Source organism: Mesorhizobium sp. M7A.F.Ca.US.010.02.1.1 (genome assembly GCF_004023085.1).
Lineage (GTDB): Bacteria > Pseudomonadota > Alphaproteobacteria > Rhizobiales > Rhizobiaceae > Mesorhizobium.
Genome location: NZ_RZRV01000001.1, coordinates 267,413 through 322,161, shown reverse-complemented (window position 1 = coordinate 322,161; position 54,749 = coordinate 267,413). Strand labels below are relative to the sequence as shown.

General features: G+C 63.1%; 61 protein-coding genes (2 of these 61 running past the window's edge). 25 read left to right on the top strand and 36 right to left on the bottom strand.

Annotation, left to right across the window (positions count from 1 at the left end; genetic code table 11):
* Positions 1-626, bottom strand: the 5' portion of a protein-coding gene (locus tag EOA19_RS01530; protein ID WP_023808638.1) for a crotonase/enoyl-CoA hydratase family protein. It extends 127 nt beyond the left edge of the window; only the first 626 of its 753 coding nucleotides appear in the window; the start codon lies at positions 624-626; its stop codon lies beyond the left edge, outside the window.
* 20 nt (positions 627-646) lie between these two features.
* Complete coding sequence (locus EOA19_RS01525) at positions 647-2,416, bottom strand: acyl-CoA dehydrogenase (RefSeq protein WP_128302483.1); 1,770 nt, start codon at positions 2,414-2,416, stop codon at positions 647-649.
* A 215-nt stretch (positions 2,417-2,631) separates the two neighbouring features.
* Between EOA19_RS01525 and EOA19_RS01520 the strand changes: the two genes are divergently transcribed.
* Positions 2,632-2,850: a hypothetical protein gene (locus EOA19_RS01520; protein ID WP_081734729.1), complete on the top strand. Its 219-nt coding sequence runs from the start codon at positions 2,632-2,634 to the stop codon at positions 2,848-2,850.
* A gap of 161 nt (positions 2,851-3,011) precedes the next feature.
* Positions 3,012-4,121, top strand: a complete 1,110-nt coding sequence (locus EOA19_RS01515; RefSeq protein WP_128302530.1) for a glycoside hydrolase family 25 protein — start codon at positions 3,012-3,014, stop codon at positions 4,119-4,121.
* A gap of 14 nt (positions 4,122-4,135) precedes the next feature.
* On the opposite strand, the gene purD is transcribed toward EOA19_RS01515, so the two are convergent.
* Positions 4,136-5,413 (bottom strand): phosphoribosylamine--glycine ligase, encoded by a 1,278-nt coding sequence (purD, locus tag EOA19_RS01510; RefSeq protein WP_128302482.1) that lies wholly within the window; start codon positions 5,411-5,413, stop codon positions 4,136-4,138.
* A 156-nt stretch (positions 5,414-5,569) separates the two neighbouring features.
* Positions 5,570-6,385 (bottom strand): phytanoyl-CoA dioxygenase family protein, encoded by an 816-nt coding sequence (locus EOA19_RS01505; protein WP_023808645.1) that lies wholly within the window; start codon positions 6,383-6,385, stop codon positions 5,570-5,572.
* 89 nt (positions 6,386-6,474) lie between these two features.
* Here EOA19_RS01505 and EOA19_RS01500 point away from each other — a divergent pair, with 89 nt between their 5' ends.
* Both EOA19_RS01500 and ubiA read left to right on the top strand, forming a co-directional pair.
* Positions 6,475-7,386 carry a LysR family transcriptional regulator gene (locus EOA19_RS01500; protein ID WP_128302481.1) on the top strand — a complete coding sequence of 304 codons (912 nt, stop codon included), beginning with the start codon at positions 6,475-6,477 and terminating at the stop codon, positions 7,384-7,386.
* Between the two features lie 68 nt (positions 7,387-7,454).
* The gene (gene ubiA, locus EOA19_RS01495) at positions 7,455-8,438 is read left to right on the top strand and encodes a 4-hydroxybenzoate octaprenyltransferase (RefSeq protein WP_164892820.1); all 984 of its coding nucleotides are present in this window, start codon (positions 7,455-7,457) and stop codon (positions 8,436-8,438) included.
* Positions 8,439-8,474: 36 nt separating this feature from the next.
* On the opposite strand, the gene EOA19_RS01490 is transcribed toward ubiA, so the two are convergent.
* The 3 genes from EOA19_RS01490 to EOA19_RS01480 form a co-directional block, all read right to left on the bottom strand.
* Positions 8,475-9,041 (bottom strand): DUF6101 family protein, encoded by a 567-nt coding sequence (locus EOA19_RS01490; RefSeq protein ID WP_023808648.1) that lies wholly within the window; start codon positions 9,039-9,041, stop codon positions 8,475-8,477.
* Positions 9,042-9,227: 186 nt separating this feature from the next.
* The gene (locus EOA19_RS01485) at positions 9,228-10,658 is read right to left on the bottom strand and encodes an FAD-binding oxidoreductase (RefSeq protein ID WP_128302479.1); all 1,431 of its coding nucleotides are present in this window, start codon (positions 10,656-10,658) and stop codon (positions 9,228-9,230) included.
* 9 nt (positions 10,659-10,667) lie between these two features.
* Positions 10,668-11,642, bottom strand: a complete 975-nt coding sequence (locus tag EOA19_RS01480) for an L-threonylcarbamoyladenylate synthase (protein ID WP_164892811.1) — start codon at positions 11,640-11,642, stop codon at positions 10,668-10,670.
* A 192-nt stretch (positions 11,643-11,834) separates the two neighbouring features.
* On the opposite strand from EOA19_RS01480, the gene EOA19_RS01475 reads away from it, so the two are divergent.
* Together EOA19_RS01475 and EOA19_RS01470 are read left to right on the top strand one after the other, a co-directional pair.
* Positions 11,835-12,317, top strand: a complete 483-nt coding sequence (locus EOA19_RS01475) for a hypothetical protein (RefSeq protein ID WP_128302477.1) — start codon at positions 11,835-11,837, stop codon at positions 12,315-12,317.
* Between the two features lie 179 nt (positions 12,318-12,496).
* The gene (locus EOA19_RS01470; RefSeq protein WP_023808652.1) at positions 12,497-12,886 is read left to right on the top strand and encodes a hypothetical protein; all 390 of its coding nucleotides are present in this window, start codon (positions 12,497-12,499) and stop codon (positions 12,884-12,886) included.
* A 107-nt stretch (positions 12,887-12,993) separates the two neighbouring features.
* Here the strand turns inward: EOA19_RS01470 and EOA19_RS01465 are convergent, their stop codons facing one another.
* Entirely contained in the window at positions 12,994-13,296 is a 303-nt protein-coding gene (locus EOA19_RS01465; protein WP_128302476.1) for an ATPase, read from the bottom strand.
* A 108-nt stretch (positions 13,297-13,404) separates the two neighbouring features.
* A complete protein-coding gene (glyS, locus tag EOA19_RS01460; protein WP_128302475.1) occupies positions 13,405-15,780 on the bottom strand; it encodes a glycine--tRNA ligase subunit beta in 2,376 nt (791 codons plus the stop codon).
* A gap of 195 nt (positions 15,781-15,975) precedes the next feature.
* Here glyS and EOA19_RS35165 point away from each other — a divergent pair, with 195 nt between their 5' ends.
* The gene (locus EOA19_RS35165; RefSeq protein ID WP_164781615.1) at positions 15,976-16,152 is read left to right on the top strand and encodes a hypothetical protein; all 177 of its coding nucleotides are present in this window, start codon (positions 15,976-15,978) and stop codon (positions 16,150-16,152) included.
* Between the two features lie 3 nt (positions 16,153-16,155).
* On the opposite strand, the gene EOA19_RS01455 is transcribed toward EOA19_RS35165, so the two are convergent.
* Positions 16,156-17,076, bottom strand: coding sequence for a glycine--tRNA ligase subunit alpha (locus EOA19_RS01455; RefSeq protein WP_206637984.1), 921 nt, complete (start codon positions 17,074-17,076; stop codon positions 16,156-16,158).
* 218 nt (positions 17,077-17,294) lie between these two features.
* Here EOA19_RS01455 and EOA19_RS01450 point away from each other — a divergent pair, with 218 nt between their 5' ends.
* Positions 17,295-17,756 carry a GNAT family N-acetyltransferase gene (locus tag EOA19_RS01450; protein ID WP_023808656.1) on the top strand — a complete coding sequence of 154 codons (462 nt, stop codon included), beginning with the start codon at positions 17,295-17,297 and terminating at the stop codon, positions 17,754-17,756.
* A 78-nt stretch (positions 17,757-17,834) separates the two neighbouring features.
* On the opposite strand, the gene EOA19_RS01445 is transcribed toward EOA19_RS01450, so the two are convergent.
* From EOA19_RS01445 to EOA19_RS01425, 5 genes are all read right to left on the bottom strand, one after another.
* Entirely contained in the window at positions 17,835-19,610 is a 1,776-nt protein-coding gene (locus EOA19_RS01445; protein ID WP_023808657.1) for a tetratricopeptide repeat protein, read from the bottom strand.
* A gap of 257 nt (positions 19,611-19,867) precedes the next feature.
* Entirely contained in the window at positions 19,868-20,311 is a 444-nt protein-coding gene (locus tag EOA19_RS01440; RefSeq protein WP_023808658.1) for a DUF1284 domain-containing protein, read from the bottom strand.
* Complete coding sequence (locus tag EOA19_RS01435) at positions 20,308-20,901, bottom strand: biotin transporter BioY (RefSeq protein ID WP_023808659.1); 594 nt, start codon at positions 20,899-20,901, stop codon at positions 20,308-20,310. Before EOA19_RS01435 ends, EOA19_RS01440 begins: the two co-directional genes overlap by 4 nt.
* A 107-nt stretch (positions 20,902-21,008) precedes the next feature.
* Positions 21,009-21,677, bottom strand: coding sequence for a GntR family transcriptional regulator (locus EOA19_RS01430; RefSeq protein WP_127290934.1), 669 nt, complete (start codon positions 21,675-21,677; stop codon positions 21,009-21,011).
* Between the two features lie 75 nt (positions 21,678-21,752).
* Positions 21,753-22,355: a TetR/AcrR family transcriptional regulator gene (locus tag EOA19_RS01425; protein ID WP_128302473.1), complete on the bottom strand. Its 603-nt coding sequence runs from the start codon at positions 22,353-22,355 to the stop codon at positions 21,753-21,755.
* A gap of 100 nt (positions 22,356-22,455) precedes the next feature.
* On the opposite strand from EOA19_RS01425, the gene EOA19_RS01420 reads away from it, so the two are divergent.
* Entirely contained in the window at positions 22,456-23,892 is a 1,437-nt protein-coding gene (locus EOA19_RS01420) for an MFS transporter (protein WP_206637980.1), read from the top strand.
* A 21-nt stretch (positions 23,893-23,913) separates the two neighbouring features.
* Here the strand turns inward: EOA19_RS01420 and EOA19_RS01415 are convergent, their stop codons facing one another.
* Complete coding sequence (locus tag EOA19_RS01415; RefSeq protein WP_023808663.1) at positions 23,914-24,930, bottom strand: polyprenyl synthetase family protein; 1,017 nt, start codon at positions 24,928-24,930, stop codon at positions 23,914-23,916.
* Between the two features lie 221 nt (positions 24,931-25,151).
* Here EOA19_RS01415 and EOA19_RS01410 point away from each other — a divergent pair, with 221 nt between their 5' ends.
* From EOA19_RS01410 to EOA19_RS01380, 7 genes are all read left to right on the top strand, one after another.
* Positions 25,152-25,376, top strand: a complete 225-nt coding sequence (locus EOA19_RS01410; RefSeq protein ID WP_127257011.1) for a DUF2007 domain-containing protein — start codon at positions 25,152-25,154, stop codon at positions 25,374-25,376.
* Entirely contained in the window at positions 25,376-26,176 is an 801-nt protein-coding gene (locus EOA19_RS01405) for a methyltransferase (protein WP_128302472.1), read from the top strand. The genes EOA19_RS01410 and EOA19_RS01405 overlap by 1 nt, the downstream gene beginning before the upstream one ends.
* A 79-nt stretch (positions 26,177-26,255) precedes the next feature.
* The gene (locus EOA19_RS01400; protein ID WP_128302471.1) at positions 26,256-27,119 is read left to right on the top strand and encodes a S49 family peptidase; all 864 of its coding nucleotides are present in this window, start codon (positions 26,256-26,258) and stop codon (positions 27,117-27,119) included.
* 128 nt (positions 27,120-27,247) lie between these two features.
* The gene (locus tag EOA19_RS01395; RefSeq protein ID WP_023808667.1) at positions 27,248-27,433 is read left to right on the top strand and encodes a membrane protein; all 186 of its coding nucleotides are present in this window, start codon (positions 27,248-27,250) and stop codon (positions 27,431-27,433) included.
* 20 nt (positions 27,434-27,453) lie between these two features.
* The gene (locus EOA19_RS01390; protein ID WP_023808668.1) at positions 27,454-28,353 is read left to right on the top strand and encodes a 4-(cytidine 5'-diphospho)-2-C-methyl-D-erythritol kinase; all 900 of its coding nucleotides are present in this window, start codon (positions 27,454-27,456) and stop codon (positions 28,351-28,353) included.
* Positions 28,340-28,894 carry a molybdenum cofactor biosynthesis protein B gene (gene moaB, locus EOA19_RS01385; protein ID WP_023808669.1) on the top strand — a complete coding sequence of 185 codons (555 nt, stop codon included), beginning with the start codon at positions 28,340-28,342 and terminating at the stop codon, positions 28,892-28,894. The genes EOA19_RS01390 and moaB overlap by 14 nt, the downstream gene beginning before the upstream one ends.
* Positions 28,895-29,031: 137 nt before the next feature.
* A complete protein-coding gene (locus EOA19_RS01380) occupies positions 29,032-29,454 on the top strand; it encodes an aldehyde-activating protein (RefSeq protein ID WP_023808670.1) in 423 nt (140 codons plus the stop codon).
* Positions 29,455-29,461: 7 nt separating this feature from the next.
* On the opposite strand, the gene EOA19_RS01375 is transcribed toward EOA19_RS01380, so the two are convergent.
* Complete coding sequence (locus EOA19_RS01375; protein ID WP_023808671.1) at positions 29,462-30,436, bottom strand: hypothetical protein; 975 nt, start codon at positions 30,434-30,436, stop codon at positions 29,462-29,464.
* Between the two features lie 143 nt (positions 30,437-30,579).
* The gene (locus tag EOA19_RS01370; RefSeq protein ID WP_023808672.1) at positions 30,580-31,104 is read right to left on the bottom strand and encodes a glycosyltransferase; all 525 of its coding nucleotides are present in this window, start codon (positions 31,102-31,104) and stop codon (positions 30,580-30,582) included.
* 149 nt (positions 31,105-31,253) lie between these two features.
* Between EOA19_RS01370 and EOA19_RS01365 the strand changes: the two genes are divergently transcribed.
* A complete protein-coding gene (locus tag EOA19_RS01365; RefSeq protein ID WP_023808673.1) occupies positions 31,254-32,408 on the top strand; it encodes a PA0069 family radical SAM protein in 1,155 nt (384 codons plus the stop codon).
* Between the two features lie 151 nt (positions 32,409-32,559).
* Positions 32,560-33,255, top strand: a complete 696-nt coding sequence (locus EOA19_RS01360; RefSeq protein WP_127290952.1) for a ribonuclease HII — start codon at positions 32,560-32,562, stop codon at positions 33,253-33,255.
* A 131-nt stretch (positions 33,256-33,386) separates the two neighbouring features.
* Here the strand turns inward: EOA19_RS01360 and EOA19_RS01355 are convergent, their stop codons facing one another.
* The 7 genes from EOA19_RS01355 to EOA19_RS01325 form a co-directional block, all read right to left on the bottom strand.
* Complete coding sequence (locus tag EOA19_RS01355) at positions 33,387-33,878, bottom strand: F0F1 ATP synthase subunit B (protein WP_023808675.1); 492 nt, start codon at positions 33,876-33,878, stop codon at positions 33,387-33,389.
* A gap of 10 nt (positions 33,879-33,888) precedes the next feature.
* The gene (locus tag EOA19_RS01350; protein WP_128302470.1) at positions 33,889-34,488 is read right to left on the bottom strand and encodes a F0F1 ATP synthase subunit B; all 600 of its coding nucleotides are present in this window, start codon (positions 34,486-34,488) and stop codon (positions 33,889-33,891) included.
* A gap of 63 nt (positions 34,489-34,551) precedes the next feature.
* Positions 34,552-34,776, bottom strand: a complete 225-nt coding sequence (locus EOA19_RS01345; protein ID WP_006206606.1) for a F0F1 ATP synthase subunit C — start codon at positions 34,774-34,776, stop codon at positions 34,552-34,554.
* 85 nt (positions 34,777-34,861) lie between these two features.
* Positions 34,862-35,620, bottom strand: coding sequence for a F0F1 ATP synthase subunit A (locus EOA19_RS01340; protein WP_128302469.1), 759 nt, complete (start codon positions 35,618-35,620; stop codon positions 34,862-34,864).
* A 59-nt stretch (positions 35,621-35,679) separates the two neighbouring features.
* Positions 35,680-36,087 carry an AtpZ/AtpI family protein gene (locus EOA19_RS01335; RefSeq protein WP_023808678.1) on the bottom strand — a complete coding sequence of 136 codons (408 nt, stop codon included), beginning with the start codon at positions 36,085-36,087 and terminating at the stop codon, positions 35,680-35,682.
* A gap of 254 nt (positions 36,088-36,341) precedes the next feature.
* Positions 36,342-37,526, bottom strand: a complete 1,185-nt coding sequence (locus EOA19_RS01330) for a cell wall hydrolase (protein WP_023808679.1) — start codon at positions 37,524-37,526, stop codon at positions 36,342-36,344.
* 144 nt (positions 37,527-37,670) lie between these two features.
* Positions 37,671-38,966: an MFS transporter gene (locus EOA19_RS01325; RefSeq protein WP_128302468.1), complete on the bottom strand. Its 1,296-nt coding sequence runs from the start codon at positions 38,964-38,966 to the stop codon at positions 37,671-37,673.
* 119 nt (positions 38,967-39,085) lie between these two features.
* On the opposite strand from EOA19_RS01325, the gene EOA19_RS01320 reads away from it, so the two are divergent.
* Positions 39,086-39,994 (top strand): LysR substrate-binding domain-containing protein, encoded by a 909-nt coding sequence (locus tag EOA19_RS01320; protein ID WP_023808681.1) that lies wholly within the window; start codon positions 39,086-39,088, stop codon positions 39,992-39,994.
* A gap of 257 nt (positions 39,995-40,251) precedes the next feature.
* On the opposite strand, the gene der is transcribed toward EOA19_RS01320, so the two are convergent.
* The gene (der, locus tag EOA19_RS01310) at positions 40,252-41,685 is read right to left on the bottom strand and encodes a ribosome biogenesis GTPase Der (RefSeq protein ID WP_128302467.1); all 1,434 of its coding nucleotides are present in this window, start codon (positions 41,683-41,685) and stop codon (positions 40,252-40,254) included.
* Positions 41,682-42,347, bottom strand: a complete 666-nt coding sequence (locus EOA19_RS01305) for a tetratricopeptide repeat protein (protein ID WP_023808683.1) — start codon at positions 42,345-42,347, stop codon at positions 41,682-41,684. The genes der and EOA19_RS01305 overlap by 4 nt, the downstream gene beginning before the upstream one ends.
* A gap of 214 nt (positions 42,348-42,561) precedes the next feature.
* Here EOA19_RS01305 and EOA19_RS01300 point away from each other — a divergent pair, with 214 nt between their 5' ends.
* Positions 42,562-43,560, top strand: coding sequence for a polysaccharide deacetylase family protein (locus EOA19_RS01300; RefSeq protein ID WP_128302528.1), 999 nt, complete (start codon positions 42,562-42,564; stop codon positions 43,558-43,560).
* 34 nt (positions 43,561-43,594) lie between these two features.
* Here EOA19_RS01300 and sbmA read toward each other — a convergent pair whose 3' ends face one another.
* From sbmA to EOA19_RS01285, 3 genes are all read right to left on the bottom strand, one after another.
* A complete protein-coding gene (sbmA, locus tag EOA19_RS01295) occupies positions 43,595-44,854 on the bottom strand; it encodes a peptide antibiotic transporter SbmA (RefSeq protein WP_128302466.1) in 1,260 nt (419 codons plus the stop codon).
* A gap of 113 nt (positions 44,855-44,967) precedes the next feature.
* Positions 44,968-46,128 (bottom strand): YbfB/YjiJ family MFS transporter, encoded by a 1,161-nt coding sequence (locus EOA19_RS01290; protein WP_128302465.1) that lies wholly within the window; start codon positions 46,126-46,128, stop codon positions 44,968-44,970.
* Between the two features lie 113 nt (positions 46,129-46,241).
* Positions 46,242-46,463 (bottom strand): hypothetical protein, encoded by a 222-nt coding sequence (locus EOA19_RS01285; RefSeq protein ID WP_128302464.1) that lies wholly within the window; start codon positions 46,461-46,463, stop codon positions 46,242-46,244.
* 94 nt (positions 46,464-46,557) lie between these two features.
* Between EOA19_RS01285 and EOA19_RS01280 the strand changes: the two genes are divergently transcribed.
* Genes EOA19_RS01280 through EOA19_RS01270 form a run of 3 tightly spaced genes read left to right on the top strand, consistent with a single transcriptional unit; the run spans position 46,558 to position 49,179 of the window.
* Positions 46,558-47,550, top strand: a complete 993-nt coding sequence (locus tag EOA19_RS01280) for a LysR substrate-binding domain-containing protein (RefSeq protein WP_128302463.1) — start codon at positions 46,558-46,560, stop codon at positions 47,548-47,550.
* On the top strand, positions 47,547-48,803 hold the full coding sequence (locus EOA19_RS01275; protein ID WP_128302462.1) for an aminopeptidase: 1,257 nt from the start codon (positions 47,547-47,549) through the stop codon (positions 48,801-48,803). Before EOA19_RS01280 ends, EOA19_RS01275 begins: the two co-directional genes overlap by 4 nt.
* Before the next feature lie 19 nt (positions 48,804-48,822).
* Complete coding sequence (locus tag EOA19_RS01270) at positions 48,823-49,179, top strand: DUF488 domain-containing protein (RefSeq protein ID WP_128302461.1); 357 nt, start codon at positions 48,823-48,825, stop codon at positions 49,177-49,179.
* Positions 49,180-49,401: 222 nt separating this feature from the next.
* On the opposite strand, the gene EOA19_RS01265 is transcribed toward EOA19_RS01270, so the two are convergent.
* The gene (locus tag EOA19_RS01265) at positions 49,402-49,749 is read right to left on the bottom strand and encodes an ArsC family reductase (RefSeq protein ID WP_023808691.1); all 348 of its coding nucleotides are present in this window, start codon (positions 49,747-49,749) and stop codon (positions 49,402-49,404) included.
* 159 nt (positions 49,750-49,908) lie between these two features.
* Here EOA19_RS01265 and EOA19_RS01260 point away from each other — a divergent pair, with 159 nt between their 5' ends.
* Positions 49,909-50,265: a metalloregulator ArsR/SmtB family transcription factor gene (locus EOA19_RS01260; RefSeq protein ID WP_128302460.1), complete on the top strand. Its 357-nt coding sequence runs from the start codon at positions 49,909-49,911 to the stop codon at positions 50,263-50,265.
* A complete protein-coding gene (locus tag EOA19_RS01255; RefSeq protein WP_023808693.1) occupies positions 50,262-50,741 on the top strand; it encodes an SRPBCC family protein in 480 nt (159 codons plus the stop codon). The genes EOA19_RS01260 and EOA19_RS01255 overlap by 4 nt, the downstream gene beginning before the upstream one ends.
* 103 nt (positions 50,742-50,844) lie before the next feature.
* Here EOA19_RS01255 and EOA19_RS01250 read toward each other — a convergent pair whose 3' ends face one another.
* The 5 genes from EOA19_RS01250 to EOA19_RS01230 all read right to left on the bottom strand — a co-directional run.
* Positions 50,845-51,198 carry a nuclear transport factor 2 family protein gene (locus tag EOA19_RS01250; protein WP_023808694.1) on the bottom strand — a complete coding sequence of 118 codons (354 nt, stop codon included), beginning with the start codon at positions 51,196-51,198 and terminating at the stop codon, positions 50,845-50,847.
* A gap of 112 nt (positions 51,199-51,310) precedes the next feature.
* Positions 51,311-51,919, bottom strand: a complete 609-nt coding sequence (locus EOA19_RS01245; protein ID WP_128302459.1) for a 2'-5' RNA ligase — start codon at positions 51,917-51,919, stop codon at positions 51,311-51,313.
* 97 nt (positions 51,920-52,016) lie between these two features.
* On the bottom strand, positions 52,017-53,102 hold the full coding sequence (locus EOA19_RS01240; RefSeq protein ID WP_128302458.1) for an ABC transporter ATP-binding protein: 1,086 nt from the start codon (positions 53,100-53,102) through the stop codon (positions 52,017-52,019).
* Positions 53,092-53,700 (bottom strand): cupin domain-containing protein, encoded by a 609-nt coding sequence (locus tag EOA19_RS01235; RefSeq protein ID WP_128302457.1) that lies wholly within the window; start codon positions 53,698-53,700, stop codon positions 53,092-53,094. Before EOA19_RS01235 ends, EOA19_RS01240 begins: the two co-directional genes overlap by 11 nt.
* Positions 53,701-53,769: 69 nt before the next feature.
* A protein-coding gene (locus tag EOA19_RS01230; RefSeq protein ID WP_128302456.1) for an ABC transporter substrate-binding protein crosses the window boundary here: on the bottom strand, positions 53,770-54,749 show its 3' portion. 91 nt of this gene lie beyond the right edge of the window; the window shows 980 of its 1,071 coding nt (coding positions 92-1,071); its start codon lies off the right edge, out of view — the gene reads right to left on this strand; the stop codon is at positions 53,770-53,772.

Genomic DNA, 54,749 nt, shown 5'->3' with positions numbered 1-54,749 from the left:
AGGTCGCGCGCGATCTTCAGCGCCTGCGGCGGCTTGGCCGCGATCTGCCCGGCCGCCGCCAGCACCGAGGCCTCCAGCGCTGCTTCCTCGACCACCTCGTAGATCAGGCCGGCGGCCTTCGCCCGTTCAGCCGAAAAGCCTTCGCCGAGGCCGAGCAGCGCGAAGGCACCCTGCTGCCCGAGGATGCGCGGTGCCAGCAGGCTCGATCCCGCCTCAGGCACCAGGCCAAGGTCGACGAAAGGCGTCCTGAACACGGTGCGTGGCGTGGCGAAGGTCAGGTCGCAATGCAAATTGAGCGTGGTGCCGATGCCGACCGCGATGCCATCGACGCCGGAGACCATGGGTTTTTCGACCTTGGCCAGGGCCATCAGGAAATCCCAGACTTCGGTGCCGCCGTCGCCGCCGGTGGCGACGACCATGAAGTCGGCAAGGTCGTTGCCGGAGGAGAAAGCGCCGGGCACGCCGAGAAAGACGTGGGCGCGGATCGCCGGGTCGGCGTCGCCTTCGGCCAGGGTTTTTGACATTTTCGCATACATGGCGCGCGTCAGCGCATTCTTTTTGTCCGGCCGGTTCATGCGGATAATCTGGATGGCGCCCTGGCGCTCGACGAGGATATGGTCTGTCACGGTGTTTTCCTTGTGAAACGTCAGGCGGAGACGAGCGTCTTGCCGGCAGCGGCGAGGCTTTCGGCGCCATCGATGACGCGCGCCCTCAAGGCGCTGACCTCGCCGAGCAGGTTTTCGGCAAAGAAACGGCAAAGCGCTATGCGGTTGTGATCGGCAAGAGCACCGCGCGCCAGATAGGCGCCGCCGGCGGCAAGCGAGATCAGCCTGAGATAGGGCGTGGCGCCTGCCAGCGCCTCTTCCGACCGGCCATCGGCCGTCAGTTTTTGCAGGAAGCGGGTCGCTTCGCTGAGATCGCCAAGTGCCGCGTCGAGAGCGTCGGCGGTGCGGCCGAAACCCTGCATGTTCGAGGTCCGCACCGCTGCGGCCATACCAGCCAGTTCGGCGATGTAACCATGCACATGGTCGCCACCGCCGAGCGGCAGCTTGCGCATCACCAGATCGATCGCCTGGATACCGTTGGTGCCCTCGTAGATCGGCGCGATGCGCGCGTCACGATAGAAGGCGGCCGCTCCCGTCTCCTCGATGAAACCCATGCCGCCATGAACCTGGAGGCCGAGTGAGGCAACTTCGACGCCGATATCGGTCGAGAACGCCTTTGCCAGGGGCGTCAGCAGATTGGCACGGTCGCGCCAGTGTGCCGCCTCGTCACCGGCGGAGACTCGGGCCATGTCGATGGCGTGGGCACAGGAATAGCTGATGGCGCGTGCGGTTTGGGTCAGCGCCTTCATGGTCAGCAGGTTACGCTGGACATCGGGGTGATGGACGATAGGCGCCATACCCGTGCCAGTGTAGCTCGTGGCCTTGCCCTGCCGGCGCTCATTGGCATAGGCGATCGCCTTCTGTGTTGCGGCTTCCGCGACCGCTACCCCCTGCATGCCGACACAAAGCCGCGCATTGTTCATCATGGTGAACATGCAGGCTAGCCCCTTGTTCTCCTCGCCGATCAGCCAGCCGACGGCGCCGGGTTCGGCACCTTCGAAGCCGTCGCCATAGATCATGGTGCAGGTCGGTGAGGCATGGATGCCGAGTTTATGCTCAAGTCCGGAACAGAAGACGTCGTTGCGCGCGCCAAGCGCGCCATCGTCGCCGACCAGGAATTTCGGCACCAGGAACAACGATATGCCGCGCGTGCCGGCCGGCGCGTCGGGCAGCCGCGCCAGCACCAGATGGATGATGTTGTCGGTGAAATCGTGCTCGCCATAGGTGATGAAGATTTTTTGGCCGAAGATGCGGTAGCTGCCGTCACCCGCCGGCTCGGCGCGGGCGCGCAAGGCGGCGAGGTCCGAACCGGCTTGCGGCTCGGTCAGGTTCATCGTGCCCATCCAGTCGCCGGAGACGAGCTTTTCGAGATATTTGGCCTTGAGGTCGTCGGAGGCGTGTTTGTCGAGCGCCTCGACCGCGCCCATGGTCAGCGTCGGGCCGATGCCGAAGGCCATGGCGGCGGAGTTCCACATTTCGAGCGCGGCCACGCCGAGCATGGTCGGCAGCGCCTGGCCGCCATATTCCGCAGGCCCGGAGAGCGCGTTCCAGCCGCCATCGATCCAGCGGCGATAGAGTTCCTTCCAGCCGGGCGGCGTGGTGACGGCGGCGCCCTTCAGCACCGCACCCTGCCGATCGCCGATCGTGTAGAGCGGTGCGACCTCTTCGGTGGCGAAACGGCCGGCCTCACCCAGAACGGCATCGACCAGATCCTCGCCGAGATCGCCGAAGGTGCCGGCATCGAGCGCCGATTTCATGCCGGCCACGTGCTTGAGCGTGAAGGCGATATCCTCGACCGGTGCCCTATACATGCCGCTCACTCCTCCTGATGCATCGGCCCGCCCAACCCTAGAGCCGGTGCCGCTGCAAAACCATCCGCCCTTTGGGCGGTCTCCCATCTTCTTTTTACGTAAACGTCAAATTTTGTCACGCGGATTTTGCAATCGCGGCGGCGCGTATTAAATTCAATCGACGCCGGATCAAATCAACCGGCGACAGATCAGAACCCGCCGACCGGAACCGTGCCATGCTTGCCAGACCCGACGCCTATCGCTGCATCGAATGCGGCCTGCCCTATCGAGCGGAGGGGTTCTGTTACCATGGGGGCAGACTGGACCACGGTGCCGCCTACTGGTCGGATCGCGGCATATTGTGCTCCCCGCAATGCTCTCTGGCCCATCACCGCAAACGCGCCGCCGAAGGCACGCTGCGGCAAGAGCCCGCGCCCGATCCGTTTGGATTCTAGCCGCTGATGCGACGCCAGCTTTTCTGAAGCCGTGTCTCCCGCCGAAGCAAATCCTTAACCATGACGGTTCAGGATTTGCCTTTGATCAACGGGGATTCCCTGTTTTGAAAAGGACGGTGCGCCTTCTTCGCCGCACAGCGCTCCTCGCTCTTGCGGCGACGATGGCGCTTTCGACGGCGGCAACGGCCTCGGATTTTTCCGAGCCGTGGAAGAACGCCGACCGCGCTCTGGTCGTCGATGCCTACGAATACAATTCCATCGACTGGGCCCAACTCGCCACCGACAAGCGGGTCGTCGGCTTCATCAACAAGGCCTCCGACGGCATGCCGCCGTCCTATTTCTGCCTGGGCAACGACATTGAGGTGAAGCTTTGCAAGGCGCTGTGGAAACGTCATGCGGTGACGCGCGAACTGTTCCAGACGCGCCGGGTGGTCGCCAAGGCACTCGGCCTGAAATGGGGCGCCTATCACCTCGCCCGCCCCGGCAATCCGGTCGAGCAGGCCAACAATTTCCTCGATTTCGCCGAGCCTGCGCCGGACGATCTCATGGCTCTCGACATCGAGGGCAATGATCCCTCGCAATGGATGTCGCTCGACGATGCCGAGGAGTTCGTACGCCATGTGCATCGGCGCATCGGCCGTTTCCCGGTGCTGTACACCAACGGCAAGACCGCCCAGTACATTGCCGACAACAGCTACCGATACCGGCTCCTGTCGCGGCTGCCGCTCTGGTATGCGCGCTACACCAACGACATCGACGTGCATTTCCCGATGGGCAACTGGCAAGGCTACGCACTTTGGCAGTTTTCGGCGCAAGCCAATTGCGGCCGTTTCCGCTGCCCTTACAGGGTTGCCGGCACGCCTAACGACATAGACGTCAATGTCGCGCCGACAGACGCCGCCACGCTGCGCGCGCAATGGCCGTTCGGTGGGCTTATCGACGTGCCGCCGGACTATCTCGCCTCGATACCGCTACCGGTCTCACGCGAGGCCGGCCTCGCCGGCAATGTCACCATCACCTATGCGTCAGTGGCCGCGCCGCCGACTTTCGAGGACATGGTTGCAGCGTTGGGCACACGCTGGTCCCGTTTCCGCGACGGCTTCCGCATGCCAGTCGTGAAGACGGTGCCCCGGAGACCGAGTTTCGGCATTGTCCAATATGTCGCCTGGAAGCGGACCGAGCGGCGTTCGCCCGCACAACTCGACGCTGCCTTTGCCTTGTCCGATCCGCTCAGCACCGCTTCCACCGAACTCGATCGCGGCCAGCGGTGAGCCAACGCGGAACTTCAGGTTCCCTGTTCGCGCGCCACGGCCTGCCAGCCGATATCGCGGCGGCAGAACCCGTCCGGCCAATCGATGCGGTCGAGGGCAGCATAGGCTCGTTTCTGTGCCTCGCCGACCGTGGCGCCTGATGCCGTCACGTTGAGGACGCGGCCGCCATTGGCAACCAGCGCGCCGCCATTGATGGCGGTACCGGCGTGGAAGATCTCGACACCGTCGCTCGCCGCGTCTTCGACGCCGCGGATGACCGAGCCTTTTTCCGGCGTGCCGGGATAGCCTCTCGCCGCCATCACCACGGTGAGTGCCGCCTCGTCGCGCCAGCGCACCGAAGTATGCGCAAGCTGGCCGTCGGTCGCCGCGTTGAGCAGGACCAGCAGATCGTCCTTCAGCCGCATCATCAGCACCTGGCATTCCGGGTCGCCGAAACGGGTGTTGTATTCGATCAGCCTCGGTCCCTTGTCGGTGATCATCAGCCCGGCAAACAGCACGCCGGAGAACGGCGCGCCAAGTTCGGCCATGCCGCGCATGGTCGGCTCGATGATCTCGCGCATGGTGCGCTCGACCAGTTCCGGCGTCATCACCGGTGCCGGCGAATAGGCGCCCATGCCGCCGGTGTTCGGACCGGTGTCGCCGTCGCCGACGCGCTTGTGATCCTGCGCGGTGCCGAAGGGCAGCGCAGTGGTACCGTCGCAGAGGCAGAAGAAGCTCGCCTCCTCGCCGGTCATGAATTCCTCGACCACAACTTCCGCGCCGGCGGCGCCGAAGGAACCATCGAAACAGGCATCGAGTGCTGCCTGTGCTTCACTGAGCGTCATGGCGACGGTGACGCCCTTGCCGGCAGCGAGCCCGTCGGCCTTGATGACGATCGGCGCTCCGGTCTTTTCGACATAGGCCTTGGCCGAGGCCAGATCACTGAAGCGGCCATAGGCGGCAGTCGGGATGTCGTAGCGGGCACAGAGGTCCTTGGTGAATCCCTTCGAACCTTCCAGCTGTGCGGCAGCCTTGGAGGGACCGAAGACGCGGATATTTTCGGCGCGCAGATCGTCGGCAATGCCGGCGACCAGCGGCCCCTCCGGACCGACCACCACGAGGTCGATTTTTTTCTCCCGGCAGAACGCGGCCACGGCGGCGTGGTCGGCTAAATCCAGCTTCACCAGCTCAGCCTCGCTGCCGATGCCCGGGTTGCCGGGAGCCGCATAGAGCTTTGTCAGCAGCGGTGATGCGGCAATCTTCCAGGCGAGCGCATGTTCGCGGCCGCCGGAGCCGAGAAGAAGAACGTTCATGGCCACCTCTTGATGCTGTCCCTAAAAAAGAACCCGCTATTGCTCTCTGCAGGACGGGTCAAGGCATCAGGGTGTTTAGATCGCGATTGCGCACGGGAACGTTATCCCCCGCCGAAAATGGCAGCGGACACCGCCGCCGATTTTCTGGCGATTCGACTAGGCGGAGAAAACCACCGGAAACCAGTCCTCGCGTAGCCTCTGTCCCGGCTGCATGCCATGGCCATGATAGGGCGGCGAGGTGCGGCCCGGCCGCTCGACATAGCGCGCATCGTCACCGACCCAGCGCAGCGACAGCGCCCGGCGCCGCGCCGCGGTCATATTGCCACGGGCGCCGTGCGCGGTCCTGAAGTCGAACAGGATGGCGTCGCCCGGCTCCATTTCCCATTCGAGCACCTTCATCGACGGATCCTTGTCGGGATCGGGCACCGGCAGATAGTCGCCCTCGCCGGCATAAAAGTTGCTATCGTCGAGCCAGCGCACCGGCAGGATCATCTTGTCCCATTTGTGCGAGCCGGCGATCAGACGCAGCGTCGCTTCCTTCACCGGGTCGATGGGTATCCAGAAGCTCACCGTCTGCCGGCCATCGACGAAATAGTAGGGGATGTCCTGATGCCAGGGCGTCGGCTTCTGCGTGCCGGGCTCCTTGACCAGCACATGATCGTGGAAGAACTGCGCGGTGCGCGACTGCATCACCGCAGCCGCCAGTTCGGCGGCTGGCGAACCCCGCACCAGACTGACGAATTCGGGGATGCGCTCCCAGTTGCAGTAGTCGTCGAAGAAACTGCCGCGGCCGTTGGCGATGTCGGATGCGGTGGCGCTGCGGTTCTGCATGTTGCGTTCGATGCCGGCGGCAATCGTGTCGACCCAGCCCTTGAAGGCGCCGCGAATGCAGACAGCGCCGTCACGCTGATAGTCGGCAATCGTGGACGCGCCGATCATGGTGGCGTCGAGGGTGGCAGTCTGGGAAGCCATGGCGTTCTCCTCTTGGAATGAAGCCATTATCGCAATATCAATTCATTCAGTAAAATAATAACTTTCCATCCGACATATAGAGTACTCCTATGAGTGTGACCCTCACGCAGCTGCGCTATCTGGTTGCCGTGGCGCGTCACGGTAGCGTCACCGGCGCGGCAAAGATGCTGAACGTCTCTCAGCCGTCGATTTCGGTGGCGATCGACGCGGTCGAAAAGAATTTCGGCCAGAAGCTGTTCGTCCGCCAGCGCGGAAGCGGCGTGTCGCCGACATCGTTCGGCCGCGCCGTCGTGGCCAAGGCAAGGCAGGTTCTCACCGAAACGGACGAACTCGTCGGCCTGGGTTCAAGCAAATCGGCTGTCAGCGGTGAGTTGGTGCTGGGATGCTTCGAGGATCTGGCGCCTTTCTTCGCGCCGGCTTTGATCCGCGCCTTCTCCGAACGCTATCCGGCCGTCAAAATCGTCGTTCGCGACGAGACGTTCGAGACCCTGGGACGACGGCTGGGTGATGCGGCCATCGATCTCGGCCTGACTTATGATCTCAGCCTGCCGACGCATTTCGCCCGCATCCTGCTGCGCGAACTTCGCCCGCACGCGCTGTTGCCGGCAGGCCATGCCCTGGCGGACCGGCCAATGGTCAGTCTTGCCGATCTGGCCGCCTATCCGCTGATCACGACGGACCAGCCGCACAGCTGGCAGCACATGCTCGACCTGTTCCGCAGCCGCGGCCTTTCGCCGGTGGCCGATACGACGACAAGCTCGTTCCAACTGCAGCGGAGCATGGTCGCCAACGGATTCGGAGTCGCGGTCAGCTACACCCGCCCGCACGGCGACCGCAGCTATGACGGCCTGCCGCTCATCTGCAAGCCGCTGTCCGATCCGCTGCCCATGCAGCGGATCCTGCTCACCTATGACACGCATCAGCGTGTGTCGAATGCAGCGCTGGCCTTCGTCGAGGTGGCCAGGGACTGGTTCGCCACCCGCGACATCTTTGCCTCGTGAAAGGCTGACGTGCACCACTCTCCCGCTTGCCGCTTGACGGTTTCTGCCGCTGCTGCCACTCCATGGACATGGAAAATATCCAGTCGAAAGCGGCCCAGGGCCGTGTCGCCGATGCGCCGAACGGCCATTGGGTCTACCGCGTGCTGCCGCGCTCGATATGGCCCTATGCGCAGCTTGCCCGATGGGACAGGCCGATAGGCTGGCAGCTGCTGCTGTGGCCGTGCTGGTGGTCGGCGGCCTTGGCGGCAAGCGCCTATCCGCGTCCCGGCGACCCGCTGCTCTCACTGCTGCCGGCACCAGTGTATCTCGTGCTTTTCCTGGTCGGGGCCATCGCCATGCGTGGCGCCGGCTGCACCTACAACGACCTCGTCGACGAGGACATCGACAGCCAGGTGGAGCGCACGCGCTCGCGACCGCTGCCGTCGGGCAAGGCGACCCGCCGGCAGGCATGGCTGTTTCTCGTCCTGCAGGCCCTGGTCGGCCTCGTCGTGCTCATCCAGTTCAACAGCTTCGCCGTCCTGCTCGGCATCTGTTCGCTGGCGGTCATAGCCATCTATCCATTCATGAAGCGGATAACCAACTGGCCCCAACTGGTGCTTGGCCTTGCCTTTTCCTGGGGCGCGCTGATGGGATGGGCGGTCGAGTTCGGCGATCTCGATGGGCCTGCCATCATGCTCTATATCGGCTCGATCCTGTGGGTGATCGGCTACGACACGATCTACGCGCATCAGGACAAGGAAGATGACGCCATCGTCGGCGTGCGCTCGACGGCACGCTTGTTCGGCGACAACACCAAGTCGTGGCTGGCAGGGCTTTATGGTGGCGCGCTGATCTGTTTTGCGATCGCCTTCGCGTCGGCGCAGGCGCCGGTGGTGGCGCTGGCCGGGCTGATTGCCGCCGGCGCCCATATGGCGCGGCAGATCGCGGTTCTGGATATCGACAATCCGGACCAATGCCTGCGACTGTTCAGGTCGAACAACCAGGTCGGCTGGCTGATCTTCCTCGGCCTGATCGGCGGCGCTGTGTGGGTGGCGCTGAAGCCGCTGGTTTAGCGGCTTCCCGTCTCAGCATTCCCAGCGGGATCATGCTCAGTCGCGCGAAATAATCTCCTGGCCGTCGATGACCAGCCTGAGACCGAGGGCGCCCGCTCTGCGGCGAGCGAGGAAACGCGGGCGGCGCGTGTTCGAAATCCGCCCCTTGCGCCTATCCTGCGGCGGCAGCGTCTTGATGGCGGCGCCGAGCGATTCTTCCAGGGTGCGGGCAACGCCGTCCGATTCGATCAGCAGCATCGGCAGACGGTAAGCGTCGGCCCAGGCGCGCCAGTCGGCTGCGACATCGTCGAGATCGTCGGCCACAAGCAGCGGCACCGACAGCATCGGGTCGTTGTGCAGGAGTTCCAGGGTCACCGTGACATTGCCGTCCGGGTCTTCCATGGCGCGGGCGGCAACGCCGCGGAACGCATTGGCGGGCAGAACGATGATTGCGGGCAGGCCGCTCATCTCGAGCAGGCGGCGGATCACGGCGCCGCGCTGGTCGATGGTGAAGGTTACATCGCCGTAGTCGTCGCGAGTCGCGTAGCTCACCACTTGCGGCAGGCGGAATGGGTCGAGACGCATGTTGCGTCCCGCCCAGACTGGCTTCAGTCCGGTGTTCATAGAGTGGCCTTCCTGTCTGTCTCCTGAGAGCCGGTGTCCGGTTCTCTCCGGGCCGGTTTTTCCGGCCTCGTTTGTATGGAGACAGTAGCGCGGGCTCCTTACCGCCCCGCTTAAGAAAGTCGGTTAAATTTTGCTGATCTCAGGGATGGTTATCGGAATCCCACCAGCCACAAGATGTCGAAAGGATCAGATAACCTTACCCGGATTCATGATGCCGGCCGGGTCGAAAGCGGCCTTAACCCTTCGCATCAGATCGATCGCCATCGGCGGCGCGGTGGCGATCAGTTCGTCGCGTTTCAACTGGCCGATGCCGTGCTCGGCCGAGATCGAACCGTGCAGGCTGCGCACCGCATCGTGCACCGCCTTGTTCATGGGATGATAGAGAGCGAGGAACGCCTCATCGTCGCCGTCGACGGGCCGCGAAATGTTGTAGTGGAGATTGCCGTCGCCCATATGGCCGAAGCAGACGACGCGGGCACCGGCGCTCACCGACGCCACGGCGCCGGCAGCCTCCGCGATGAAACGCGGAATCGATGCAATAGGCACCGAAATGTCGTGCTTGATCGAGGCGCCCTCCGGCTTCTGCGCCTCGGGCAGCAGCTCGCGGAAATTCCAGAAGGCATCGCCCTGCGTGAGACTCGCGGCAATGACGGCGTCGCCGACGAATTCCTGTTCAAGGCCGGCCGAAAGCACGTCCTCGATCAAGGCTCTCGAATCCTCCGATGAACGACCGGACGAAATCTGCATCAGCACGTACCACGGCCAGTCCTCGATCAGCGGCCGCACCACGCCCTGGGCATGCGCCAGCGTGAAATCATAGGGCCGCTTGCCGATCAGTTCGAAAGCGGTGAGTGCTGCCCCGGCACGGTCCATGGCCAGGCTGAACAGCGAAAGTGCTGCCTCGGGCGACGACAGGCCGACGAAGGCGACTTCGCGCCCCTTCGGCTTCGGGAACAGCTTGAGCACGGCGGCGGTGATGACGCCGAGCGTGCCTTCGGCACCGACGAACAGGTTTTTCAGATCGTAGCCGGTGTTGTCCTTCTTCAGCTTGCGCAGGTCGTCGAACACCTCGCCGGTCGGCAGCACCACCTCGACACCGAGACAGAGTTCGCGCGCATTGCCATAGGCAAGCACTCCGGTGCCGCCGGCATTGGAGGAAAGATTGCCGCCGATCTGGCAGGAGCCTTGCGCGGCCAGCGACAGTGGAAACAGCCGGTCGGCGGCGTCGGCCGCCTCCTGCAGCGTCTGCAGGATGACACCGGCCTCGACCGTCACCGTGTTGGACAAGACATCGATTTCACGGATGCGGTTCAGCCGCGACAGCGACAGGACGATTTCGCGCCCGGACCTGTCCGGCACCTGGGCGCCGACCAGGCCGGTGTTACCGCTTTGCGGCACGATCGGCGTGCCTGTCTCGGTCGCCAGCCGCATGATCCGGCTGACTTCGTCGACGCTGCCCGGCCGCAGCACCAACGATGTCGCGCCGTGCCAGAGCCCGCGCCGTTCAACGAGGTAAGGCGCGATATCCTGCTCTTCACGCAGCGCATATTTGTCGCCGACGATCGCCGTGAAGCGATCGATGAGAGCGGGATCGAGTGTCTCTGTGATTTCGGTCATGGGGAAAAACTATGTTGCGGGTTGTGGGATGTCACGAGGGGCGGCGGCACGCGACAGCCGATCGTTGATCGCTTCGCCGAGCCCGTCGAAGGGAACCGGCTCGACGGCGATGGTCCGCGCGCCGCTGCGGTCAAGCTCCTGCATATAGGCGAACAGATTGCTCGCCGCTTCGCGCAGGTCACCGGTTTCGGACAAATTGAGGAAGGCTTCGGCGCGGCGCCAGCCTTGCGCCCTCTGGCTGCCGAAGCCGAGCAAAGCCTCGCCCTCGCCGACCGTGCCGGCATGGAGCCGCATCGCAGCACCTGGCGCATAGTGCGAGGCAAGCATGCCCGGCGCCTCGATACCGGCGGTGCCGCCGCGCAACAGCTCCATGCCGATAGCCGCCTCAATCTCCTCGGCGGCGATGCCGCCGGGCCTCAGCAGCCGCAATCTGTTTCCTTCGGCCTTGATGATGGTCGATTCCAGCCCGATCGGGGTCGCGCCTCCATCGACGACCAGCTTGATCCGCGCGCCGAGATCGGCCGCCACCGCTTGCGCGGTCGTCGCGCTGATCCTGCCGGATGAATTGGCGCTGGGCGCGGCAAGCGGGCGGCCGAGCCTGGCGATCAGGTCGCCGCCAAAGCCCCTCGGCATGCGCAAGGCAATCGTATCGAGCCCGGCGGTGACCAGCGGATGGATGCCGTTGCCGGGCCGTTGCGGCAGCACCAGCGTCAGCGGACCTGGCCAGAATGCCAGCGCCAGTTTCCTGGACAGCGGATCGAACATCGCGAGGCGCTCTGCCATCGCCATGTCTGCGACATGGGCAATCAGCGGGTTGAAGCGTGGCCGGCCCTTGGCCTCGAAGATGCGCGCCACGCCGATGCCGTTGGTGGCGTCGCCGGCCAGCCCGTAGACGGTTTCCGTCGGGATGGCGACGACATCGCCCTCCCTGAGCAGCGCCAGCGCCCGCTCCAGCGCCTCGCCCGAGCCAAGTATTTCAGCCACTCTCGTCACCTCACAGATGCGGGGTGCGTAGTACGATGGCGGCCGTTGGGCAAGTCGGCTGTTGGGTAACCGATTGTTGGCGAGCAGGAGCATTGGCGATTTATCAATCCCTAAAATGCTATGTTTCCACGAAAGCCGGCATCAATTCCGGCCTGCTATCGAACAGCTTCTGGGCAAAGGGGAGCGATATCAGTGTCTGCGCGTATCTTGCTGGGTATCATTCTTGCTGCTGCGGCCGGCGAAGCCCAGGCGTCATCCCTGGTTTTTCCAGGCACGCCATCCTCCACACCATCGATCGTCAGGATCGGCGCCCCCAACCAGCCTGGAACCGCCGATGCAGTCAACGCCAGCGATGCGCGGTCGGTGGTGGCAAAAGGGGAAGCGCAGCCCGACGTCACCGATGAAAAGGTGGCGGCGATCCCGGACAAGCCCGCGACCGGGCACGGCTTCCAGCCGGGCCCGATGGTCATTCGTGGCGGCGTTACCGGTCCCGACTTCCCGGCACCGGCGCCAACCGCTGCACCAGCGACAGGTACTGCGCCGGCCGCTGGCACGGCGCCGGCAACGGCCACCGCCTCCGCAGCCCCTTCGGGGACCGAGAACCAACCCACCCCGCCGAGTCCCCCGGCGCCGGCTGCAGGTCAGCGCATGCCTCCCAACGGCTACACCAAATAGCCCCGGCTTGAAGACAGGCTGACATCGATGGCGTGACTTGACGGCGGTCTGGCGACCGGCGCACCATTGCCAAGCAAACCCCGTTTCGGTTTATGTCAGCCGCAGGACGCCATCGCCTGTATTTCGCCAGGCGGTTTTGGCAGACGGGATTTCATCACTAGGGGGTAAAGGGGGGGACCATGAGAAAAGCTGGAATCGTAACCGGGGCTGGCCTTCTGCTGGCGTCACTGCTTGGCGTCGTCGCAGCTCACGCCGACGACATGCTGGGATCTTATGTCGCGCGCATTTCCGATCGCGACCATCAGGCGAGTGACGGCTATGCGCTGGACAATGCCGCGCAGATGGTGCGGCAGGACCGCGCCAACTGGCACAAATTCCACCGCCGTGACAGCGACGACGAGGGTGATGGCTGGTTCAGGACCAACGGCCAGCGCGCCGACCTGCAACGCATGCTGGAACGCGGCGGCGCGATGAGTTCCTCGACCAAGCGCGCCATCGTCAATGGCGAACCGCTGATCCAGGTCGATGTCTACGAAAACAGCGTGCGCGTCAGCATTCTTGAGAACTGACCGGGCCGTCGCCCGGGGCGGCTGACAGTCGGCTTCGGGGACGACTGACAGGAAAAGGCGGCGCCTCAGCACCGCCTTGCCATCGATGGAACCGGCGGCTGAAAAAATCAGGCCGCTTTTTCCTTGTCATCGTCTTCTTCGGACTCGTCGCCTTCAGCCTTCACGCTATCCTCGGCGTCGTCTTCGTCTTCGTCCTCGTCGTCTTCATCTTCGTCGTCATCCGAGAGCGTGGCAGTTTCGGTGGACTCTTCGCCATCTTCATCGTCGCCGTCTTCGTCGTCATCAGACAGGTCAGCGGCTTCGACCGCTGCGGCGGCGGCATGATCGAGGATGGTTTCGGAAGCGGATTCAAGCGCCTCGGCGGAAGCCGGGGTTTCTTCTGTCACTTCGATGTCGTGATCGGAATTCATAGAAGCCTCCGTGGGGTTGGGGAACATGTCCCTTTTGCCACGGAGAGATCATCGCCATATGACTGTAGCCGGCTCGAACGGCCGGCGGCAAAGAATATTTTCTTCGCCTTAACCTGCGATCTTCGAGAAATCCGCGACCTGGCCGGTGGCCGCGCGGATGCGGGCGAGCAGCGCCAGGCGGTTGGCACGCACCGCCTGATCCTCATCGTTTACAAGAACATGCTCAAAGAATGAATCAACCGGTTCGCGCAACACGCTAAGCGCCAGCAAGGCGGCGGAAAAGTCATCGTTTTGAATCGCTTCGCCGGCTTGCTTCTCAGCCTGATTCACCGCCGCAAACAGCGATTTCTCGGCATCCTCGCGCAAGAGTGCCGACTCAACGGTTTCGGCGACCACCGTTTTCTTCTTCTCCTCGGCGGCCAGAATGTTGGCCGCACGCTTGGTGCCGGCGAGCAGGTTCTTGCCATCCTCGGTGTCGAGGAAGGAGCCCAGCGCCTCGACCCGGCGCACGATCTGCAGCAGGTCGTCATTGGACGATTGGCCAATCTCCCCCCTTGTGGGGGAGATGCCCGGCAGGGCAGAGGGGGGTACTTGGCGCTGAGAGGACGGCGGGACAGCGCCCCCCTCTGTCGGCTTCGCCGACATCTCCCCCTCTAGGGGGGAGATCGGGCGCGAACCTGTCGCCAGCACCGCATCGATCAGGTCGTGCCGAGCGCCTTGATCGCGGAGGTAGACCTTTAGGCGATCGTGGAAGAAGGCCAGGAGGTCGCGATCCCCAGACTTTCCGTCGCCGGCGTGCGCCCGTGCACTCACATAGTCGCCACCCAACTTGACCTGCTCTTCAGCGTGCCGGCGGTCGATCTGGTCTTCAATGATTCTTCGATGTTCAGCTACGATCGAAAGAAGGCTTACCGGCGTCTCGTTATCCAGCACCAGCCTCACCACCCCAAGAGCAGCTCTGCGCAGTGCGTAGGGATCCTTCGACCCGGTCGGCTTTTCATCGATCGCCCAAAAGCCGACCAGCGTATCGAGCTTGTCGGCGAGCGCGACAGCGACCGACACTGGATCGCTCGGTACGCGATCGGACGGGCCCTGCGGCTTGTAGTGTTCCTCCGCTGCAGCGGCGACCGATGCATGCTCGCCCTGAAGCAGCGCATATTTGCGACCCATAGCGCCTTGCAGTTCTGGGAACTCGCCAACGACTTCGGTGGTGAGATCGGCCTTGGCCAAGACGGCAGCGCGCCGCGCCAGTGCCGGATCGGCGCCGATGATCGGCGCCAGTTCCTCGGCAAGCCGCGCAATCCGCTCCACCCGTTCGCCTTGCGTGCCGAGCTTGGCGTGGAAAGTCACGCCGAGATGGTCGAGGCGGGCCATGCGCTGGTCGAGCGGCTTCTTGAGATCAAGCCCGAATTTTTCCGCCGATGCCTCGAGCTCACGCAGGTCAGGCAAGTCGCCCTGGTCGGTCGTCCAGAAATAGAGCGCATCGGACAGGCGGGCGCGCACCACCTTGCCATTGCCGTGGGCGATCTCCTTGCCGCCATCCCTCGCTTCGATATTGGCGGTGAGGATGAAGCGATTGGAAAGCGCGTCGTCGAAACCCTGCGGCCGCGTCACAAAGCATTTCTGGTTGGCGCGAATGGTCAGCCGGATCACTTCGGCTGGAATGGCGAGGAATGCCTCCTCGAACTCGCCCATCAGCACGACCGGCCATTCGACCAGCCCGGACACTTCCTCCAGCAGCCCTTCGTCCTCAACCAGATCAAGCCCGTTGGCGAAGGCGAGATTGCGGGCATCGGCAAGGATGATCTCCTTGCGCCGGTCGGCATCGAGCACGACCTTGGCCGCTTCCAGCTTGGAGACATAGTCGTCGAAGCGGCGCACCGTGATGGCATCCGGCGCATGGAAGCGGTGGCCATAGGTGATGTTGCCGGAGCGGATGCCGTCGATCTCGAAATCGACCACGACAGGCTCCTCTGTTTCCGGGCCGAAGGTGCACAGGATCGATTGCAGCGGCCGTACCCAGCGCAGTGAACCGGGCTTGGCCGAGGCCGGCCCCCAGCGCATCGATTTCGGCCACGGAAAATTGCGGATGATGCCCGGCACCAGTTCGGCGATGATCTCCTCCGCCGCCCTGCCCGGCTTCGAAATGTGGGCGACATAAAAATCGCCTTTCTTCGGATCGGAATGGACATGCGCCTCGGCGATCGAGGAAAGTCCGGCCTTGCGCAGGAAACCCTGGACCGCCTGTTCAGGCGCCGATGTCGAAGGCCCCTTGATCTCTTCGCTTATATCCTTCGAGCGCGCGGTCAGGCCCCTGATGTCGAGGGTCTGCCGCCGCGGCGTCCAGTACTCGCGCGCCGCCTCATAGGTCAGTCCCGCCTCGACCAAACCGTCGGTCAGCATCTTCCTGAGATCACCCGCCGCCTTGCGCTGCATGCGCGCAGGGATTTCCTCGGAGCGAAGTTCTAGAAGCAGGTCAGGCATCGGGGTCAGCTCATGCGGGAGAGTGGTCCGGGCGGGGCATAGCAACTCGGCTGGCTGCTGTCACCCTTTACACAAATTTTGACCGCCCTGTCGGGACGAGACCACGCCACCCGTCCTTGGATCAAAGATTTCCATGAACCGAACGCAGCGCTGAAGCGACCCACGCTCAGGCAGGGAACATTTGGCTCAACGATCATGAAAACGGCATCCAGACTTCTGCAGATCCTCGCACTCGGCGCCTGCTTCACGGCGCAGGCTCACGGCGCCTTCTCGATGCCGGGCGTGCGGCAGGCATTGCGCACCATCGACGGTGCCGGCGGTCAGGCCGTACCGCCGATCAACGTTTCCCTCGAGATGATGAAGCGGGCCTGAAGCTCAGGCCGCCAAGCCACCCGCCTGCGTCTTCAAAAATGCCTCACCGCAAGCCTTGGCCAGATTGCGCACCCGCAGGATGTAGCTCTGCCGCTCAGTGACCGAAATCACGCCGCGTGCGTCGAGCAGGTTGAAGACATGGCTGGCCTTGATGCACTGGTCGTAGGCCGGGAAAACCATGCGGTGCATCGGCAGATTGTCGTTCGATGCCGGCGCGCCGGCGTCGAGCAGCGCCTTGCACTCGGCCTCGGCGTCCTCGAAGTGGCGCAGAAGCATCGCCGTGTCGGCGTATTCGAAATTGTGGCGCGAATATTCCTGCTCGGCCTGCAGGAAGACATCGCCATAGGTGACCTTGTCGGCGCCTTCGCGGCCGTTGAAATTGAGGTCGTAGACATTGTCGACGCCCTGCACATACATGGCCAGCCGCTCCAGCCCGTAGGTGAGTTCGCCGGCCACAGGCGCGCATTCGATGCCGCAGACCTGCTGGAAATAGGTGAACTGCGAGACTTCCATGCCGTCGCACCAGCATTCCCAGCCGAGACCCCAGGCGCCCAGCGTCGGGCTTTCCCAATCATCCTCGACGAAGCGGATGTCGTGCAGCAGCGGATCGACGCCGATCGCCGCCAGCGAGCCGAGATAGAGCTCCTGCAAATTGGGCGGGTTCGGCTTCAGGATCACCTGGTACTGGTAATAATGCTGCAGCCGGTTCGGGTTCTCGCCATAGCGGCCATCCTTGGGACGACGCGAGGGTTGGACATAGGCAGCGTTCCAGCGTTTTGGGCCGAGCGCGCGCAGCGTCGTTGCCGGATGAAAGGTGCCGGCGCCGACTTCCATGTCATAGGGTTGCAGGATGACGCAGCCATAGGCCGCCCAGTAGTTGTGCAAGGTCAGGATCAGCCCCTGGAACGAGCGGCTGGGATGCATATGGGCGGGGATTTCAATTGTCACGGGTGGCCTCGACAGCACAGGCTAGCTTGCCGGCACGTCCTAGAGACCCAGCAGCAAAGCGTCAAGCAAGGCACGCCGATGCCGTCACCCCGACATTATGGACAATGTTGAAAGCTTTGCAGGGGCTGGCCCATTGCCCATCTCTCGGGCCTACGCTCTGTTTGCCTGTGCAGCAACGACAACAGGTTTCAGCCATGCCCAGCCCGATCGTCATCCGCCCTGTCGCGCGACAGGATTTCGAGCAATGGCTGCCGCTGTGGGATGGCTACAATGCATTTTATGGCCGCTCGGGCGAAACGGCCCTGCCGGGTGAGATTACCCAGATGACATGGTCTCGTTTCTTCGATGCCTATGAGCCGGTCCACGCGCTGGTGGCCGAAGGCGAGGGACAGCTTCTCGGCCTCGTGCACTATCTCTTCCATCGCAGCACCACGGCGATCGCACCGAATTGCTATCTGCAGGACCTTTTCACCACGCAGGCATCGCGTGGCAAAGGCATCGGACGGGCGCTGATCGAGGGCGTCTACGAGCGCGCCCAGGCGGCCGGCTCGGGCCGCGTGTACTGGCTGACGCATGAGACCAATCACACGGCGATGAAGCTTTACGACAAGGTCGCCGAACACTCCGGCTTCGTCGTCTATCGCAAGCTCTTCTGAGGCAGCCAGCCTAATACGGTTCAAACGAAAACGGGACTCCGAAAGAGCCCCGCTTGCGTTGAATTCAAATGGCTGACTTCATCCCTTCGGGGCGGGCACCGGCTCCGGCTTGACCTTCGGGGTCTCCTGCGCCGTGTTGGATTCGATCGGCGGCAGGCCCTTCATCAGCTTCTGCTGCAAGTTGGCCAGCACATCGGGATCCGGCTTCAGGTCGCGAGCCTGGTTCCACTGGAAGGTGGCTTCCAGCTTGCGGCCGACGCGCCAGTAGGCGTCGCCGAGGTGATCGTTGAGAACCGGATCTTCCGGCTTCAGCGACACGGCGCGTTCCATTTCGCGCACCGCGTCATCGAACCTGCCGAGGCGGAAATAGGCCCAACCCAGCGAATCGACGATGTAACCGTCGCTCGGCCTGAGGTCGACGGCCTTTTGAATCATCGCCAGGCCTTCCTTGAGGTTCATGTTCATGTCGACCCAGGAATAGCCGAGATAGTTCAGCACTTGCGGCTGGTCGGGGAACAGTTCCAGCGCCTTGCGGAAGTTCGGCTCGGCCTTGGGCCATTCCTTCAGGCGCTCATAAGCGATGCCGCGCTGGTAGAAGATGTTCCAGTTGGCCGCGGTCGGCGCCTTCAGCACCTCGACGGCCTTATCGTAGAGAGTGGCGGCCGAACGGAAATCGTCCTTCGAGGAATAGACGCCACCGAGCGCCAGATAGGCGCGCATGTCATTGGGATGGGCGTCGACCAAGGCTTTCAGATGGGTGATCGCTTCTTCGTGACGGTCGAGATCGGCAAGATTGAGGCCGAGTTGCAGGTCCGAAAGCTCCTTCAGCGGCGAAGCGGCGGGAATCCGGCGATAGAGCGCGATGGCACCTTCGCCGTCCTTCAATTGCTCGGACACGGCGGCGAGTTGCACAAGGGCAGCGTCGCTATCTGGCTTCAAAGCAAGCGCATATTGCAGATAGAGGCGGACGAAGGGCTCGCCGCCACCACGGTTGAGCGCGGTGGCGAGGTCGAGCAGGATTTCGGAGGCGCCATCGGATGGACCGGCAACCAGCGGCGCAATCTTGTCGCCTTTTGCAATTCGGTCGCGCAAGGCGACGATTTCCAGCTTGCCCGGCGAAAACGCCTCGGCCTGGTCGAGCACCGACAGCGCCTTGGTCTTGTCGCCCTTGCGGACCAGGAACGAGGCGTAGGCCTGGGCATTGCGCATCCAGGTTTCGGGAGCGGCACCGCCGGCGGCGGTATCCTGCATGGTCGCGGCATAGATCGCCTCGGCCTTTTCGGGCATGCCGGATGCATCAGCGATCAGGGCGCGGTGGAACGACTTGAACAGGCCGAACCAATCTGGCCCCTGCAGCTTGTCGATGGACGCCATCGCATCGGCAGGCTCGCCGGCGCCTTGCTGCGCCCAGCCGGACATCACCCCGGAGATCAACCGGTCGAGATCGGATTCCAGCGACAGCTTGAGCCAGTACTGCGCCTTGGTGAAATCCTTCTTGTGGAAGGAATCGACGGCGAGCGCCAAGCGCGAGAAACGCTCGACGTCAGGCACTTCCTTGAGCTTGTCGGCATAGACCAGGGACTCGTCGAAGCGCCCTTGCGCGATCAGCGACAGCATCAGGCTCTGCTGCAGGCCGGTGTCGCTCGGGTCAAAGGCCAATGCTTGCTTGTAGTAGGCGATGGCGCTGTCGAGGTCGTTATCGCCTTCGGCGATCCGGGCTGCCAGATAGGCGCCCGAAAATGACGTGATCTTGACCGGTTCGCTGGTCTGCTTGGCATAGGCCGGCAAAGCCGAGATCGTCATGCCTGTCACAATTGCCAGCCTTGTCAGCCAGCGCGCACATCCTTGCCGCATCGTATCCCTTTCAGCCAGGCGCCATCTCCGCATCAGCGGGATCGGCGTAGACTCGATCTTTCCAGGCAAAGCATGGCCTTTTTGGGGTCGCGCTTCAATCCGCCTCGAATTCACAATCCGGGCACCCGATTAACAAATCATGGCGACAGGGGGCAGTTTTCCGATTTTGAATTTCGGCCATGGCCCTGCGCAGCGCCGAATATATCACAGCTTCGACCCTTGAGCTCAGCTTCGACCGCTAAGGCTCGGGGCCAATATCAGCCCTCGGCTGGCGAGGCGGACCGCTGCACCAGCGTGTCGCTATAGCCGCCGGCCGCTATCGTGCTGCACAGTTCGTTCCATTCGCAGCCGCCGCAGGCCTTGCGTACAAGGCCAGCCGAAAACGCCTGCCGCATCCGGGCTAAGGTCCCCGTGTCGAGATCGAGGTGGGTGCCGACACGGATTGGCCGCGCCAGCAATTCCTCTACATCCAGCGCGGCGAGCCGGTCCCGCTCGACGACACTCTCGTTGAGACAATGCGGTTCCGGCTCGTCGAGCAAGGGAGCGCAGACATCGTCGGGGCCGGAAACGAGGAGGATGCCCTCGCCCCGGCTCAGGCGCTCCGCGACGCGATCATAATTGGCGATGAAGGCGGGGCTGTATCCCTTGCCCACATAGGTGAGCAGGCAAAGGAGGTGATGGGCGCGCAGCCTGATCGTCACGGATTGGCCGGCTTCGCCTTGCCGCCGGGAAGGGCCATGAGGGTCGCGGCACCCAGCGCTGACTTGAGCAAGCCGCCGACGATGAACGGCAGGAAGCCGAAGGTAACGGCCTGTTCGGCTCCAATCATGACGGCAAGCCATGCTGTGCCAAGCACAAGGCAGGCAAGGTTGCCAAGCAGCATGGCGACGAAGGCAAGCATCACCCTTTTGCCGTTCCAGCCGCGTTCGGCCAGCCAGCCGACCAGTGCGCCGACAAGCGGGAAGGCGAAGAGATAGCCACCCGTCGGCCCGACGAAATGCGCCGCACCCGCTGCCCCTCCGGACAGAACCGGAAAGCCGACCGCACCCTCGACCAGCCAGGCGGCGATGGTGAGCGCGCCAAGCCGCCAGCCATAGAGGGCGCCGATCAGTGTCACCGCAAAGGTCTGCATGTTTACCGGGACCGGCACCATCGGCACCTCGATATAGGACGCCAGCGCCAGGAACAGCGTGCCAAGCACGACGGCTCCAACCTGCCAGGCAAGAGAACGATCCTGGAGCTGGAGCGGACTGAACGACGGCTTGCCGGGTGAGAATGCGACGTCTGTCATTGGGATTCCTTCGATCGATTGCAAATTATAGATAATTTCTGTTTTCGATCTATTATCGAATCCACACTTCCCTGGGGATTGCAAGCCCTGGCTTTGGCGGAGGCCGTCTAACCTACTATGGCGAAGGCTTCGCGCGTCGTTCCGGAAGCCGTCCTGACCGGCTTGCGGCCAATCCATTGGACGTGCCGCCCCAGTGTGACGGCCGCGGATTCGGTGTTTCCCTGCCGCAAGGCGGTGAGGATCGCGCGATGGTCCTGATCGGTGCGCGTCTCCCACTCCGACCGCCATGCCGCGAACAGGAAACGGGCGCTTGCCGCGTGCAGGTCGTCGATGGTCGCGAGCAGGCGCGGCATGCCGCATGGCGACAGGATCAAGCGGTGGAAGGCGCGGTTGGCCTCTTCCCACGACCTGACATCGCGGGACTTGTCGCCGGCCTTGGTCGCCTCCTCGGCGAGATCGAGAATGGCCGATGTCAGATGCGGCGCGGCGTGGCGCAGCGCCAGCACTTCGAGTGCCGCCCGCATTTCGGCGACCTCCTTGACCTCGCCCAGATCGAAAGACGCGACACGCACGCCGCGGCGCGGCTCGCCGATGGCCAGTCCCTGCGCCTCTAGACGGCGGAAGGCCTCGCGCACCGGAACATGGCTGGTTTGGAATTCCTCGGCGATATGATCCTGCCGAAGCCTGGCCCCTGGCTCGATCGCACCGGAGATGATGCGGTCCGCCAGAACCTTGCTGATGCGCACCGCGATGGTGTCGTCTGTGCCCTTTGCCATGTTTATAGATAATTTGCGGCAGGGCAGCTTGTCGAGCCAATTGCAGTCGAAATCGCGAGGCGCCAGAAGCAAGACTCAAGGCTGTGAGACGAAACCGTCGAGCGCAGGCATCGCCACGGTGATAAGGTCATGCAGCCGCTTCTTCGGCACCCCGTCGCGCGCCTGCACAGAGAGGCCAAACAACAGTGTGGTGTAGTAGTCGCCAAGCGCTTCCGGATCAGTATTCGGCTTGAGGTCGCCGTCGCGAACACCCTTTTTCAAGCGCTCCACAATCAACGCATTGCGCGCCAGTCGGCGCTCGGCCAGCCAGTGCAGCACGTTATCGTTTTCCGTGGCGCAGTTGGTGGCGGCCGAGACGACCATGCAGCCTTTCGGCAAGTCCGGCCTTGTGTAGATATCGATCGCATCGCGCAGCAACCGCTCGACAAACCGCCTTGCGGTCGGCTCCTCGGCAAGCGCGCTGGTGGCGAAGCTTCCTTCGCTGGTTTCGTAGAGAACAACGGCTTCGCGAAACAGATCCTCCTTCGAGCCAAAGGCGGCATAGATGCGCGCCGAGGCTAGGCCAAGCATGGAGACGAGGTCGGCCATCGAGGTGCCCTCGTAGCCGCGCATCCAGAAGGCATCGCGCGCTTTCTGCAGAGCCTGGGCTCTGTCGAACTCCCTTGGCCGTCCCGCCATTGCAGCCTCCATTTCTTTATCGATCCACAAATAATCCGCTTGACTCCGGATTGCAAATTCAATTCTTTGTCGATCGATAAAGAACCAAAAGGAGATTGGCATGAGTTCATTCGATCAAGGGCTGCCGTTCGGCGCCATGGCGACACAGGGAGAGGTTGGCGCGAAGCGCGGCGCTACGCTGGCATTGCTCGCCTTCGCCCAGCTTATCATCGCTCTCGACATCAACATCGTCTTCGTGGCGCTGCCCGAAATCGGGGCTGGACTGGGCTTTTCCGGCCAGACCTTGCAATGGGTGGTGAGCGCCTACACCGTGTTTACCGGCGGTTTTCTGCTGTTCGGCGGCCGAGCCGCCGACCTTATCGGTCAGCGCCGCATTTTCATCTTCGCTCTCTGGCTCTATGCGCTTTCGTCGCTGGTCGGCGGCCTCGCCTGGTCGCCGGAAATCATCATCGCTGCCCGCGCTGTACAAGGCATCGGCGGCGCTTTCCTGTTCCCGGCGACGCTCTCGCTGATCAACCGCCTGTTTGCCGAAGGACCGGAACGCAACAGGGCGCTGGCGGTGTGGGGCGGTGCCGGCGCGAGCGGCCTCACCCTTGGCTCACTGGCCGGTGGATTCCTGACAGGCGCCTTCGGCTGGTCGTCGGTCTTCTACGTCAATGTGCTGCTGGCAGGCATCGCCATCATCGCCGCTTTTGCCATCATTCCACGCGACCCCAAGCGGCGCGAGCACCGCAACTTCGATCTCCCGGGCGCGCTGACCGTCACCGCAGGCGCCACGCTGCTGGTCTTCACGCTGGTCCAGGGACCTGAATATGGCTGGGGTTCGCCAGCGATCATCGCCGGCGCCGCGCTGGCAGCGATCTTCATCATCGCCTTCGCGCTGATAGAGGCAAGGAGCGCCGACCCTCTGATGCCGCTGCGGCTGTTCCGCAATCGCAGCCTCGTCGCCGGCATGACGATCACCTTTCTGTTCATGGGAACGTTCGGGGCCCTGCCCTATTTCCTCACCGTCCTGTTGCAGACCGTGCATGGCTTTACCGCGCTGGAAACCGGCCTCGCCTTCCTGGTGCCGTCGATCGCCATCGCCGCCGGCACGCAGCTCGGTGAACGCCTGGCAACGCGCTTTTCAACCCGCTCGACCCTGGTCGGCGGCATGGTCATAGGGGCGGCCGGCACGGCGCTGATGGTCCTTGGAGCATCAGCCAACAGCTTCTATCTGGCTCTCGTTCCCGGCTTGGTCATCTCCGGCGTTGGACAGGGCATCGTCTGGACCGCCATGTGGATCGCGGCCGCGTCAGGCGTGGCTCACGACGAACAGGGCGTCGCCTCGGGGATGGCCTGCACGACGCTCAACATCGGCAACGCGATCGGCATGGCAACATTGATCGCGATCGCCAACAGCCGTGTCGGCGGGCTGACAGGCGATGCACTGAAGGTCGCGATAGCCGATGGCATACAGATCGCCTTCTGGCTGGCGGCGGCGGGCATCTTTGTCAGCCTGCTGGCCGCCTTCGCTTTGCCGGGAAAGGGGAAGTAGCCGGCAACCGGGTGACGCCGCTCAGTTCACCCGGCTGATGCAGAAATCGATGACGTCGATCAGCGCCGATTTCTGCGGCGTCGCTTCCAGCGGCGCCAGCGCGTCGCGGGCGATCTCGCCGAAATGGCGGGCGCGTCCGATCGTGTCGGCAATGGCGCCATGGCGAGTCATCAGGCCGATCGCCTTTTCCAGACCGGCGTCATCGGTGACATTGTCCTCAATGGCACGCTTCCAGAAAGTGCGCTCGGCCTTCGTGCCCCGCCGATAGGCGAGAATGACCGGCAAGGTCACCTTGCCTTCGCGGAAATCGTCGCCGACATTCTTGCCGAGATCCTTGCTGGTGCCGCCATAGTCCAGCGCGTCATCGATCAGCTGGAAGGCAAGGCCGAGATTCATGCCGTAGGAGCGCAGCGCCGCACGATCGTTGCGGGTCGCCTGGGCAATGACGGGGCCGACCTCGGCAGCAGCCGAAAACAGTGCGGCGGTCTTGGCCTTGATGACGGCGAAATGCTCGTCCTCGGTGGTTTCGAGGTTCTTGGCGGCGGCAAGCTGCATAACCTCGCCCTCGGCGATGATGGAGGCAGCACTCGACAGGATATCGAGCGCTTCGAGCGAGCCGACATCGACCATCATGCGGAAAGCCTGGCCGAGCAGGAAGTCGCCGACCAGGACGCTTGCCTGGTTACCCCAGATCATGCGGGCGGTCTTCTTGCCGCGCCGCATGCCGCTCTCGTCGACGACATCGTCGTGGAGAAGCGTCGCCGTGTGCATGAATTCGACGGAGGTGGCGAGCTTGACGTGGCCCTCGCCGGCATAGCCGAACATCTGCGCGGCGGCCAGCGTCAGCATCGGCCGCAGCCGTTTGCCGCCGGACGAGATCAAATGGTTGGCGACCTCCGGGATCATCTCGACGTCGGAGCCGGCCTTGGACAGGATCAATTCATTGACGCGCCCCATATCCGCCACTGTCAGATCGATCAGATCCTTGATGGAGGCGGGCTCCCGCTTCCCGTTTTCGATGTTGAGAACGACACCCACAACAATCACTCCCGTCTTGGTATAGAGCGTGCGACGGCACCCTTAGTCCCTGCATGGACTCTAGGGCGGCGGACATGGCCACGGCAAGTGGCGAATTGGCGCGGCGTCGATGACGGAATGTCAGCGACCCGAGAGGGAACGGGGACCCGAGAGGGAACGGGGCTCTGCCTCGGAATCCCCTGCCCGTTTACATCAATAGCGCAAACTGCGAGTTTCATACGATGATAGAACTTGTCCGCACCAACGATGCCGTGATCATCTCCTTTGTTGAATCGCTGATGCGCGACGCCGGCATCGCCTGCTTTGTCGCCGATCAGAATATGAGCATTCTCGAAGGGTCGATCGGCCTTTTGCAGAAACGCGTCATGGTCGATGCCGACCAGGCCGACGCGGCACGGCGCATCCTGACGGATGCCGGCATCGCCAACGAAATCCGCGGAAAATAATGTCCGCCGCGCCCGCCGCCCTTGTCCCGGACACGCCGGCCCATACGGTCGACGCTTTCCATCGCGGCCGGTTCTGGCTCGTCCAGCCCAAGCAGAGCGGCCATCGCGCCGGCATGGATGCGATGATACTGGCGGCCTCTGTGCCATCGACCTTTAGCGGGCGCCTGGCCGATTTCGGCGCCGGAGCCGGAGCTGCCGGACTGGCGGTGCTGTCACGCTGCCCGGCGGCAGAGGCGGTGCTTGTCGAACGCGCGCCGGAAATGGCGGCCTTCGCGGCGGCCACCCTTGCCCATCCCGGCAATGCCCATCTCAGCGATCGCGCATCCGTGCTGGTCGCCGATGTCACCGTATCGGGCCGGGCGCGGGCGGCCGCCGGCCTTGCCGACAACGACTTCGACTTCGTCATCATGAACCCGCCGTTCAATGCTCCCCGGGACCGCGCCACATCGGATCGCCTGCGAAAGGAAGCCCATGTCATGGAGGACGGGCTGTTCGAGAGCTGGATCAGAAGTGCGGCGGCGGTGGTGAGGCCGCGCGGCGGGCTCGCCGTAATCGCCCGGCCCGAACAGCTCGGCGCCATTCTCGATGCGATCGCCGGCCGCTTCGGCGATGCCGAGATGCTCGCCGTCCACCCTCGTCCCGATGCGGCGGCGATCCGCATCGTCGTGCGGGCAGCGCTCGGGGCACGGGGAAAGCTTGCCATACGCCCGCCCCTGATGCTGCACGCGCAATCAGGCAACGGCCCCGACGAGCGCAGCGAAATGATCACCAACGGCCTCGCCTCGCTGTTCGGAGATTGAGCTATTCTGCCCGGCCACATTGCCGTTGGCCGGGAAATCCCTACATGCCTGCAACCTATCGACCGGAGACCGCGCCCTCGTGAAACGACTCATCAACCGCCTGTTGCCGAAATCCTGGCGCTCCACCGTCGTCACCATTCCGGTCATCCGGCTGCACGGCACCATCATGGCAGGCGGTGGCCAGTTCCGGCCGAGCCTGTCGCTGGCCTCCACCGCCGGCCTCATCGAGAAGGCGTTTTCCTACGACGCGCCGGCGGTCGCCATCTCCATCAATTCGCCCGGCGGCTCGCCGGTGCAGTCGCGGCTGATCTTTAAGCGCATCCGTGACCTGGCCACGGAAAAGGACAAAAAGGTGCTGGTCTTCGTCGAGGACGTCGCGGCGTCGGGCGGCTACATGATCGCGGTCGCCGGCGACGAGATCTTCGCCGACCCGTCGTCCATCGTCGGGTCGATCGGTGTGGTCTCGGCTTCGTTTGGCTTCCCGGAACTGATGAAGAAGATCGGCATCGAGCGACGTGTCCACACAGCTGGCCAGAACAAGGCGGTGCTCGATCCGTTCAAGCCCGAGAAGAAGGAGGACGTCGAACGCCTGAAAGCGCTGCAGCTCGAGGTGCACGGCACCTTCATCGACCTCGTCAAGGAGCGGCGCGGCACGAAACTGAAGGACGATCCGGACCTGTTCACCGGCCTGTTCTGGACCGGCATCAAGGGCCTCGAACTCGGGCTGGTCGATGCGCTCGGCGACATGCGCACTGTGCTCAAGACCCGTTTCGGGGCGAAAACCCAACTCAGGCTGATCACGACACCGCGCGGTTTCCTTAGCCGCTTCGGCCTGTTCGGCTCAAGCAAGGGCTTTTCAGCGCCCGATATCGCAGCCGCTGCCGCCAGCGGCGTGATCGATGCGGCGGAAGAGCGCGCGCTGTGGTCTCGCTTCGGGCTTTGAAAACCCGGCAAAACCGTCTAGCATGAGAGCTTGAGTTTCATGCATGTCGTGTTCCCAAAAGCGGGTCGACATGCATCAACCGACCCGACCGGCCGCCTTCGCCGGCCCAGCGTGGGAGGAGTTTTGGCATGCCGCAGATCATTTTCTTCGCCGTCGTTGGCGTTGCCGCCTATTTCGGCTACCGCACCTTCATTAGGGAAGCCGAGCGCGTGACCGCCAAGGTGCGGCGCACAGAAAAGCAAACGGCCAACGGCGCGATCGGCACTTTGGTCAAGGATCCGAAGACCGGCGAATACCGGCTGGCCAAGGACTGAGCATCATCCCGCAGACGATTGTGGACACCGACATCGGGTCGCGTAGCTGGCACGCACACGCCAAAATCAATCTTGCGCTGCATGTCACCGGCAGGCGCCCTGACGGCTATCATCTGATCGAGAGCCTGGCGGTGTTCACACGGTTTGGCGACAGGGTCGAAATCGCGCCCGCCGACGGCGATGAGTTTACCGTATCCGGCCGTTACGCCCCGGCCGTTCCTCTCGACGCCAGCAATCTGGTGCTCAAGGCGCGCGATGCCCTGCGGCAGACAGCCGGGCACGAGAGAACACCGCCGGTCGCTATTCGGCTGGAAAAGAACCTGCCGGTTGCCTCCGGCGTCGGCGGCGGTTCGAGCGACGCGGCGACCGTGCTGCGCGGACTGGTGGAGACATGGGCGCTGGACATCGATGGCAGCGAGCTGGCGCGGATCGGCCTTTCGCTTGGCGCCGATGTGCCGATGTGCCTGGCGGCAAAGCCGCTGGTGGCGCGTGGCATCGGCGATGAACTGTCGATGGTGCCGGATTTTTCGGCGCTTGGCCTGGTGTTGGTCAATCCAGGCACCCCGGTGTCGACGGCGGATGTCTTTGCAGCGCTTTCCCGGCGCGACAATGAGGCCTTGCCGCCGCTGCCGCGCAGCATCGATTTTCACAGCCTGCGCAACTGGCTGGAGATCACCCGCAACGATCTCGAGCCCGCGGCGCTGGAGGTGCAACCCGCAATCGGCAGGGCGCTTTCCTGGCTGAACAAGGCCGGATCGGGGTTCTCGCGGATGTCGGGATCCGGCGCGACATGTTTCGGCCTGTTCGAAACCGGCAATGTCGCCAAGCGCGCCGCCGCCGAAATCCGCGGCCGCCAGCCCGACTGGTTCGTTGCCGCGACGCGCAGCATCGCATCGGAGGGCGCAGATGGCCAGAATTGACGAGAGCCGCTCCTTCATTCCCGTGCGCATCGCGGTGCTGACCGTTTCGGATACGCGCAGCCTCGCCGACGACAAATCCGGCCAGACGCTGGCCGACCGCATCACCGAGGCCGGCCATCTGCTGGCGGCCCGCAATATCGTCACCGACGACCGCGAGAAAATCCGCGACACGGTTCTGGCGTGGTCACAGGACAAGAATATCGATGTCGTCATCACCACCGGCGGCACCGGCTTCACAGGCCGTGACGTGACGCCGGACGCGCTGGAGCCGATCTTCGAAAAGCGCATGGATGGCTTTTCGGAAGTGTTCCACCGGATTTCCTACGACAAGATCGGCACCTCGACGATCCAGAGTCGGGCGACCGGCGGCGTCGTCAACGCCACCTTCGTCTTCGTGCTGCCGGGTTCGCCAGGCGCCTGCAAGGACGCGTGGGACGGCATCCTGAAAGCGCAGCTCGACTACCGGCACATGCCGTGCAACTTCGTCGAGATCATGCCGCGCCTGGACGAGCATTTACGGCGCGGCAAATCGGCTTTGTAAAAGCCAGGCAAAGCGTCGGTTCCACGCCGCTTTTGCAGGCAGAACAGCACCGGTGCCTTCGAAACACCATTCCAAACCGAACCTCGGAAAAGTACCTTGCCTGAAGGCGATCATCGCCATCACGACAAGGCAGAACCATGACCACGCATACCGGCGGATGCCATTGCGGCAACATACGCCTTGCATTTTCAACCGAACTCGACCCATCGCAAATCGAAGTTCGCGCCTGCCAATGCTCGTTCTGTGTCAGACATGGTTCGCGCGCCATTGCCGATCCGGACGGCAGACTGACCATCTCGGTCAAGGATGAGGCGCGATTGCGAAAATATCAGTTCGGGCTGAGGACGGCCGACTATTTGATCTGCCGGGATTGCGGCGTCTATGTCGCCGCAATCGCCGGAGAGGATGACGCAAGGGCGATCGTCATCATCAACGCCCTGGACGACCGAGAGCGGTTCAATCAGGAGCCGGCTCGTGTCGACTTCGATGCCGAAAGCCGGGCACAGCGCCAAGCCAGGCGCCGCGCTCACTGGACGCCTGTCGAGATGAGCTTCGGATAGGCAGCTCTCAGCGGATGACCGGCTCGCCATGAAACCGTCGGCGCGACGGCGGCGATACGCCGAAGCCGACTTCCATCATCAGTCGCGGCGTGCGTGCCGGCACGGTGCCCATATGAAAGCCAAAGGGGTCCTCGACGAAGCCGAGACCGGCCTCGCCGGTCAGCGTCACCGGGCTCTGCTCGCCATAGACATCCAGAACCTGTTGCGCGGGATGGCCGACCAGAAGGGTAAGCTGATGCTTTAGGCTGCGGCGCTTGTGGCTGCCCCTGACATAGACATGCGGACCGGTGTCGGCGTCGACCGGCTTGAGGTAGAAGAAGAATTTCAGCATGCGCCAGTCGTCGAGGTCAAAATGATACTTGCCGAGCGAGGCGAGGTTCTTGTCGGCATCCGAAGCGGCACCTGTGGGAAAACTCCACCAGACCCGCGTCGTGATCAGTTTCGCCTGGCCGCCGAGATAGTGCGCGGCAATATCCAGAAGCAGCGGATCGCGCTGGATGGCAAGCGCCGCCGGGCAGTCGAGGATGCGCTCGAAAAAATGCCCGCTAAGCAGCGAGCGGCCAAGGCGTTTCTCGGCCTCGGCATGTTCCCCCGGCATGAATTCGAGACGGCGGTCGAAATTGCCGAAGCAAGGCGTGCGCCCGGCGAAGTCGGCGATCTCTTCATGGATATCAGGCGGCAGGACCAGGCCTGAGAACAGCCCGTCGGAGCGCAACGCATCGACGACCGCTCCCCGTTCGACACCGGCAAACATCGTATCCCCGGCATTGGCGACCGGGCGGGCGCGCTTTGCGCCGAGCCAATGCATGCGGCGTCCGGGCATGGTGCGCGCCAACACGAACATCGGCAGCCAGGCAGGGTTCTCACGCAGGTCCGTCAGATAGGTTGGAATACGCACGGCGATGCGCCGCAGCAGGCTGCCGTTGCGCGCAATGGCCTCGAGACTGGCCGCGCCGGATGTGTCGGGGGTTGAAAGCTTCATTGGGTCCTCGGCTATGAGAGCACCACCGATGCCGCATCGGTGCTCGCCTCTCGGCATGACCCAAACCCAATTCCCGCTTGAACGGAAGCTAACCCCGCGTCAAACTTTGTGCAATGCACAATGACCTGAGCAACTGCAAAAAATCACGTCGAGGGGCGGCGCTCCTGCTTGGCCGGCGCCATCCAGATTTCGGCGTCGAGCCGCTTCGTCGCGAGGCCGCGGGCGATGGCCTCGGCACTGCCGGCACTCTTGGCCGCGGCCGCCGCCTGACGCTTGCTGATCAGCAAGCCGTCGGCCAAGGCGCGGTTTCCCGAAAAGACCCGGGCCAGGAATGGCGTGCGACTGGCTCGCGTGCGCGAAAACCGTGCCGCCATGGTCTGCCTGGCCGTATGGGCGACAACTTCATCGATCCAGCCCTCCACCAGCCGCGCGCCCGGCTCCAGGAGCAGCAACCAATCCCCCTTGGCCTGGCGGATGCCGGCAGCGACACCGCCCGTCACGTACTGACAGCCGGCATGCTCGGCCACATGATGCGTCTGGTCGGTAGAGCCTGTGTCGCAGACGATGACTTCACGCACCACGCCTTCGACCGCGCCGCCAATCAACGAGGCGAGCGTGCGGGCGAGGCCCTCCTCGTCGTTGCGGGTTTCGATGAGAACACTGAGCATCCTTAGCCGAATAGCGGAAAGCGCCCGACAGCGCCAGTTTTGCATCGCACCATAGAAAGTTCTTGCTTTGTTCTTATCAACGAAATAGGAATAATTTCATGAGCAGAGCGATTCGACACAACATGGACAGTCCCTGGGAGCGGGCGAAAATGGAACAGATCGTGCGCGCCGACATTGCAGCTTTCGGAGCAGGAAGAGCCGAGATGGCCAACGCGATGGTCGAGCAGAGCGGCATGCGTGTCCGCCCGGACCGCAACCGCGGCAGGTCAGCGGGTATCAATCCGTCCGGCCGGTTCGAGCCGGTCAGCCGGCACGTGTTCGACGATGGCTGGAATTCGCTGGAGGAACTGCCACCCTTCAAGACCGAAGTGCAGGTCGAGAAGCCGCGCACAATCATCACCCGCAACGAATCGCCCGACATTTCCTTCGACCGTTCCATCAACCCCTATCGCGGCTGCGAGCATGGCTGCGTCTATTGCTTTGCCCGCCCGACGCACGCGTTCATGGGCCTGTCGCCGGGTCTGGATTTCGAATCGAAGTTGTTCGCCAAGCCTGATGCGGCGCGCTTGCTTGACAAGGAGCTTTCGAAAGACAGCTACCAGCCGCGCACCATCGCCATCGGCACCAACACCGACCCCTACCAGCCGATCGAGAAGCAATACCGGATCATGCGCGAAATTCTCGAAGTGCTGGAAGCGCGCGGCCATCCAGTCGGCATCGTGACAAAGTCCGCTCTGGTGACGCGCGATATCGATATCCTGTCACGCATGGCCGAACGCGGGCTCGCCAAGGTGGCGCTGTCGGTGACGACGCTCGACCGTATGCTGGCGCGCACCATGGAGCCGCGCGCGTCGACACCGACCAAGCGGCTGGAAGCGATCCGGCAGCTTTCGGATGCCGGCATTCCGGCGTCGGTCATGGTGGCTCCTATCATTCCGGGCCTGACCGATCCGGAGATGGAACGCATCCTCGATTCCGCACGTGCGGCCGGCGCGCGCGAAGCGGGCTACGTGATCCTGCGCCTGCCGCTGGAGGTCAGCCCGATCTTCAAGGATTGGCTGCTGCGCCATTATCCCGACCGCTACCGCCATGTGATGTCGCTGGTCCGCTCGATGCGCGACGGCAAGGACTACGATTCGGAATGGGGCAAGCGCATGAAGGGCGCCGGTCCCTACGCCTGGCAGATCGGCCGGCGCTTCGAGATCACAGCCAAGCGGCTCGGCCTCAATGCCGAACGGCGCACGCTGCGGACCGACCAGTTCGTTGCCGCCGGGAAAGACCAGGTGCAGCTGACGCTGCTTTGAGAGACAATTCGTCGCGGTGGTTTGATCCGTCGCGGCACCAGAATCCCGTCCGGCCTGCCCCGGCCTGCAGACGGTGCCCTCCCGGTCCGGCGCCCCACCCGACCCGGAGGGACTTGCGGAGAATCAGAGCCGATGCGAACCTCGCCGCAACATGGCTCGCGCGCGTTCTGATTCTCCGCCTCTCTTTGAGATCATCGAGAAGCCTGACTTCTCCTTCGAGACGAAGGCGATGGCGGAGGGCCTGTGGCCGGTCGCCGGGATGGACGAGGCCGGCCGTGGCCCCCTGGCCGGGCCGGTGGTCGCCGCGGCCGTGGTGCTTGATCCCGCCAACATTCCGGACGGCCTCGACGATTCCAAACGCCTCAGCCATTTGCAGCGTGAGGCCTTGTTCCTGCGAATTCTTGGCTCCGCGCAGGCGGTCTCGATGGCCTCAATCAGTGCCGAGGGCATCGACGGCAGCAACATCCTCAAGGCAAGCCTGGAAGCCATGCGGCGCGCCCTTGTCGGACTGTCGGTCCGACCGAAACTAGCCCTCGCTGATGGACGCGACGTGCCGCCGGGGCTGCCTTGTGAAGGGCGCGCGCTGATCAAGGGCGACCAGCGTTCGCAATCGATCGCTGCCGCCTCGATCGTCGCCAAGGTGATGCGTGACCGCATGATGTGCGGCTGCGGCAATCATCACGACCGCTACGGGTTCGAAGTCCACATGGGCTACGCCACGGTTCGCCATCGCACCGCGATCGAAGCGCATGGCCCGGTGGCGCGGCTGCATCGCGTGTCGTTTTCGCCGTTCAGGCTGGGTGGCGCTGAAGTGGTCGAAGAAGAGAGCTTTGCTGGGCTGGATTGAGCAACGGCAGCAGCGACAAGTCAATCTCCCCCTTGTGGGGAGATTGACCGCTTCGGCGTCTCACGCACTCTCCAAGCAAAAAAGCCGCCAGGTTGCCCGGGCGGCTTTAATTGTATGAGGGCTGTGAGGGCTCAGTTCAGCTTCGACTTCACGTCCGCAAGCGAAGCCTTGAACAGATCGGCACCGGCCTTGGCGTCGATCTTGCCGGCAAGCAGCGCGCGCGCTGCCTCGACGGCGATATCGACGGCGCTGGCGCGGACTTCGCTGATGGCGTCACGCTCGGCCTGGCCGATCTTCTGTTCGGCAAGCGCGGTGCGCCTGACAACATAGTCCTCGGTTTTCTTGTGCGCCTCGGCGGCAAGCATATCGGCTTCGCGCTTGGCGGCGGCGACGATGTCGGCGGCCTCCTGCTCGGCTTCCTTGCGCTTGCGCTGATACTGGCCAAGCAGTTGCTGGGCCTCCTCGCGCAGTCGGCGTGCTTCGTCCAGTTCATTGCTGATCCTGGCGGCGCGGGCGTCGAGCGCCTTGGCGATCAGGCGAGGCACCTTGATGTAGACGGCAATGCCCAGGAAGATGACCAGGGCAACCGTGGCCCAGAGCGTCGCGAGAGATGTGTAATCCATGATGCGCTCCTCACCGGGCCACGGATTTGACCGCGGCCGCGATCTCGGCCTTGCTGGCCTTGCCGCCAACCAGGGCTTCGACGATCGCCGAAGCGGTATCCTCGGCGATGCTGCCGACTTCCTTCATGGCATTGACCTTGATGGAAGAAATGCGGGCTTCGGCTTCGCCAAGCTTGGCGTCGAGCGCGGCCTCGACCTTCTTGCGCGCGGTGTCGGCCTCGGCCTTGGCCGCGTCGTTGGCCTGCTGGCCGATCGCGTTGGCCTTGGTCTTGGCTTCCGCCAGTTCCTGCTCGTAGGCAGCAACGGCGGCGTCGGCCTCGCCCTTCAACTTGGCCGCCTGGTCAAGGTCCTGCGTGATGCGATCGTTGCGGACATCGATGATGCCGCCGACGCGCGGCATCACCACCCGCTTCAGGAAGAGATAGAACAGCCCGAAGGTGATCGCCAGCCACAGAAGCTGCGACGGGAACGTCGCCGGATCGAATGGCGGAAACGTGCCATGCGCTTCAGCAGGCACGCTGGTGCCGGAATGCGTTTCGCCTTCCGTCGCAGCGTGGCTGGTATCGGCTGATGGCGCGGACTCTTGCGCAAAGGCAGATGTCACGAACATGGACTATCCCCGAAATTCAGGCCCGCCGCTTGCGCGGCCGGCCTGTCCAATCTTCCCGAGTGCTCAGCCGAACAGGGCCAGAAGCGCGATGAGAAGCGAGAAGATGCCCAGAGCTTCGGTCACGGCGAAGCCGAAGATCAGGCGGCCGAACTGGCCATCGGCAGCCGACGGGTTGCGCAGAGCGCCCGCCAGGTAGCTGCCGAAGATGTTGCCGAGGCCAATGCCCGCGCCACCCATGCCCAGGCAAGCGATGCCGGCGCCGATGTACTTTGCTGCTTCTGCGTCCATTTGTTCAACTCCTTTGGATCTAAAATTCCGTTGCGATTCCATCCGGCGCCAATGTTGGAAATTCCTGGGCCGGAAACTTTTGGACCTAATGCCCGGGGTGCAGGGCGTCGTTGAGATACATGCAGGTCAACACGGCAAAGACGTAGGCCTGCAGGAAGGCGACCAGCAGTTCCAGTGCCGTCAGCGCCACCGCCATCGCCAGAGGCAGGATAGAGCCGGCGACGCCGACCGCGCCGAGCGCGCTCAGGCTGACCACGAAGCCGGAGAACACCTTCAGCGTGATGTGGCCGGCGAGCATGTTGGCGAACAGACGAACCGAGAGGCTGACCGGGCGCGACACGAAGGAGATCACTTCGATCAGCACCACCAGTGGCAGCAGGAAGATCGGCACGCCATGCGGCACGAACAGTTTCAGGAAGCCAAAACCATGCTTCATGAAGCCGTAGACGACCACGGTTGCGATCACCAGCACGGCAAGGCCGAAGGTGACGATGATGTGGCTGGTGACGGTGAAGAAATACGGGAACAGGCCAAGCAGATTGGCGACGAGCACGAACATGAACAGCGAGAACACGAGAGGGAAGAACTTCATGCCTTGCGTGCCGGCGGCATCGCGCAACATGTTGCCGACGAACTCGTAGGCCATCTCGGAGACCGACTGAAGCCGCCCGGGAACCAGGCTGCGGCTCGACGTCGTGAGAAACAGGAATCCAGCCGCGACGATCACGGTTGCGACCATGAACAGCGCCGAATTGGTGAAAGACAGGTCATAGCCGCCGATGTCGATCGGAATCAGCTTGTTGATATGGAACTGGTGGATCGGATCGACCTTGTCAGCTGCCACGTTCAAACCCCGTCAATGCCGCGTACGGCCTCGTTACCATTACCGCACATGAAGCGCGGTCATTTCTTGTCGTCTTGGTCACGGCGCGATTTATCGCCCTGTCCAAATTCTGCCACAACGCCGGCGGAACGCATCACATTGAGCACTCCGGCGCCAAAACCAAGCAGCAGAAACACGATCAGACCCCATGGCGATGTCCCCGCCAGACGGTCGATGATCCAGCCGATGCCGGCACCCACCACCACCCCGGCGATAAACTCGCTGGAGAGTTTGAGCGCCTGACCATAACCGGCCACACTGCCCGCTTTCGCGTCGTCTTTCCCCTCGAGCCGGCCCGGCCGCCTTGTCGCAAGCGAAGCTTCAAGGTCACGGCGGCGGCGCTCAAGATCGTCGTCGCGGATATCGGGTTCATGCTGATTGCCGCGGCCGGTTTTTCCGGTTCCGTCTGGCCCATTCTTGTCGGCCATCGCAACCCCCCTGCCCGGTCAGACCGTCACCGTCCGTCCGCTTCTAAAGTCGCCGGCAACATAGTTAGAGGGTTTGCGCCCGTCAAGCCACGGGCGGAAGTTCATTGCCATGTATTTTAGGCAATAAAATCAATCAATTAGAAAGGTGCGACATCGTGCCCGCCATGATGACGAGGATGCATGGCGCGAATCCCCTGCGCAATGGCTCTTCGATAGGCTGCGCGCCACATCAAAGATCAGCGGCTGCTCTGCACTCAGCTCCAGCCGCCGCCATAGGTCCGATAGAAGATATGCAGGCCGATCTTGGTCATCTTCTGCATTGTGCGCGCCCAGCCGGGATGGACATATTGGGCATAGTAGTGGGTCGACGATCCGACCTCCGGGATGAAGATCTTGCCGGCAGTGACGGCCATGGCGATCTCCTGGGCGGTCTTGTAGGCGGCTGGGCTATCGATGCGCTTCTTCCTGCCGTCGCAGGCGAAGGAGAACTGGCAGCGGTTGAACCAGCTGTCGTTCTGGTAGACGACGCCGCAGATCGAATTCGGATAGGTCGGATTGCGGACGCGGTTGAGGATGACCTGGGCGACAGCGGCCTGGCCGCGCACGGATTCGCTCCTCGCCTCGAAATAGATGCCGTTGGCAAGGCATGCCTGCTCCTTTTGGGAGAAGACACTGGCGGGCAGCGGGTTCTGGATCCACGAATGATCGCCCTTGGCCATCGGCGGAATGAAGCGGCCCTCATTGGGCTGCTCGTCCTGAAGGAGGGCTTCGAAGGGCGATGCCTTGGCATAATCAGGCTCGGACTGCGCGTAGGCGGTGGCCAGCACGTCCGGATGGTCGTTGTTGACCAGCGCTGCCAGCATGGCCGGCACGCCGGGATCCGGCTTCTTGTCCTCGCGCGCATGGAATGCCGCGGCGATCTGGATTTCCTTGCCTTTGATCTGCGGCTTGGCGAAAGCCATTTTCAGGCCGCTGTCCATGCTGGGCCGCAGCAAGGAGGAGGTGCGCTCGAAGATCGAGCCGGCGTTGAAGTTCTTCGGCGGTGCGACGGGAGACATCTGGACGATGCGCCCTTTCTTCTCGGCGCGCACGACGCGGTCCTCATCGGGCGTGCCGCTGACTTTGCCGCCCTTGCCGCGAAACGACACGTTGCCGACACCGGCCAGGTGGACACCCGATCCGGAGATGGAGCCGGTGACATCAGAATCGGCAAAGGGCATCTCGGCCGCATGGGTCGAGCCGGCGACGGATTTCTCGACATAGGAATTCCAGCGCGTGCTCGATGCTTCGAGGCCGGAAACCAGGCTCGTCATGTCCTGATAGGCGGCGACCGTCGGAAAGCCGATCCAGATGCCGAAACCGATGACGAGCGGAGCCAGAAAGCCACGTTTTCTCTCACCGGCGGCGGCAACCAGCCGCTTCAACACACGTCGATGCACGGAACACTCTCCAGGAACGCGACTGACCCCACTGGAGAGCAAAATGATGCATTAACCTTGATGGGACGTTAACGGCTTCGATCGGGTTTTCCCGGCCGACCCGAGGTCGTGGTTGCGAAGTCAGGCGATTTTGCGGCCGACTATTCAGGCCGGACGCAGGAAGATCGGCCGGGCGATCAGCGCGCAGATGGCGGCCGCCAGCCAGACGCCGGACCAGGACCAGAGGTGCAAGAGCCCCGGAATGGCCACCGGTACCAGAAAGAAGCCGACAAAAACAAAGGTGTTGGCAAGACTGAGCGCGGTCCCGACATGGCTGGCGCCGGCAAGGGTGGCAAGCTCGGTGTATGCGACGCCGTGCCAGGCGGAGACGGAGATGCCTGCGACAATAAGCACGACTGGAAGGACCGCCAAGCAGATGAGCTGGCCGCCCGGAACGGTTGGGCCGAACAGGACCAGCAGCCAAAGCATGGCGAAGGCAAGGGCGCTGAACGCGCTGCACAAGCGAAGAAATTGGCGGCGGTTGCCGTGACGGTCGGTGAAGCGGCCGCTCCAGATGCGCATGACCATGGCGCCGATCTGAACGGCGGCGAGGCTCGCGCTGATCGCCGCCGTTCCCAACCCAACGAAATCGTGCAGGAACACGGAGGCGAAGGTGAGCACGGCCACCTGCGGAAAGCAGAGCAGGCCGATGGCGGTCGCGATACGCCAAACATCGCGGTTGCGCAGCGGCGCCGGTCCGGCCACAGCCGAAGCGAGATGGCCCTCCCCCGCCGTCGGCGGCTCGTGCAGCCAGCGCCAGGCGAACAGGGCAGACAGAGCGGATGCGCCCGCCAGCACCCCGAACACCGCGCCAAAGCCGAAAGCCAGCGCAAGCGAGGGCAGCACGAGCGCGCCAAGGCCGCCGCCGAGCGGCACCGCCGTCTGCCTGATGCTCATTGCAAAGCCGCGCTCGTTTTCCCGGAACCAGCCCATGATGGCGCGGCCGCTCGAACCGTTGACGCTGCCGCCGAGCAGTCCGGTGATGAGCAGGCTCGCGGCGAGCAGCGTGACGCCGGGAGTACCGGCCTTTGTCGGCACAACCAGCATCGCCATGACCAGGAGCCACACCGCCGTCGCGCCGAGCCCGATCAGGAGCACGCGGCGATCGCCCCAGCGATCGGTGAGCAGGCCCCAGGGCAGTTCGCTGAGCGCGACCCCCAGCCCGAGAAGGCCGAGCGCCAGGCCGAGCTCGGCATTGCCCAGGTGATAGCCCTGGCGAAGAACGACCGCCGTCGCCGGGATGCCGGAGAACGTAGCCGAGAAGGCGGCATTGGCGGCGACGCCGATGCCCAGAACCTTCCAGCGATGGCCGGGCTTGAATACCCTTTCGGCGGAACCGGCTGCCGTATCTTCCAGGAGTTCTGACGGCTGCCGGTCGGTGCAATTGACAATGGCGGACATGACTTCATTTCCCGTGCTGGCCAGTGGTCCGGCCTTGACGATCTGTCCCTACCGCCATAATTTCATCCTGAAAATCAGGAAGTTTTGGACATACAATCCTGAAAATCGGGACTTCACACATGCGACGCGTAACTTTCGACCTCGACGTCCTGCGCAGTTTCGTCACCGGTATGGAGCTGGGTAGCTTTGCCAAGGCCGCTGACCGGCTTGGCCGGTCGACGTCGGCGGTCAGCGCGCAATTGAAGAAACTGGAAGAACAGGCAGCGACGCCGATCTTCCGCAAATCAGGACGCGGCCTCGCTTTGACCGAGGCCGGCGAGACCATGCTCGGCTATGCGCGCCGGCTGATCGAATTGAATGACGAGGCGGCATCCGCCATCCATGATGTCGAGTTGGAAGGCTGGGTACGGCTCGGCTTGCAGGAAGATTTCGGCGAGGCGGTGCTGCCGGACGTGCTCGGCCGATTTGCCCGGGCGCACCCCAAGGTGAAGATCGAAGCCAGGATCGCACGCAGCCACGACCTTGCCGAAAGGGTCATGTCAGGCAGTCTCGACATCGCGCTCGCCTGGCACTGCGGCGAAACGCTGCCCTACAGCCAGCATGTCGCCGATGTGCCGATGCGTTGGATCGGGCCGGCAAAGCGCATCGAGACCAGCCTGCGGCACGGCGAGCCGTTGCCGCTGGTGGCGCTCGAAGCGCCATGCCTTCTGCGCACGGTGGCAACCGAAACGCTCGACCGCGCCGGGCTGTCGTGGCGGATGGCCTTTTCCAGCCCGAGCCTTGGCGGCATCTGGGCAGCTGTGGCGGCGGGACTGGGGCTGACGATCCGCACCGACATCGGCCTGCCGGCCAGCGTCAGCGCAATGACGCCGGAGATCGCCGGGCTGCCGGCATTGCCCAAAATGGCGTTGGTGCTGCACCAGAAGGATGCTGAACTGGATCCGGTGGCAGCGCGGCTGGCCGACATATTGTTGCAGGCGGCGTTGCAGGCGCTGCCACGGGACGAGCGGTTGAAGGAGGTCGCTTAGACAGCCGGAACAGGTATCCAGCGTCGCGTTCCTTCACACCCCCCACTCTGGCCTGCCGGACATCTCTCCCGCAAGGGGGAGATTGGATGTCGCGAGTGCTCTCGCGAATCTTCAACGTTGCAAGAAAGGCGCCGTCAGAACGAACTGCTGATCTCCCTGCTTGCGGGGGAGATGGCCGGCAGGCCAGAGGGGGGTGCTGTCCCGCCAACGTTGCGGAGAATTCCCGCGAGCAAAGGGGCTCATTCGAGCCCGACCGCTTATTTGCGCTTGTTGGACCTGCCGGCGAATGGATTGTCCGACCTGCGCAGCGCGATGCGGATCGGTACGCCGGGCATGTCGAAGGCTTCGCGCAGGCTGTTGGAGAGATAGCGGACATAGGATTGCGGCATCGCATCGGGCCGCGAGCACTGGACAACGAAACCCGGCGGCCGGGTCTTGGCCTGGGTGACGTATTTGACCTTCAGCCGGCGCCCGGCCACGGCAGGCGGCGGATGGTGTGCCAGGATGCCTTCCAGCCAACGGTTGAGCTTGCCGGTCGAGACGCGGCTGTTCCACACCTTGTGCGTCCTGATGACGGCATCCATCAGCTTGTCGAGGCCGCGCCCGGTCTCGCCGGAGACAGGGACGGCCTGGAGGCCGCGCGCCTGGGGAAGAAGCCGTTCCGTCTTCTCGCGCAGTTCGGCCAGAAGCTCCTGGGGATGGTCGATCAGATCCCATTTGTTGAAGGCGATCACCGGCGCCCGGCCTTCCCTGATGATCAGGTCGGCGATCTGCAGATCCTGCTTCTCGAAGGGGATGGTGGCGTCGAGGACGATGATGACGATCTCGGCAAACCGGATGGCGCGCAGGCCGTCCTGCACCGACATCACTTCCAGCTTTTCGTGGATCCTGGCCTTGCGGCGCATGCCGGCCGTGTCGAACAGTTTCAGGCGGCGGCCATGCCAATCCCAATCGACCGAGATCGAATCGCGGGTAATGCCGGCTTCCGGTCCGGTGAGCAGCCGCTCTTCGCCGATCAGCGCGTTGATCAGCGTCGACTTGCCGGCATTGGGACGGCCGACAACGGCGATGCGCATCGGTTTGGTGTCGTCATAGGCATGCTCGGCATCCGGATCGACGATATCCTCGCCGATCAGCACCTCGCCGGCAGCGACGTCTTCGTCTTCGCCATCTTCTTCTTCGCCGAAGGCGCGCGCTTCGCCGAGCGCGCCGATCACGGCGTCGCGCAAATCGGGCATGCCCTGGCCATGCTCGGCCGAAACCGGGATCGGCTCGCCAAGGCCGAGCTCCCAGGCTTCCAGCATGCCGCCCTGGGCGCCCTTCGCCTCGGCCTTGTTGGCGACCAGCACGACCGGCTTGCCGGACTTGCGCACGATCTCGGCGAAGGTCCTGTCGTCAGGCAACAGACCGGACTTGGCGTCGATGGTGAAGAAGATCAGGTCGGCTTCGCGGATGGCGATCTCGGTCTGCGCACGCATGCGGCCGGGCAAGGTCGAGGCGCCAGCGTCCTCGAAGCCGGCGGTGTCGATGACATCGAAATGCAGGTCGTAGAGCTTGGCGGCATGGACGCGACGGTCGCGGGTGACGCCCGGCGTGTCGTCGACGAGCGCCAGCTTCCTTCCCACCAGCCGATTGAAAAGAGTCGATTTGCCGACGTTAGGTCTGCCGATGATGGCGACTTTGAAGGTCACGACGCACTGCCCGACCCGCGGATCAGCTCGGACATCAATGTTGCGCGCTCGCGGGTGTTGCGCGGGGCGCCGTCATCGGCGGCGATCTGGTCGAACAGTTTCAGCGCATCCTGCGTCTTGCCTTCCTTCCAGGCGGAAAGGCCGAGTGCCTCGCGCGCCGTGTGGCGCAGCGTGTTGGTGTCGGATGTGAGCGCTTCGACACGGCTGGAGACGTCGGCAAAGGAGCCGTGGTCGACAAGCAGCAGTGCTGCCCGCAGGCGCGCCATGTCGCGAATGCCCTGGGGAATGGCCGTATCGGCGGCGACTTCGTCGAAATCCTTGACGGCGGCGGGGACGTCACCCTTGTTCGCCTTGACGGTCGCGCCGCGCATGCGGGCGAGCAATGGATAAGCGCCGTAGCCATCCTTCTCCAACTGATCGAGCGCGGTCAGCGCCTCATCGTTCTTGCCGTCATTGGCGAGCTTCAGCGCCTGCGAGAACGCATCGCCCGAGCGGTTGGCGCGCGTCTCGTCCCAATAGCGGTAGCCGACGAAGGCGGCGGTGCCGAGCACCACGAGGATCGCAACGACAATCAGAGCGGGGCCAAAACGGTCCCACAGCGCCTGCGCCTGTTCGCGACGGATCTCGTCGTTGACTTCACGGATGAAACTGTCGTCGGACATCAAATCAAACCATTCCTGCCCCGTCGGGCCTTTGTCAGCCCGCGTTTTAGCGAAATTTTGCCGGCATGGAAGGGGTTCAACCGGAAAATCGCCTATTGTCCGGGGCAAACGGATGTTTGCCCCGGACAAGCAGCCGAAAAGGCTCATCGCACCCACGCCACATTTAGGCGATAGCCGGCGTGCAGACGTTCCCCGAGTGAAGATCAGATTGCCTATGCTTCGTCCGTTCCGCGTTGTTGCGTTTTCGCTTGCCGCGCTCACCACTGGTGGCGGGGCTTTGGCCGATCCGCCGGTGCCGGCAAAGCCGAAACAGGTCGTCATCATCTCATTCGACAGCGCCCGCGATATTTCGCAATGGAAACGCAGCCGGGCATTGGCTGAGCGCACCGGCGCGCATTTCACCTATTTTCTGTCCTGCGTCTTCCTGCTGTCGACGGAGACGCGCAAGGAGTACACCGCACCCGGCAAAAGCGCCGGCAAATCCAACATCGGCTTTGCCGCCTCCAAGCAGGAAGTCACCGAGCGGCTCGAACAGATCGGCCTTGCCGCGCATGAAGGCCACGACATCGCCAGCCATGGCTGCGGCCATTTCGACGGCAAGGACTGGAGCAAGGCGGACTGGCTGAAAGAGTTCAGTTCGTTCGAGCACATTCTCGAAAACGCCTATGCGATCAACGGCATTGCACCCGAACCACAGGGCTGGCGCGATTTCGCGCGGCATGCGGTGGTCGGCTTTCGCGCGCCGTACCTGTCGACCAGCAAGGCGCTTTACGAAGCGCTGCCGGCGGCCGGATATCAATTCGATGCCAGCGGCGTCTCGCAAGGCCCTGCCCGACCGACGTCCAGCAACGGCATCATGCACTTTTCCCTGCCTCAGATTCCCGAAGGACCGAAGTCGCGGCCGGTGATTGCCATGGACTACAATCTCTATGTCAGGCATTCCGGCGGCTTCGAGCGGCCAAGCCAAGCGGGCGAGTTCGCCAACCGGACCTATGCTGCCTTCCGCGCCGCCTTCGACAGGCAGTATGCGGGAAAACGCATTCCGCTGGAACTCGGCTTCCACTTCGCGCTGATGAATGACGGCGCCTACTGGAACGCGCTGGAGCGCTTTGCCGGCGACGTCTGCGTCAAGGCGGATGTCGAATGCATCAGTTTTCGCGAGTATGTTTCGCGCCAGGATGCTGGCCAAAGGCAGGTCTCGGTCGGCGGCTGAGCCGCCAACCCGGTTCGATTTCCAACCTCGGTCTTTAGGCTGGGTCCTCGGCGCCCTGCCTTGCCAGATAGCGCTGGTCGATTTCAGGCAGCGGCTCGCCTTGGAGCGTCGCCTCGAAGGCGCGCAGGCGCTTGTGGACCGATTGCAGCTCGACGATGGTCGACCAGGAGGTGAGCAGAAACTGCAGCGAACCGGTCACCTTGCCGAACGCGTTCGAAATCTGGTTCAGCGCGCCGAACGTTATCTTGTGCGCCACCAGCGAGGGACCGAGGATCAGCAGCGAGAAAATGTTGTCGGCCTGCAGGTAGGTGTAACGGACGACGTTGAAATAGATGTAGTGAAAATAGAGCCTGAAATAATTGTGACGAACATTCTCGAACAGCTCGGCAGTGGTGGCCGGCTGGGCCCGGTCCGCATGATCCTCGCCGTAGACGAGTTCCTTGCGGTAGGCGGCTTCGACACGCTGGTTGCGGAACTGCAGCCCTGGAAGCTTCAAACCGGCAACCATGACCGAGATCGTCCCGAACAGACACCAGGCAAGGGCCGCGACAACCAATGGCTGCGGGATCGCGCCGATAATCGGCAACTCGGTGATATGGGCCTGCAACTGAATCATGACCGGCAGGAATGCGATCAACGTCATGATCGACTGGACGAAGCTGGAGCCGAGATCTTCCATGATCTGCGAGAACCGCATCGTGTCTTCCTGGATACGCTGCGAGGCACCCTCGATATGGCGCAGCCTGCCCCAGTTCTCGACGAAGTAGTTGTTCATCGCCGTGCGCCAACGGAAGATCCAGTGACTGACGATGAAGGCATTGACCACCTGCACATTCATGCCGACCAGCGCCAGCCACGAAAAATCGGCCAATCCGATATAAAATTCGCTGTTGGTAGACTTTCCAGTCCCCGACATCAGGCCCTGCACATAGTCGAAGAAAGGCCCATACCAGGCGTTGACGGCGACACTGACCTGCACATTGAAATAGATGAAGAACAGAATGACCGCGGTCATCAGGATCGACCAGCGCTGCCATGGATGCGGCGAATACCAACTCCAGAATGCATAGAAGACGAGCACGCAGAACGCGAAATAGAGATAGAACCAGAGGAACGGCTTCGATACGAGGATGGCGATGCCGATGAGGGGCGGCGCGCCGGCCGCGGCGGGCGGCAATCCGAAAACCGCACCCAATTGTTCACCACCGAAGAACCAGAACAGGATCGCCGCAAGGCTCCAGATGGCGGCCGAAGTGAAAAAGAGCTTCGGCTGCGGGAAAAAGGATACGAACACTGTGGCGAATTCCTCGATCTAGGCGCAAATCAGCTGACGACAGCGGGCATAAAGTCACACATTAGTGGGAAAGAAAATGCCCGTGCCCGATGCCCGGCACAGCAAGCCCACAATCATGGCGATTTTGGCGCAGCCGACCAGGTGATGGCGCCCGAGACGACCAGCATGGTTGCGGCGGTGATCGAGGCGAGGAAGAAATCGCCGGACATTTGCGCCAGAAATCCGGCTGCGACCGGACCGATGATCTGGCCAAGGCCGAACGCAGCCGTCATCAGGGCAAAGATCCGCCGCGGCGCCTCTGGCGCCTGCTGCCGGGCGGCTTGCAGGCCAAAGGCGGTAATGGCAATGAAGGTGCCGCCGAGCAGCACGCCGGCAAGCAGCGGCCCGGTGGCTCCGCCGATGGCGACGCTGGCGGTGACGCCGGCAACTTCGATGAAGCACGCCAGCGCATAGGCGGCATAGAGGCCGGTCCGGGCCGCGATCTTCTGCCAGAGCCAGACGGAGGGAAAGCCCGCAAGACCGGCGACCATCCACACCATGGCCTCGAAGATGCGGCTGCCGCCGCCTTGCCGAACGATGGCGACCAGGAATGTCGCCGTCACCACATAGCCAAAGCCGAACAGGCCGTAGGCGATGATGACCTTGACCAACGACCGGTCCATCCGCAGTGCCGGCTCGCGGGTGACTTCGCCGTTGCCGAGCGGACCCTCATTGACCAACAGAGCGACGAGGACGAAACCACAGGCCGAAATCGTCGCCGACCACAGCCAGCCTGCCGCCCAGCCCGAATGCTCGGCGACCAGCACCGCCATCATCGCCGCCGATGCCGCTATGCCGAGCCCGACGCCGCCGAAATGCCAGGCCTGCAGGTCGTTGCGACCGGCAGCCGCGATATGGCTGAACACGATGCTGGCCATGAACACCATGACGAAGGCGCTGGCCAGACCGGCCAGAAAGCGGATGGCGAGAAAGGCCGCCATCGCTTCGGTCAGCCCCATCAGCGCGGCAAGGACCGCACTGGCGCCAAGCCCCGCCAGCATCAGCAGGCGCTCGCGCCCATGCGCCCAGCCGCCCGCCGCTGCCAACGCGCCGACGAGGTAGCCGAGATAATTGGCCGACGCGATCCAGCCGGCATCGGCAGGCGACAGATGCAGTTCCTGCATCATCCCGGGCAGGATCGGCGTGTAGACGAAACGGCCGATGCCCATGGCAATCGCCATGGCAATCATGCCGGCGAGAGCGAACCGCAGCGCTGTCGAGGTGGCTGATGTCATTGCACTGCACAATAAGTGCAGGGATCGCTGAAACAATCGCCATCTGTTGGGCCAGTGCGTACGCGGGACGTGCTCGCCTCGACTTTCCTCGAGCCGGAACGCTTGGCACCTGCTCAGCAGCGACCGCCGGCGCATAGTGGAACCGTCTCGTGCACTGTCCGCCGTGCCGTCAGCCTGAACGGCACATCGCCCAGTTCGCGCTCCGACATGGTGTTCAGCACCGGATGCGAAAGCGGATCGATCAGCCATCTCTGCGTTTCGCTGTCCTGGCGCGGCTCATGCGAAGTAGTCGCAGCGAAAAAGACCCTCAGCGATGACGACAAGATCCTCAGCATTTCCGGCTCCACGGGTCTGTCTCTCCCGACAAAATCTGCCGTTTAGACATGCCTTTCAATTGAGATTTCAGCCGGATCAGTTTAGAAAAACTCAATGGCCATGCTCAACCGCGTCCATCTCAACGGCCTCCGCGCCGTCGAAACCGTTGCCCGGCTCGGATCGCTGGCGGCGGCGGCCGGTGAACTCAACGTTTCCGTCAGCGCCGTCAGCCAGCAGATAAGCCGTACCGAAAAACAGCTCGGCCAGGCGCTGTTCGAGCGAACGGCGAGCGGTCTGGTGCTGACTGAGTTCGGCACCGTCTTCGCGGCCCGCCTTGGTGCTGGATTTCGTGAGCTTTCCCAGGCCGTGGCGCTGGCCGACGAGGCTACGCAATGCACATTGGTGGTTTCGGTGGCGCCGGCCTTTGCCTCGAAGTGGCTGTTGCCCAGACTATCTCGCCACTTCGACCGGCATCCCAACGTGCTGCTGCGCATCGACGCTTCGGTGCGGCTGGCCAATCTCGATCACTCGGACATCGACATCGCCATCCGGCTCGGCGACGGCAAATGGCCGGGCGGGCGCACGGAACTGCTCCTGGCGCAGGAAGTCTTCCCGGTCTGCGCGCCGGCGATCGCCCAAAAACTGAAATCGATCGAGGACCTTGCCCAGACCTGCGCGATTACCGACGAGCGGGCGATGATCAACTGGGAAAGCTGGTTCGAAACGGCCGGTGTCCCACCTGTCACCTTCCTCAAGGGTGCGCGTTTCACCGACCCGATGCTGTGCCTGGAGTCGGCGATTGCCGGCCATGGCGTGATGCTGGGCTGGCAATTGCTCGCCGCGGATGCGCTGGCCGACGGGCGGCTGGTGGCGCCTTTCGGAATCCGCGCCCAGAGCGGGCTCGGCTATTGGCTGGTGACCTCGTCCGTCAAGGCGGAAAGCCGCAAGGTCCGGGATTTCAAGCTCTGGATCAGGGAAGAGATCGAGGCAACCATGGCGCGGTTCGGGTCCGCGAACGCAGAACCCACCGTCGCGATCGCGGTGGAAAGGACGGAGGCACCGAGCTATGTAGAGTCGGACATCAAACTACGACAGGCAGGATCATGACCACACATTCGCGCGGCGTTTCCGCATCGATCGACCCGGTGAAGCTCGACAGGCTGGCGGAAGTCGCCATCAAGGTCGGGCTGCAATTGCAGCCAGGCCAGGATCTGGTGTTGACTTCGTCGATCGCGGCACTGCCGTTGACCAGGCGGATCGTCGAGCATGCCTACAAGGCCGGCGCCGGGCTGGTGACGCCAATCTTCAACGATGACGAGATGATGCTGGCCCGCTACCGTTTCGGCGCCGACGCGAGCTTCGACCGCGCCGCCGGCTGGCTTTATGAGGGCATGGCGAAAGCCTTTGCCAACAATGCGGCCAGGCTTGCCGTGCGCGGCGAGGATCCATCGCTGTTGTCGGCTCAGGATCCGGCGAAGGTGGCGCGCGCCAACAAGGCGAATTCGATGGCGTATCAGCCGGCGCTGGAAAAGATCACCGGCTTCGACATCAACTGGAACATCGTCGCCTATCCGGACCTCGCCTGGGCCAGACAGGTCTTCCCCGGCGATGCCGACGACGTTGCCGTGGTGAAGCTTGCCGATGCCATCTTCGCCGCCTCGCGGGTCGATGTGGAGGACCCGATCGGCAACTGGAAAGCGCACAACGCAGCGCTGCGCAGCCGCACCGAATGGCTCAACGGCCATAATTTCCATGCGCTGCATTTCACCGGGCCAGGCACCGACCTGACCGTTGGGCTGGCGGACGGCCATGAATGGATGGGCGGCGCCTCGACCGCCAAGAACGGCATCACCTGCAACCCCAACATCCCGACCGAGGAGGTCTTCACCACGCCGCACGCAAGGCGGGTCGAGGGTCATGTTTCCTCGACCAAGCCGCTGTCCTACCAGGGCACGCTGATCGACGACATTTCGGTGCGTTTCGAAGAAGGCAGGATCGTCGAGGCCAAGGCATCGAAGGGCGAGGACGTGCTGAAGAAGGTGCTCGATACGGATGAGGGCGCGCGCCGCCTCGGCGAGGTGGCGCTGGTGCCACATTCCTCGCCGATCTCGGCGAGCGGGCTGTTGTTCTTCAACACGCTGTTCGATGAGAACGCCGCCTGCCACATCGCGCTCGGCCAGTGCTATTCGAAGTGCTTCGTCGACGGCGCCTCGCTCAGCCAGGACGAGATCGCGGCGCGCGGCGGCAACAAGAGTTTAATCCACATCGACTGGATGATCGGCTCGGACAAGATCGACATCGATGGCGTTCACAAGGACGGCGCCCGCGTGCCCGTCATGCGCAAGGGCGAGTGGGCCTGACCCGCTTACGGAGGGTCCGATGGCCTTCGACCTAGCGGTCAAGCGTATCTACGAGCCACCCGCGCCCGATGACGGGCAACGGGTTCTGGTCGACCGAATCTGGCCACGCGGCGTCAGCAAGGAGGACGCCGCGCTGGCGCTGTGGCTGAAGGACATCGCGCCGAGCGACGATCTGCGCAAATGGTTCGGCCATGAGGCGGCGCGCTGGGCTGAGTTTCAGAAGCAGTACCGAGTTGAGTTGGACGGGAATGAAGATGCGGTGGGTGAATTGCGCGGCCTGCTTCGCCACGGCAAGGTGACACTGCTCTACGGCGCGCATGATGAGAAGCACAACAATGCGGTGGCGCTGGCGGCATTTCTCAGAAAGACGGATTGAAGGGCGCCCACAATCTGTAAGGTCGGCGATTGGCCAATCTCCCCCCTTGCGGGGGAGATGCCCGGCAGGGCAGAGGGGGGTGCTGTCCCGCCGACCTGTCAGCCAATCACCGGCCAAATTCTGAGACGAACAGTCAAAGGGTGGCGATCCTTCACACCCCCCTCTGGCCTGCCGGCCATCCCCCGCAAGGGGGGAGATTGGCAGCGTCGCCTTCTCGCTACGCTACTTCACCGCCGCCTGATAAACATCAGCCTTGAACCCCACCAGAATCCGATCACCGACCTCCAGCACCGGCCGCTTGATCACGGTCGGCTTGGCCAGCATCAACGCCTTGGCCTTCTTTTCATCCAGGCCCTGCTTGTCCTTTTCCGCCAGTTCGCGAAACGTCGTACTCGCCTTGTTGAGCAGCTTTTCCCAGCCGACCTTGCCAACCCAGCCGTCAAGACGCTTGGCGTCCAGCCCCTCTGCCCTGAAATCGTGAAAACGGTAGGAAACATCATGGCCCTCCAGCCAGACGCGCGCCTTCTTGACGGTGTCGCAGGTGGTGATGCCGTAGATGATGATCGTCAAAACAGCGGCCCTTCCGATTTCGAATCTGACCGCAGATTAAGGACGCTCTGCGCGCTTTGCCAGCGGTCGCACCGGTGTCCCAGTGTTTTTGGGCTTGTCAACACTAAGGAATTTTCCTAAGTATTTTCGAGCCGCTTTCGACGACACCCGGGATGACCAATGACAAGCCTTCAGACCACAACTCCGAGCCGTCCACCGATCGACGGCATCTTTCGCGCACTGTCCGATCCGACGCGGCGACGCGTGGTGGAGCGGCTGAACCGCAGCCCTGCCTCGGTCAGCGAGCTTGCCCAACCGTTCGACATGGCCCTGCCCTCCTTCATCGAACATCTCAAAATCCTCGAAGGTTGCGGGCTGGTGCGCTCGCAAAAGACCGGCCGGGTCAGGACCTATCAACTGGCACCCGAGCCGCTGAAGCTTGCCGAAAACTGGCTGGCCGAACAGCGCACGCTGTGGGAGCGCCGCCTCGACCAGTTCGAAGCCTATGTGATGACCCTCCAGGAGACAGAAAAATGATCTATCCCCTCAAGCCGGATCCCAGGCTGGACCTCGTGCTGGAGCGCGTCATCGATGCGCCGCGCGAATTGCTGTGGCGCGCCTTGACGACGCCTGAGCATGTCAAGCAATGGTTCACGCCTAGGCCTTGGATGATCACCGACTGCGAGATCGACCTCAGGCCGGGCGGTCTGTTCCGGACGCGCATGCAGTCGCCCGACGGCAATGAGGTCAACGACCGCCATTGCTGCTATCTCGAAATCGTGCCGAACGAGCGGCTGGTGTGGACGGATGCATTGTTGCCGGGTTACCGGCCGTCAGGGGAACCCTTCATCACCGCTGTCATTTCCTTGCAGCCGGACGGCAAGGGCACGCGCTACACCGCCACCGCCATCCATGGCGACGAGGCGACCCGCAACAACCATGAAGAGATGGGTTTCTTCGACGGCTGGGGCACGGTGGCCGATCAGCTTGCGCAGTACGTGAAGACCATTTGAGCCTCTCACATGGCGGCCTGGGACATCGTCCCGGCCGCCATGCTTATTTTTCAACCTTCAGCGACGAGACCGAGCTCCCGCAAGCCGATGGTATTTCACGGCCTCAATAATAGAAGCGCTCTTCGGTGATCTTGCCGTTTTTGACCGTGTAGAGGCCAACTTCATCCATGGTGACACGCTCGCCGGTAGCCTTGGGCGTTATGTCGAACTTGAAGCGCACCGCGAACTGGTCTCCGTTGACGTAGGGGCCCTCGACCGAGCCGCCATGCACTTCATTGTTCTCCTGCCACCATTGGCCCTTCTGCCTGAGCGCCTCCTTGCCATGGGAGATGGCCATCGGCCCCGCCATGGCTTCGAGACTGATTATATCATCGGCGTTGTACTTCTCGGCAGCAGCTTCGTTATCGCCCTGCTTGAGCAGCTCGGTGAAATCCTTGGCAATTTCCGCGATGGTCATTTGTATTCCTCCTGTCAGACGCACTGCAAATGGGGAACAGCTTGCTGGCCTCCATCGTCGGAACGTGCGGTAGCTGACAATCCGTGTCAGGACGGATCGCCCAGCTTGCGAACTACGATGCCAACGGCAAAGGCCAACGATCCAGGAAGAGGTATTTTGTCAGGCCGCGCAGGCTGTGAACAAAGATGAAGTCATGGGCAACGAAGCTGATCGGTTCGATGGGCTGCCGAGAGATGAACTTTTGATCGTAGGCAAGTGTCAGATGCGGAACGAAATGATCCGACGCTTTGAGCCCATTCCTGAGCATCTCGACACCAAGCAATTTGTGAAGTTCAAAAACCGGTCCATCATCGGCGAGAAGCACAAATGGGCGATGAGGTGGCCTGCCCCTTGTTGCCGGGCGACCGGGAAAGCTGCCGACGTGGCCAAACGTGACCTCGAAAGCAGGCATGTGGACACGCTGACCCGATCGAGATCCCGCAAAGACGGTCTTGGACCGCAGCCGCTTGTAGTCGCCGGCATGTTGCAGGCTCAGATGGAACCGTTCAGCCGACAGCAGCGATTCACCGACTTCATGTCGATGACAAAGCTGCGTCTGCAGATTGGCGAATGAACCATAGTCCTTCGGCTGCAAGAACAACCCGAAGAAGGCACGATCCGGCCGCTTCGGTTGCCACGGAGGCTCTGGTATGCCGAAATCGAATTCACCTTGCCGATACATACCCATACGCCCGGCGAAGAACGCTCCTGTTTCTCATCTACGGTTAGAACAAAACAGGAACAATCCTTGGAGTCAAGCGTGGATTTGATCGATGAAACTAACCTGGTAGCACCGGGCAGTTGGCACCACGGCGCAGGCTGATATGCGCCACGTCGCCGACCTGGAATTGAAAACCCTCGGCTTGGCGCGGCGCGTCTATGACAACAGGTGCGCCCTGCCCGAGTTCAGCGTGCAGACGCAACGTGCGGCCGTGAAAGACGATGCTGTTGACGCGTGCCGGCGCTGTGCCGGGCGCGGCCTCGGTCATCGCCAGGAGATCTTCCGGCCGCACGCCGACGGTGTGCATGGCATCCTCGGCGAGAGCTTCGCCGGTTTCAGAAATGGCCTCCAGCGGTAGGGCGCCGGCGGCGAAGCGCAGGCGATCGCCGTCTCGGCCGACGAAGCGCGATTGCAGGAGATTCATGGTGCCGATGAAGCTCGCCACAAACTTCGTGGCGGGCCGGTCATAAAGTGTGGCCGGCGGCGCAATCTGCTCGATGCGGCCCTTGTTCATGACGACGATGCGGTCGGAGATCGACAGCGCTTCGGTCTGGTCGTGGGTGACCATGACGAAGGTGGTGCCGAGCCGCGACTGCAGCCGCTTCAGTTCAACCTGCATCTGTTCACGCAGATGCGCATCGAGCGCCGACAACGGCTCGTCGAGCAGTAGCACGCGTGGTTCGCAGACGATGGCACGCGCCAGTGCGACACGCTGGCGCTGGCCGCCCGACAGTTCGGAGACGCGGGCGCCAAGCTTGTCGGCGAGGCCGACCATGTCAAGGGCTTCGCCGGCGCGCTTTGCCTGTTCGGCTCCAGACAGTTTGCGCAGCGATAGGCCAAAGCCGACATTTTCGGCGACATTCATGTGCGGGAACAGCGCGTAATCCTGGAAAACGGTGTTGACCGGCCTGTCGAACGGCCGAAGTGCCGTGATATCGCGACCATCGAGCAACACCTTGCCGGTCGTCGGGCTTTCGAAGCCGGCGATGACGCGCAGGCTGGTGGTCTTGCCGCAACCCGACGGCCCGAGCAGCGTGATGAACTCGCCGCCGACAATGTCGAGATCGACGGCGTCGAGCCCGACGATGCCGCCAGGAAAAATCTTCGAGACCGCCTGTAGCCGCACAAGTGGATCAGGCGCCATCGCGAACCTCGGATGGCTTCGTGGTGTTGACCCAGAGGATCTGGCAACGCTCGGCGCCTGGATTGCGGAAGGCATGCAAAAGCGTGCTCTTGAACGCAAAACTGTCGCCGGTCTTCAGCACGTAATTTGTCGAATCAACCACCAGTTCGACCTCGCCCGACAGCACGAAGCCGAATTCATGACCGGCATGCGCATAGGCCTCCGCGGTGCCGCCGCCGGCTTCCACCGTCACCAGCATGCCGGTCAGCGTCGCGCCCGGCGGCGACAGCAGCGCCTTGGCAATGCCTTCCGACTTGACCGGGATTTGCCGTCGCTTATCGGCACGCACGCAATAGAGATCGTTGACGGCATCGTTGCCGTCGGCGATCAGCGCCGACGGCTCGATGTCGAGGGCGGCGGCGAGCGGCCAGATCACCTTGACGCGCAGCGAGGACATGCCGCGTTCGATCTGGCTCAACGCACCGATCGACACGCCGGCTTTTGCCGCAAGATCGGCCAGAGACAGGTTGCGCTCCAGCCGCAGCGCCCGCACGCGCCGGCCGACCCGCACATCGGCATCGTCCTTCGGCTTCTCAGCAGCTTCGTCCAGTATGTCCATCAATTCCCGACCTCGTTTGCAGTGTCTCGGGTGACACCGCGTGGCTGACGCCGCGCGGTGCTCTAGGGTTCAGCCGCCTGCCTTGACCTTTTCGAACATCTTGGCGAGGTCGTCATTCTGTTTCATCGGTCCGGTGAAGATGGTGGTCTTCAGCATCACTTCCGGGTCGGATGGCAGCTGCAATTTCTCCAGTTCCTCCTTCGGCACGGTGGCAAAAGCGGAGCTCAGCGAACTGCCATAGCCATAGGCCTCGATCAGGTATTTGCCGGAGTCGGCTTCCAGCCGGCTGTTGATGAAGTCATAGGCGAGGTCGATATTCTTGGCGTCCTTGAGCATGACGAAGCCGCAGGCCCAGGTCAGCATGCCCTCCTTCGGCTTCATGAACTCGACCGGCACGCCCTGCTTCTTAAGCGAGGTGGCGGACGCGTTCCAGGTCATGGCGGCGACCAATTGGCCGCTGGCCAGCGCCTGTTCGACGGAGGTCATGTCGGTGGTGTAATTGGAGAGCAGCGGGCGCTGCTCGCGCAGCTTCTCGGCCACCTTGTCCATTTGCTCCGGCGTCATGTCGAACGGATTAACGCCGGCGAGCAGTGCGGCAACGACCGGCGTGTCGTGCACCGCGTCGATCGTCGCCATGCGACCGGCATACTGCTTGTCCCACAGAAGATTCCAGCTCGCTTCCGGGTTCTTCACCAGATCGGTGCGGTAGAGGATCGAGGTGTTGCCCCAGTCCCACGGCACCATCCAGACCTTGCCGTCGCCGGCCTGCAGGTCGGGCAGGTTCTTGAACACCGGGAAGATCGAATCCCAGTTCTTGATCCGCTTGGTGTCGATCGGCTGCAGCAGGCCTTCCTTGTTCCAGCGCGCCACCTTGTCATAACAGGGATGCGCGATGTCGGGGCGGAAGCCGGCCTTGACCTTGGTGAAGGCGTCATCGTCGTCACCGAAGATCGAGGCCTCGACGCCGTCGGGGTGCGCAGCCAGAAAGCTCTTGTTGAAGTCGGGCAGTTCATAGCCCGACCAGGTGAAATATTGCAGCTTGTCGCCGG

Bases quoted from the DNA above. Each gene is read 5' to 3' on its own strand.
- EOA19_RS01525 (WP_128302483.1), bottom strand. From the start codon at position 2,416: ATGTATAGGGCACCGGTCGAGGATATCGCCTTCACGCTCAAGCACGTG.
- EOA19_RS01520 (WP_081734729.1), top strand. From the start codon at position 2,632: ATGCTTGCCAGACCCGACGCCTATCGCTGCATCGAATGCGGCCTGCCC.
- EOA19_RS01515 (WP_128302530.1), top strand. From the start codon at position 3,012: ATGGCGCTTTCGACGGCGGCAACGGCCTCGGATTTTTCCGAGCCGTGG.
- purD (WP_128302482.1), bottom strand. From the start codon at position 5,413: ATGAACGTTCTTCTTCTCGGCTCCGGCGGCCGCGAACATGCGCTCGCC.
- EOA19_RS01505 (WP_023808645.1), bottom strand. From the start codon at position 6,385: ATGGCTTCCCAGACTGCCACCCTCGACGCCACCATGATCGGCGCGTCC.
- EOA19_RS01500 (WP_128302481.1), top strand. From the start codon at position 6,475: ATGAGTGTGACCCTCACGCAGCTGCGCTATCTGGTTGCCGTGGCGCGT.
- ubiA (WP_164892820.1), top strand. From the start codon at position 7,455: ATGGAAAATATCCAGTCGAAAGCGGCCCAGGGCCGTGTCGCCGATGCG.
- EOA19_RS01490 (WP_023808648.1), bottom strand. From the start codon at position 9,041: ATGAACACCGGACTGAAGCCAGTCTGGGCGGGACGCAACATGCGTCTC.
- EOA19_RS01485 (WP_128302479.1), bottom strand. From the start codon at position 10,658: ATGACCGAAATCACAGAGACACTCGATCCCGCTCTCATCGATCGCTTC.
- EOA19_RS01470 (WP_023808652.1), top strand. From the start codon at position 12,497: ATGAGAAAAGCTGGAATCGTAACCGGGGCTGGCCTTCTGCTGGCGTCA.
- EOA19_RS01465 (WP_128302476.1), bottom strand. From the start codon at position 13,296: ATGAATTCCGATCACGACATCGAAGTGACAGAAGAAACCCCGGCTTCC.
- glyS (WP_128302475.1), bottom strand. From the start codon at position 15,780: ATGCCTGACCTGCTTCTAGAACTTCGCTCCGAGGAAATCCCTGCGCGC.
- EOA19_RS35165 (WP_164781615.1), top strand. From the start codon at position 15,976: ATGAAAACGGCATCCAGACTTCTGCAGATCCTCGCACTCGGCGCCTGC.
- EOA19_RS01455 (WP_206637984.1), bottom strand. From the start codon at position 17,076: ATGCATCCCAGCCGCTCGTTCCAGGGGCTGATCCTGACCTTGCACAAC.
- EOA19_RS01450 (WP_023808656.1), top strand. From the start codon at position 17,295: ATGCCCAGCCCGATCGTCATCCGCCCTGTCGCGCGACAGGATTTCGAG.
- EOA19_RS01445 (WP_023808657.1), bottom strand. From the start codon at position 19,610: ATGCGGCAAGGATGTGCGCGCTGGCTGACAAGGCTGGCAATTGTGACA.
- EOA19_RS01435 (WP_023808659.1), bottom strand. From the start codon at position 20,901: ATGACAGACGTCGCATTCTCACCCGGCAAGCCGTCGTTCAGTCCGCTC.
- EOA19_RS01430 (WP_127290934.1), bottom strand. From the start codon at position 21,677: ATGGCAAAGGGCACAGACGACACCATCGCGGTGCGCATCAGCAAGGTT.
- EOA19_RS01425 (WP_128302473.1), bottom strand. From the start codon at position 22,355: ATGGCGGGACGGCCAAGGGAGTTCGACAGAGCCCAGGCTCTGCAGAAA.
- EOA19_RS01420 (WP_206637980.1), top strand. From the start codon at position 22,456: ATGAGTTCATTCGATCAAGGGCTGCCGTTCGGCGCCATGGCGACACAG.
- EOA19_RS01410 (WP_127257011.1), top strand. From the start codon at position 25,152: ATGATAGAACTTGTCCGCACCAACGATGCCGTGATCATCTCCTTTGTT.
- EOA19_RS01405 (WP_128302472.1), top strand. From the start codon at position 25,376: ATGTCCGCCGCGCCCGCCGCCCTTGTCCCGGACACGCCGGCCCATACG.
- EOA19_RS01395 (WP_023808667.1), top strand. From the start codon at position 27,248: ATGCCGCAGATCATTTTCTTCGCCGTCGTTGGCGTTGCCGCCTATTTC.
- moaB (WP_023808669.1), top strand. From the start codon at position 28,340: ATGGCCAGAATTGACGAGAGCCGCTCCTTCATTCCCGTGCGCATCGCG.
- EOA19_RS01380 (WP_023808670.1), top strand. From the start codon at position 29,032: ATGACCACGCATACCGGCGGATGCCATTGCGGCAACATACGCCTTGCA.
- EOA19_RS01375 (WP_023808671.1), bottom strand. From the start codon at position 30,436: ATGAAGCTTTCAACCCCCGACACATCCGGCGCGGCCAGTCTCGAGGCC.
- EOA19_RS01370 (WP_023808672.1), bottom strand. From the start codon at position 31,104: ATGCTCAGTGTTCTCATCGAAACCCGCAACGACGAGGAGGGCCTCGCC.
- EOA19_RS01365 (WP_023808673.1), top strand. From the start codon at position 31,254: ATGGAACAGATCGTGCGCGCCGACATTGCAGCTTTCGGAGCAGGAAGA.
- EOA19_RS01360 (WP_127290952.1), top strand. From the start codon at position 32,560: ATGGCTCGCGCGCGTTCTGATTCTCCGCCTCTCTTTGAGATCATCGAG.
- EOA19_RS01355 (WP_023808675.1), bottom strand. From the start codon at position 33,878: ATGGATTACACATCTCTCGCGACGCTCTGGGCCACGGTTGCCCTGGTC.
- EOA19_RS01350 (WP_128302470.1), bottom strand. From the start codon at position 34,488: ATGTTCGTGACATCTGCCTTTGCGCAAGAGTCCGCGCCATCAGCCGAT.
- EOA19_RS01345 (WP_006206606.1), bottom strand. From the start codon at position 34,776: ATGGACGCAGAAGCAGCAAAGTACATCGGCGCCGGCATCGCTTGCCTG.
- EOA19_RS01335 (WP_023808678.1), bottom strand. From the start codon at position 36,087: ATGGCCGACAAGAATGGGCCAGACGGAACCGGAAAAACCGGCCGCGGC.
- EOA19_RS01325 (WP_128302468.1), bottom strand. From the start codon at position 38,966: ATGTCCGCCATTGTCAATTGCACCGACCGGCAGCCGTCAGAACTCCTG.
- EOA19_RS01320 (WP_023808681.1), top strand. From the start codon at position 39,086: ATGCGACGCGTAACTTTCGACCTCGACGTCCTGCGCAGTTTCGTCACC.
- EOA19_RS01305 (WP_023808683.1), bottom strand. From the start codon at position 42,347: ATGTCCGACGACAGTTTCATCCGTGAAGTCAACGACGAGATCCGTCGC.
- EOA19_RS01300 (WP_128302528.1), top strand. From the start codon at position 42,562: ATGCTTCGTCCGTTCCGCGTTGTTGCGTTTTCGCTTGCCGCGCTCACC.
- EOA19_RS01290 (WP_128302465.1), bottom strand. From the start codon at position 46,128: ATGACATCAGCCACCTCGACAGCGCTGCGGTTCGCTCTCGCCGGCATG.
- EOA19_RS01285 (WP_128302464.1), bottom strand. From the start codon at position 46,463: ATGCTGAGGATCTTGTCGTCATCGCTGAGGGTCTTTTTCGCTGCGACT.
- EOA19_RS01280 (WP_128302463.1), top strand. From the start codon at position 46,558: ATGGCCATGCTCAACCGCGTCCATCTCAACGGCCTCCGCGCCGTCGAA.
- EOA19_RS01275 (WP_128302462.1), top strand. From the start codon at position 47,547: ATGACCACACATTCGCGCGGCGTTTCCGCATCGATCGACCCGGTGAAG.
- EOA19_RS01270 (WP_128302461.1), top strand. From the start codon at position 48,823: ATGGCCTTCGACCTAGCGGTCAAGCGTATCTACGAGCCACCCGCGCCC.
- EOA19_RS01260 (WP_128302460.1), top strand. From the start codon at position 49,909: ATGACAAGCCTTCAGACCACAACTCCGAGCCGTCCACCGATCGACGGC.
- EOA19_RS01255 (WP_023808693.1), top strand. From the start codon at position 50,262: ATGATCTATCCCCTCAAGCCGGATCCCAGGCTGGACCTCGTGCTGGAG.
- EOA19_RS01250 (WP_023808694.1), bottom strand. From the start codon at position 51,198: ATGACCATCGCGGAAATTGCCAAGGATTTCACCGAGCTGCTCAAGCAG.
- EOA19_RS01245 (WP_128302459.1), bottom strand. From the start codon at position 51,919: ATGTATCGGCAAGGTGAATTCGATTTCGGCATACCAGAGCCTCCGTGG.
- EOA19_RS01240 (WP_128302458.1), bottom strand. From the start codon at position 53,102: ATGGCGCCTGATCCACTTGTGCGGCTACAGGCGGTCTCGAAGATTTTT.
- EOA19_RS01235 (WP_128302457.1), bottom strand. From the start codon at position 53,700: ATGGACATACTGGACGAAGCTGCTGAGAAGCCGAAGGACGATGCCGAT.